At 53.9% G+C, this 57,671-nt stretch carries 40 protein-coding genes and 1 pseudogene (1 of these 41 running past the window's edge); 16 read left to right on the forward strand and 25 right to left on the reverse strand.

The features are described 5' to 3' along the window. Positions 1 to 469 precede the first annotated feature (469 nt). The 13 genes from KOR42_RS07940 to KOR42_RS08000 all read right to left on the reverse strand — a co-directional run bounded on the left by KOR42_RS07940 (position 470) and on the right by KOR42_RS08000 (position 24,348). Positions 470 to 1,873, reverse strand: a complete 1,404-nt coding sequence (locus KOR42_RS07940; RefSeq protein ID WP_231740773.1) for a DUF1501 domain-containing protein — start codon at positions 1,871 to 1,873, stop codon at positions 470 to 472. Between the two features lie 8 nt (positions 1,874 to 1,881). Then, positions 1,882 to 4,317 (reverse strand): PSD1 and planctomycete cytochrome C domain-containing protein, encoded by a 2,436-nt coding sequence (locus KOR42_RS07945; RefSeq protein ID WP_146508601.1) that lies wholly within the window; start codon positions 4,315 to 4,317, stop codon positions 1,882 to 1,884. Further along, positions 4,314 to 9,455 (reverse strand): PVC-type heme-binding CxxCH protein, encoded by a 5,142-nt coding sequence (locus tag KOR42_RS07950; protein WP_231740774.1) that lies wholly within the window; start codon positions 9,453 to 9,455, stop codon positions 4,314 to 4,316. Before KOR42_RS07950 ends, KOR42_RS07945 begins: the two co-directional genes overlap by 4 nt. Before the next feature lie 21 nt (positions 9,456 to 9,476). Then, positions 9,477 to 11,066, reverse strand: a complete 1,590-nt coding sequence (locus KOR42_RS07955) for a sulfatase family protein (protein WP_197440969.1) — start codon at positions 11,064 to 11,066, stop codon at positions 9,477 to 9,479. 52 nt (positions 11,067 to 11,118) lie between these two features. Next, positions 11,119 to 11,982, reverse strand: coding sequence for a hypothetical protein (locus tag KOR42_RS07960; RefSeq protein WP_146508605.1), 864 nt, complete (start codon positions 11,980 to 11,982; stop codon positions 11,119 to 11,121). A 17-nt stretch (positions 11,983 to 11,999) separates the two neighbouring features. After that, positions 12,000 to 13,247 carry a DUF1552 domain-containing protein gene (locus KOR42_RS07965; protein WP_146508607.1) on the reverse strand — a complete coding sequence of 416 codons (1,248 nt, stop codon included), beginning with the start codon at positions 13,245 to 13,247 and terminating at the stop codon, positions 12,000 to 12,002. Positions 13,248 to 13,277: 30 nt separating this feature from the next. Continuing rightward, entirely contained in the window at positions 13,278 to 15,716 is a 2,439-nt protein-coding gene (locus KOR42_RS07970; protein ID WP_146508609.1) for a DUF1592 domain-containing protein, read from the reverse strand. Between the two features lie 138 nt (positions 15,717 to 15,854). Continuing rightward, complete coding sequence (locus tag KOR42_RS07975; protein ID WP_231740777.1) at positions 15,855 to 17,594, reverse strand: Spy/CpxP family protein refolding chaperone; 1,740 nt, start codon at positions 17,592 to 17,594, stop codon at positions 15,855 to 15,857. Between the two features lie 48 nt (positions 17,595 to 17,642). Next, positions 17,643 to 19,424: an arylsulfatase gene (locus KOR42_RS07980; protein ID WP_197440970.1), complete on the reverse strand. Its 1,782-nt coding sequence runs from the start codon at positions 19,422 to 19,424 to the stop codon at positions 17,643 to 17,645. A gap of 71 nt (positions 19,425 to 19,495) precedes the next feature. Then, positions 19,496 to 20,950: a hypothetical protein gene (locus KOR42_RS07985; RefSeq protein ID WP_146508615.1), complete on the reverse strand. Its 1,455-nt coding sequence runs from the start codon at positions 20,948 to 20,950 to the stop codon at positions 19,496 to 19,498. A gap of 97 nt (positions 20,951 to 21,047) precedes the next feature. Continuing rightward, a complete protein-coding gene (locus KOR42_RS07990) occupies positions 21,048 to 22,226 on the reverse strand; it encodes an agarase (protein WP_146508617.1) in 1,179 nt (392 codons plus the stop codon). A gap of 2 nt (positions 22,227 to 22,228) precedes the next feature. Further along, on the reverse strand, positions 22,229 to 23,659 hold the full coding sequence (locus KOR42_RS07995; protein ID WP_146508619.1) for a FecR domain-containing protein: 1,431 nt from the start codon (positions 23,657 to 23,659) through the stop codon (positions 22,229 to 22,231). Then, positions 23,656 to 24,348 carry a sigma-70 family RNA polymerase sigma factor gene (locus KOR42_RS08000; RefSeq protein ID WP_231740778.1) on the reverse strand — a complete coding sequence of 231 codons (693 nt, stop codon included), beginning with the start codon at positions 24,346 to 24,348 and terminating at the stop codon, positions 23,656 to 23,658. The genes KOR42_RS07995 and KOR42_RS08000 overlap by 4 nt, the downstream gene beginning before the upstream one ends. Before the next feature lie 664 nt (positions 24,349 to 25,012). On the opposite strand from KOR42_RS08000, the gene KOR42_RS27820 reads away from it, so the two are divergent. The 4 genes from KOR42_RS27820 (at position 25,013) to KOR42_RS08020 (ending at position 27,016) form a co-directional block, all read left to right on the forward strand. Then, complete coding sequence (locus KOR42_RS27820; RefSeq protein ID WP_146508623.1) at positions 25,013 to 25,315, forward strand: ATP-binding protein; 303 nt, start codon at positions 25,013 to 25,015, stop codon at positions 25,313 to 25,315. Then, positions 25,227 to 25,811, forward strand: a complete 585-nt coding sequence (locus tag KOR42_RS08010) for a hypothetical protein (protein WP_146508625.1) — start codon at positions 25,227 to 25,229, stop codon at positions 25,809 to 25,811. Before KOR42_RS27820 ends, KOR42_RS08010 begins: the two co-directional genes overlap by 89 nt. A 127-nt stretch (positions 25,812 to 25,938) precedes the next feature. After that, positions 25,939 to 26,850, forward strand: coding sequence for a helix-turn-helix domain-containing protein (locus KOR42_RS08015; RefSeq protein WP_146508627.1), 912 nt, complete (start codon positions 25,939 to 25,941; stop codon positions 26,848 to 26,850). Then, positions 26,834 to 27,016: a hypothetical protein gene (locus KOR42_RS08020; RefSeq protein ID WP_146508629.1), complete on the forward strand. Its 183-nt coding sequence runs from the start codon at positions 26,834 to 26,836 to the stop codon at positions 27,014 to 27,016. The genes KOR42_RS08015 and KOR42_RS08020 overlap by 17 nt, the downstream gene beginning before the upstream one ends. A gap of 42 nt (positions 27,017 to 27,058) precedes the next feature. Here the strand turns inward: KOR42_RS08020 and KOR42_RS08025 are convergent, their stop codons facing one another. Beyond that, positions 27,059 to 28,672: a right-handed parallel beta-helix repeat-containing protein gene (locus KOR42_RS08025; protein ID WP_146508631.1), complete on the reverse strand. Its 1,614-nt coding sequence runs from the start codon at positions 28,670 to 28,672 to the stop codon at positions 27,059 to 27,061. A 192-nt stretch (positions 28,673 to 28,864) separates the two neighbouring features. On the opposite strand from KOR42_RS08025, the gene KOR42_RS26505 reads away from it, so the two are divergent. Then, positions 28,865 to 30,088: a CIA30 family protein gene (locus tag KOR42_RS26505; protein WP_197440971.1), complete on the forward strand. Its 1,224-nt coding sequence runs from the start codon at positions 28,865 to 28,867 to the stop codon at positions 30,086 to 30,088. Further along, entirely contained in the window at positions 30,085 to 30,978 is an 894-nt protein-coding gene (locus KOR42_RS08035) for a metallophosphoesterase family protein (protein ID WP_146508633.1), read from the forward strand. The genes KOR42_RS26505 and KOR42_RS08035 overlap by 4 nt, the downstream gene beginning before the upstream one ends. A 170-nt stretch (positions 30,979 to 31,148) precedes the next feature. Here KOR42_RS08035 and KOR42_RS08040 read toward each other — a convergent pair whose 3' ends face one another. Together KOR42_RS08040 and KOR42_RS08045 are read right to left on the reverse strand one after the other, a co-directional pair. Next, positions 31,149 to 32,678, reverse strand: coding sequence for a sialate O-acetylesterase (locus KOR42_RS08040; RefSeq protein WP_197440972.1), 1,530 nt, complete (start codon positions 32,676 to 32,678; stop codon positions 31,149 to 31,151). A 32-nt stretch (positions 32,679 to 32,710) separates the two neighbouring features. Beyond that, entirely contained in the window at positions 32,711 to 34,018 is a 1,308-nt protein-coding gene (locus KOR42_RS08045; RefSeq protein ID WP_146508635.1) for a hypothetical protein, read from the reverse strand. A gap of 194 nt (positions 34,019 to 34,212) precedes the next feature. Here KOR42_RS08045 and KOR42_RS08050 point away from each other — a divergent pair, with 194 nt between their 5' ends. Next, positions 34,213 to 34,623, forward strand: a complete 411-nt coding sequence (locus KOR42_RS08050) for a hypothetical protein (protein WP_146508637.1) — start codon at positions 34,213 to 34,215, stop codon at positions 34,621 to 34,623. Here KOR42_RS08050 and KOR42_RS08055 read toward each other — a convergent pair. Then, a complete protein-coding gene (locus KOR42_RS08055; protein ID WP_146508639.1) occupies positions 34,595 to 36,304 on the reverse strand; it encodes an immunoglobulin domain-containing family protein in 1,710 nt (569 codons plus the stop codon). The two genes, KOR42_RS08050 and KOR42_RS08055, sit on opposite strands and share 29 nt — an antisense overlap. Before the next feature lie 59 nt (positions 36,305 to 36,363). Here KOR42_RS08055 and KOR42_RS08060 point away from each other — a divergent pair. After that, positions 36,364 to 36,720: pseudogene (locus tag KOR42_RS08060) on the forward strand (SprT family zinc-dependent metalloprotease); the annotation flags it as partial. Here KOR42_RS08060 and KOR42_RS08065 read toward each other — a convergent pair. Next, positions 36,715 to 39,312: a polynucleotide kinase-phosphatase gene (locus KOR42_RS08065; protein ID WP_146508641.1), complete on the reverse strand. Its 2,598-nt coding sequence runs from the start codon at positions 39,310 to 39,312 to the stop codon at positions 36,715 to 36,717. The pseudogene KOR42_RS08060 and the gene KOR42_RS08065 overlap by 6 nt on opposite strands. Before the next feature lie 669 nt (positions 39,313 to 39,981). On the opposite strand from KOR42_RS08065, the gene KOR42_RS08075 reads away from it, so the two are divergent. Further along, positions 39,982 to 40,794, forward strand: coding sequence for a hypothetical protein (locus KOR42_RS08075; protein WP_146508643.1), 813 nt, complete (start codon positions 39,982 to 39,984; stop codon positions 40,792 to 40,794). Positions 40,795 to 40,837: 43 nt separating this feature from the next. Here KOR42_RS08075 and KOR42_RS08080 read toward each other — a convergent pair whose 3' ends face one another. After that, positions 40,838 to 41,647 carry a HEAT repeat domain-containing protein gene (locus tag KOR42_RS08080; RefSeq protein WP_146508645.1) on the reverse strand — a complete coding sequence of 270 codons (810 nt, stop codon included), beginning with the start codon at positions 41,645 to 41,647 and terminating at the stop codon, positions 40,838 to 40,840. 95 nt (positions 41,648 to 41,742) lie between these two features. Further along, positions 41,743 to 42,726, reverse strand: coding sequence for a glycosyltransferase family 2 protein (locus KOR42_RS08085; protein WP_146508647.1), 984 nt, complete (start codon positions 42,724 to 42,726; stop codon positions 41,743 to 41,745). A gap of 299 nt (positions 42,727 to 43,025) precedes the next feature. Between KOR42_RS08085 and KOR42_RS08090 the strand changes: the two genes are divergently transcribed. The 5 genes from KOR42_RS08090 (at position 43,026) to rpoN (ending at position 48,556) form a co-directional block, all read left to right on the forward strand. Beyond that, positions 43,026 to 43,937 (forward strand): alpha/beta hydrolase, encoded by a 912-nt coding sequence (locus KOR42_RS08090; protein WP_146508649.1) that lies wholly within the window; start codon positions 43,026 to 43,028, stop codon positions 43,935 to 43,937. Between the two features lie 126 nt (positions 43,938 to 44,063). Then, entirely contained in the window at positions 44,064 to 45,839 is a 1,776-nt protein-coding gene (gene dnaX, locus KOR42_RS08095) for a DNA polymerase III subunit gamma/tau (protein ID WP_146508651.1), read from the forward strand. Beyond that, the gene (locus KOR42_RS08100) at positions 45,832 to 46,188 is read left to right on the forward strand and encodes a YbaB/EbfC family nucleoid-associated protein (RefSeq protein WP_146508653.1); all 357 of its coding nucleotides are present in this window, start codon (positions 45,832 to 45,834) and stop codon (positions 46,186 to 46,188) included. Before dnaX ends, KOR42_RS08100 begins: the two co-directional genes overlap by 8 nt. 128 nt (positions 46,189 to 46,316) lie before the next feature. After that, complete coding sequence (recR, locus tag KOR42_RS08105) at positions 46,317 to 46,943, forward strand: recombination mediator RecR (RefSeq protein WP_146508655.1); 627 nt, start codon at positions 46,317 to 46,319, stop codon at positions 46,941 to 46,943. A gap of 134 nt (positions 46,944 to 47,077) precedes the next feature. Then, positions 47,078 to 48,556: an RNA polymerase factor sigma-54 gene (gene rpoN / locus KOR42_RS08110; protein ID WP_146508657.1), complete on the forward strand. Its 1,479-nt coding sequence runs from the start codon at positions 47,078 to 47,080 to the stop codon at positions 48,554 to 48,556. A gap of 35 nt (positions 48,557 to 48,591) precedes the next feature. Here the strand turns inward: rpoN and KOR42_RS08115 are convergent, their stop codons facing one another. Genes KOR42_RS08115 through KOR42_RS08130 form a run of 4 tightly spaced genes read right to left on the reverse strand, consistent with a single transcriptional unit; the run spans position 48,592 to position 51,710 of the window. After that, positions 48,592 to 49,644 carry a GTP-binding protein gene (locus KOR42_RS08115; protein ID WP_231740780.1) on the reverse strand — a complete coding sequence of 351 codons (1,053 nt, stop codon included), beginning with the start codon at positions 49,642 to 49,644 and terminating at the stop codon, positions 48,592 to 48,594. Beyond that, on the reverse strand, positions 49,628 to 50,437 hold the full coding sequence (locus KOR42_RS08120; protein ID WP_197440975.1) for a type III pantothenate kinase: 810 nt from the start codon (positions 50,435 to 50,437) through the stop codon (positions 49,628 to 49,630). The genes KOR42_RS08115 and KOR42_RS08120 overlap by 17 nt, the downstream gene beginning before the upstream one ends. Beyond that, complete coding sequence (locus tag KOR42_RS08125; protein ID WP_146508662.1) at positions 50,437 to 51,279, reverse strand: SIR2 family NAD-dependent protein deacylase; 843 nt, start codon at positions 51,277 to 51,279, stop codon at positions 50,437 to 50,439. The genes KOR42_RS08120 and KOR42_RS08125 overlap by 1 nt, the downstream gene beginning before the upstream one ends. Further along, positions 51,276 to 51,710: a hypothetical protein gene (locus KOR42_RS08130; protein ID WP_231740781.1), complete on the reverse strand. Its 435-nt coding sequence runs from the start codon at positions 51,708 to 51,710 to the stop codon at positions 51,276 to 51,278. Before KOR42_RS08130 ends, KOR42_RS08125 begins: the two co-directional genes overlap by 4 nt. A 206-nt stretch (positions 51,711 to 51,916) precedes the next feature. On the opposite strand from KOR42_RS08130, the gene KOR42_RS08135 reads away from it, so the two are divergent. Then, the gene (locus tag KOR42_RS08135) at positions 51,917 to 53,434 is read left to right on the forward strand and encodes a carboxypeptidase M32 (RefSeq protein WP_146508664.1); all 1,518 of its coding nucleotides are present in this window, start codon (positions 51,917 to 51,919) and stop codon (positions 53,432 to 53,434) included. Positions 53,435 to 53,523: 89 nt separating this feature from the next. Here the strand turns inward: KOR42_RS08135 and KOR42_RS08140 are convergent, their stop codons facing one another. Continuing rightward, the gene (locus KOR42_RS08140) at positions 53,524 to 55,065 is read right to left on the reverse strand and encodes a sulfatase family protein (RefSeq protein ID WP_146508666.1); all 1,542 of its coding nucleotides are present in this window, start codon (positions 55,063 to 55,065) and stop codon (positions 53,524 to 53,526) included. 352 nt (positions 55,066 to 55,417) lie between these two features. Between KOR42_RS08140 and KOR42_RS08145 the strand changes: the two genes are divergently transcribed. Further along, on the forward strand, positions 55,418 to 57,671 hold the 5' portion of the coding sequence (locus tag KOR42_RS08145) for a DUF1549 domain-containing protein (RefSeq protein WP_197440977.1). Its footprint extends 692 nt past the window's final position; only the first 2,254 of its 2,946 coding nucleotides appear in the window; the start codon lies at positions 55,418 to 55,420; its stop codon lies off the right edge, out of view.

Here is a 57,671-nt window from a genome sequence, read left to right on the forward strand (position 1 = left end):
TGCCCGAAGTCACTGGCAGAACTGGCGATAGAAACGAGAACGCCGAACCCTGTTAGGCTCGGCGTCGTGTCAACCAGTCGGTAAGGGGTGTTCGAGCACCACCTTTCAAGCTCCCCGAGGCGGTCTCGATCCGAACCGCGGATTCATCGAGCTAGGTGCCTTTCGTACCAAGAGGTTACGACGATTGCCGCATATCGAAATGTTCAAGTGGAACTCGATTTCGGACCAAAATCGGGCGGAATCAGAGTCGGCAGCCCCCAAACGGGATCGCATGCGTTTGGCCCTGCATTATCAGTCTCTGCTTGATTCCGGCCAGGTCAGCTCGCGGGCAGAATTAGCCCGATTTCTCGGTGTAAGCCGTGCGCGCGTTACCCAAGTCCTTAAACGTCTGAATCAACAGAGTGATTGCCCGGAGTCCAGTGTTTTGCCTGACCGCAATGGAGCACTGCACTCATAAGCATTTCAAGGGCTAAGCCAGGATGTCGTGGACGACGTGGCCGTGGACGTCGGTGAGGCGGAAGTCGCGGCCCTGGTGTTTGTAGGTTAGCTGCTCGTGATCGATGCCCAGTAGGTGGAGGCACGTGGCGTGGAAGTCGTGAACGTGTACCGGGTTGTCGATGACGCCGAATCCAAATTCGTCGGTTGCTCCGTAGGTTAGCCCGGGTTTCATGCCGCCACCGGCCATCCAGATGCTGAAACATTCCTTGTGATGATCGCGTCCCGGAGGAGTTTTTGCGCCTGTGCCCGCGTTGTTTTCCTGGACCATGGGAGTGCGGCCGAATTCACCGCCCCAAATGACGAGCGTGTCCTTTAGAAGGTCTCGTTGTTTCAGATCTTTGATGAGTGCAGCGCAGGCCTGGTCCACCTTTTTTGCCGAATTCGGAAGCGCCCTGTAGATGTTCGCATGGTGATCCCAGCCTTTATTGAAAATCTGCACAAATCGAACGCCGCGTTCGACAAGTCGGCGAGCAACCAGGCAGTTTTTGGCGAAGTCCTGGCCGGGTTTGCTCTGTTCGAGACCATACATCCTGAGGATGTGATCGGGTTCACTGACGAAGTCTGCCAGTTCAGGAACCGAGGTCTGCATCTCGTAAGCAAGTTCGTACTGGTTGATGCGGGTTTTAATTTCGGGGTCGTGATATCGATCGAAAGCAAGTGAATTGAGCTCGCCAAGTGTATCAATCACATCTTTGCGACGTCCGCCGGTCACACCGGATGGATTGTCCAGATAGAACAATGGCTTCGCCCCGGTCCGGAACTGAACGCCCTGGTGTTTCGATGGCAGAAAACCGCTACTCCACGCCGCTGGTCCGGCGTTGGGATGTTGGTCCTTGAGTACAACATAAGCTGGGAGGTTTTCGTTCTCCGTGCCCAGCCCGTACGACGTCCAGGCACCGAATGTTGGTCTGCCAAGACGACCGTGGCCGGTGTGGAAGAACAGTTCGCCCGAGCCATGGTTAATCTCGTTGGTCTTCATGCTGCGAATCATCGTCAGTGCATCAGCAACCGTCGCCAGCTGAGGAAACAGCTCCGACATGACCATCCCACTGTCCCCGCGAGGCGCGAATTTGTATGGCGACTTGATCGCTCTTGCTTCGGGAGTGATGAAGGCGAACTTTTGTCCTTTCGTTAACTCCGGCGGCAGGCTTTTTCCGTCCCACTTGTCGAGTTCAGATTTTGGATCGAACGTGTCCATCTGCGATGGTCCTCCGACCATATGCAGGAAGATCACGCTCTTAGCACGCGGTGTATGGTGCAGTCCGTTTGCCCGAGCCTCTGTCGTCAGCAAATGAGACAACGCCAGGGAACCAATTCCCAACGTTCCCGTGCGCAGAAGGTCTCGACGATTGAGCATCATTGAATTGTTAGTCATACCGCGTCTCATGATTTCGTTACCGTTTCGTCGAGGTTAAGGATGACTTGAGCCACGCCGAACCAGTCGCCGTGTTTCCGATAAAGCGTCAATAGAGCCTCGACCTCAGCATTGGACGGTTTCCGAGCGACGGCGCGACGGAATGCAATTGTGATCTTTTCGGTTTCGTCACCCTCAGCGTCTTTGATCCAGTCGGCGAAGGCATGGGCGGCTTCCACAAAGGTTGCCCCATTGAGCAGGCTGAGTGCCTGGACCGGGGTGTTGGAACGGTCACGGCTGATCACACACGCCGACCTATTGCTGCCATCAAAGTTCAACACCATTGGGTTGGGATTTCCGCGACGCAGAAACGTATAGATTCCCCGGCGATAGCGATCTTCGCCCGCGGATGTCGGATAAACTTTGATGTCGGCCCCGGAGATCTCCTTCCACAATCCCTCGGGCTGTGGTGGATAGACAGACGGACCTCCGATCTTCTTCGACAACAGTCCGGAAACGGCAAGCAGGTTATCTCGAATGAGTTCTCCCGAGAGCCGGAATCGAGGCCCACGCGCCAGCAATTGATTGGACGGATCTTTCGCGATCGCCTCGGAAGGTACCGCAGCAGTTTGGCGGTAAGTGGAAGACATCACGATGGTCTTAATGATGGTCTTCATCGACCAGCCTTGCCGCACAAATTCCAGGGCCAGCCAGTCGAGCAACTCCGGGTGCGTTGGCGGAGTGCTCTGCATGCCAAAGTCTTCGGGCGTTGTCACAATGCCCTGACCGAAGATCTCGGCCCAGAGACGATTAACCGTCACTCGAGCCGTCAATGGGTTGTCCGGATGAACGAGCCAGCGAGCGAGGCCAAGTCGGTTGGCAGGCAGGCTGGGATCAATCGGATGCAGGACGTCAGGTACGCCAGCTTCGACACGTTCTCCCGGAGTCATATAGTTGCCACGCAGAAAAACGCGGGTCGCGACAGGACGCGTCGAGTCTTTCATCACCATCGTGCGCGCGACGAGGTCGTCTCGTGCCTCCTTCAGACGATCAATGGCTTTTTCGTAAGGCCCCGTGAAGCGGTGATCGTAAAACAGTAGTGCTTCGACCTGCTGCTGATCTTCTTCGCTGCGTTTTTCTCGCGGTGTGGTCTGAAGGACGCGGTATCCGTTGCGCTTGTTCCACGCGAATCTTTCCCAGGGAATGTCTTCACCGCGACCAGAAGCCTGGAATTCCTTTTCCCAGGATTCTTGTTCAGCCAGCGCTGCCGGTTTCGCATTCTTCAAAGCTTCGGCTTCCAATGCGATCTGGTCGGTGATCGCTTTCACGCGGGAGGCATCTTCGCGCGAGGATACGACGGGCAGGTCAGCACCAATGAACTTTTTCCGAAACATCCCCGGACCTTCCATCGACAGTTCGGGAACGGCCTGGTTGAAGTAAGCGTAGAGTTCGTAGTAGTCGACCTGCGAAATCGGATCGAACTTGTGATCGTGGCACTGGCAGCATTCCATCGTCATCCCGAGCCAGACCTGCCCGGTTGTGCTGACGCGGTCGTGCAGTACGTCCGCCCGAACCTCGTTAACTTTCGATCCTCCTGAGAAGTTCGTGGGCACATTGCGGTGGAAACCGGTGGCGATGAGTTGATCTCGACTCGCATTAGGAAGCAGGTCACCAGCCAGTTGTTCGACGGTGAATTCGTCGAACGGAAGATCCCTGTTCAACGCATTGATGACCCAGTCGCGGTAGGGCCACATCGTGCGCAAATCGTCGTGCTGGTATCCGTTGGAATCTGCGTAGCGGGCCAGGTCAAGCCAATGCAGCGCCCACTTTTCGCCAAAGTGTTTTGACCCCAGGAGTCGGTCGACGGCCGCTTCGTAGTTCCTGGCCGATGGATCCTGTTCAAACGCAAGTACTTGCTCGACCGTCGGTGGCAATCCCACAAGATCGAGCGACAGACGCCGCAACAGCACTGCCGGCTCGGCAGGCGGAGAAGGTTGCATCCCTTTCTCGCTCAAGCGTGCCTGAACGAAGTTGTCGATTGGGTTCGTCCGGGGCCAGTCACGATTAATCTGCGGCGGAGCGACCGCTCTCGGCTTCGTGTAGGCCCAGTGTCGTTCGTATTTGGCTCCGTCCTTGATCCAGCTTCTAAGTGCTTCGATCTGTTTCGCGGAAAACGGATCGCCACTCGGCGGCATTCTCAGATCCGGATCGTCACTCGTGATGCGGCCAAGAAGCGAGCTCTCATTGGGCGACCCCGGAATGATCGCTTCAAAGTCAATCGCTTCCTGACGCTGATCCAATCGAAGGTCAGCCTCCCGCGAGTTCTCGTCAGGTCCGTGACATTTGAAACACCGGCCCGACAGGATCGGTCGGATATCGCGGGTGAAGCTGACGTCGTCTGCTCGGCAAAGAGACAGGGATGTCGCGACGCCGATGAGAGTCAGTATGGTGAGCAGTCGATTCATTGTTCGACGCTCCTCGGGGTGATCTCATCACGATACGCATTCAGTTTCCGCACCGCTTCATGTAGACCGGGACGTGCAGAGAGGCCATCGCCGAAGAATCCTTGCTTGACGCCAGGTTTGTTGAACCCCTTGGGAGTATCAACAGGGTTACACCAGAAAACTCCAAGGATGTATTCAGTCTCCATCGCCGCTTTCACATATTCGGTGTAGGCCTTGCCCGCTGCGACAGAATCCTCGGCCATTTTCCACATGCGAACGTCCTTGTCGCCGTCTTTAAATCGAATAGCGAAATCACACAGGATGATCGGCTTGCCGGTGAGCTTGTAGACCCGGTCGAGTTCTTGCTTTGGAAACTGTCCCCAGAAATGAGGTTGAATGGCGATGGCGTCGACATACGGCAGCATCTCCTTCACCACATCGGGATCAATCGTGTTAAAGCCGAAGCGGTCACCGAACACGAGGTGGTCAGGATCGTACTTCCGCTGAGCTCCGCCAATGACTCGGAAGTACTCGCGAGCAATGAGACGCAGGAAGGCCTGGTCGCGAGCCTTATTGTCATCGCCTTCCCACGTGCCGAGAAACTTCTGGTAAACCTTCTGGCCGGGAGCGTCCTCTGGCAGACCGCGAATGAATTCGACCCAGTTCGTGCCCGAGGGATTCTCCAGCGGCCACGAAGCAAGATCCGTCCAGCAGTAACCAATGACATTGTGTGGATTCTGTCGGCTCAGAGAGCAATTGTGTTTTATTCCGGCTTCGAGTCTGGCATACACGTCAGGATCAAAGATGTCGACAAATTTGACGCCGTTGCTGCCTCGGTAATACGAAATGGGAACCAGATGATTCCAGCTCTCGATATAAGGCATGTCATGCCGTAGCTGAGGCGGGCATCCATAGCCATAGGCGTTGAATCCAAGCTTCCGGCAGGCGTCAGACATTTCCGTGAAGTCGAACTTTGCTCTGTTGTTACTGACGTGAGTAATGCCATGCGCAAAGAACGGTTTACCATCCGGGCTGAGCAGCCAGTGGCGACCGTTGATCTTTGAAAGCGAAATGTTCTTTGGCGGAGTTTCGTCAACCTCCAGCTCCCGAATGCGTACGTTTCTCCAGCGGCATTTGGCTCCTGGTGCCCAGCGCTGGCGCGTTGGACTGTCGTGAACCTCGAACGCGATGTGCCCCTTCCTTCCGATACGACTGAAGATCGCTTCGGCATCGTAGTTCGGAACCACGTCTGCAAGAGTTGCCGTGTCGAGCCTCGATACGAGGACTCCGTTGACCCACGTTTCGATGAGCGGCAGGCGACCGGTACAACGCACCTTGATTTTGTTCCAGTCGTTGGGCTTCCAGGCTTTCTTGAACTCAGCAAATGTGCCGGAGTAGTCGGACTTGAACTTGCCCCCTCGAAGCGGATTCGATTCGACCACGCCTTCACGGATGTTGGCGATTTTGTTCCCCGGTTCTTCATCGCCGTCGATCGTGAACGGCCAGGCGAGAAACGACCCAACTGAGTTACCGTAGACGCCACCAATCGAACCGTTTGGCCGATTGTCGACGAGAACCTGATATCCAACCGAGCCCAGTTTGTGGGCGCGAACCATGATGCCGGTATCGATAGGGAAGTCCGGATTGGCTTCTAGCGTCAATTCAAAGTCGCCGTAGGTCTTTTCAGATATCAAATAGGAACCGGCGATTGAACCTGGCACCTGTCCGCCAATCACTGCACCGTCTTTGACTTCCCACACGCCTCTGTTCTTGACACGTTCTTTGTTCGGAATGCGGCCGCCACCTTCGTTCTCCTCGTAGAACCTGATGACCTCGTCGTAGAGTCGATCCGAAGGCATACTGGCGAACATCTCGTTTCGCGGCACATAGACACGAGGCGAAGTGAACCAACCGTCCAGCGTTTTCCCATCGAACATGTCGACGGGTTCGCCGCGTTTCAGGATCCTGGGTTCGCGTAAGCGTGCGGCTCGTTTTCGCAGGATTGCCGCCCTCTTGTCTGACAGGGACTCTTCCCCGTCGTTCTCCATTTTGCGACTGGCGGGAGTGCCCGTTCTGCGAGTCAACGGCCCTGCTACGAGATGATCCAGAAGCATCGTCTTTCCGTCATAAGGCCCACTTCCGAATGCCGTAATCTGAAAGAAATGGACTGCCTTCAAATCGGCTTTGTCCTGCGCCCACGGCGGCTTACCGAATTCAGCAACCGGTGCTGAAATCAGCTTCCACTTTCCAACAGAGCCAACCGTTGTGAAGGGGAAAACGCTTGTCTTTCCAGCGCCGCTGCTGCACTGGAAATTGAACCCGCTTTCAAAGTCGGCCTTTATCCAGAACCGGATCTCTCCGAACCGAGAGAAATCGGTCACTGGAATCTTAAATCCAGTGCCGACGAAGTTCTTCGTCCCGGCATCAGGATCAACAACTGTCTTGACCGCAAACCTGCCAACTCCTTCGGGCACATCGTCGACCAGGGTCACGGAAGCCTTGTGCGATGTCTTCTTACCTTCGAGGAAATTGTCGTCTTCAAATTCAGCGATGACATGGATGCGTTCCTTCCTCTGGACGCTGCCAGGAATCGGCCGCGAGTTACTCGCGACAGTTACCGAATTTCGCTGTTCGCCGCTGAGCAGAAACGCAATCAGATGGCGAATCTCGTCGACCGACAGCGCGTCCAGAAGACCGTTGGGCATGATCGAGGTTGTCATCTCTCGTCGCTCTTCGACGTCATCCTTGTCGACGTAAAAGACGTGCCCATCATTTGCGACGTACCCCTGCTTCTTTCCTTCCTTTCCGACAATCAGTCCAACCAGCACCTTGCCATTCACTGTTATCAATTGTTGCGGGCGATAGTACGGCGCCATCTCGGCATTCGGATTGACGATGTGCTTCAACAACCAATCTGCAGTCACGTCTGTCTGCTTGTGGATGCTTGTGAGGTCCGGACCGACAGAATTGCCTCGTCCTTGGATCGCGTGGCACTTGTAACAACCGGCAAGATTAGTGTGAAAAAACAGTCGGCGACCGACCCTGGCGTCAGGCTTCTCCGTTGCCTCTCGGTTGATCAACTCAATCCAATCTTCAATCTGATCAGCTTTCGGCTTCGAATCTACGAGTCGCTCGCCAAGCCCGGAGGCAACACGAGTACGTTTGGCTTCTTCAGAAATGACTCTGCTGCTATCCGTCGACAGTGTGTTAAGCAACTCTTCCTGATCCATGGCAACGGAAGCCAGGCCAGCAATTGCATCGGCTCGGAGGTTCTCATCCAGTGACTTGTCGGCCGCGATTTCTGCCAGAACTGGAGCTCGGTTCGCGTCCGCATGAATCACAAGTGAATGAACGGCTTCGCGCTGAATGTTCTGATGCTTTGACTTTGTAAGCGGCGTCAGAGTTGCGACTGTGAGTCTCGGGTGATCAGCCTTCACATTCGCCAGCGCCATCGCACGAAGCCCCGGCGGCTTGTCGGTATCCAGTGCCAGTTCGAGCAACGTATCGCCTGGTGAGAACTCCTTCTTCGAGTCGCCACTGATCCTCGCAAGAGCCGCAACAACCGCCAGCAGGTCGCGTCGGCTGAGGTCACTTCGATCAAGAATCGCTTTGACGTTGGACGCGTAGCCCCTGAGTTTTTCATCCGCAATCCACTTGATGCCAACAAATCGTACTTCGGAATCCTTGTCCTTGAGGAGTGCCGGAATGATCTCTGTGCGGGCCTCAGCATTGGAGCGTTTGAGCGCCACCGCGTAATGCGCCCGAGCAATTCCGCTCGTCTCCGATTGCCAATTGAAATCACTTAGGGCTTCGGGGTTCTCGGCCAGCGTATGCATGGCGGCTGTGCGCGCATACGGATCTGAACTTCCGAGTTTGGCAAGTGCATCTTCTGACGAAAGCTCATTTGTCTGCGGCCTGTTCTTCGATGGTTCGAGTGACACGGGCTGTCTGAATTCAACGCGCCAGATGCGGCCATGCCCATGAACCGGGTAGGACAGCTTCACCCAGTCGGTGAAGTACAGGTAGCGGCCGTCGGCCGAGCAACCAAAATGAACCGGTCGAAAATCGTCAGGCCCACTCAGAAACGGTTCACGTGTCGCCGTGAATGACTCGCCCTTCGCGGTCAACGAATGCAAATCGACGCGATTGTCCGTCCAGGACGCACTCAGCAACTTTCCAGGGCCATGCGGGATTAATCCACACGCAGCTTCGCCAAGCGCACCGATCATTCCGAGCGTCCCGGGATTTTCTCCGTTCCAACAAACCAGTGGGTGCTGGCCTGAGCGACCGTAGCGATATTCGTATCCGAAATCGGCGCCCGGCACGATATGCAGCAATCGATTCGGCGGAGTGGCGTTGGGATCGTTGTCGGTGCTGAACAGGTTCCCGTCCAGGTCGTACGCCATTCCGAAGGCGTTCCAATGCCCGGTCGACTGGCGCATGAGTTTGCTGCCATCCGTTCGGCAGCGATATGTCGAGCCACCTTCGGCGCCACCGGAAAGCTTCACGCCGTCCGAGCCGACGAAGGTGTAATCCGAACCAAGGTTCTCACCAAAACCAAATGCGAGCCAGTCCGGATTCGCAGGATCGATCGCAAGGCCCCCCACACCGTTGTGAGGATAGTTACCGTCGGTTTCGCAAGTGACCAGTTTCTCGGGCTCGCCCTCCGCTTTTGTCTTCCGGGAGGCGTTTGGAAAACGACCAATGAACCAGCGAGTGCTCACATAGAGATGCCCGTCGGGGCCAAACAACAGATCCGTGCTGAAGGTGTGACCTTCGTAGAAAACGGACCGCTCATCAGCGATGCCATCATTGTCCGTGTCTTCAAAAACAAGAATCCGATCGGTCTTCGGCCCCTCATAGTCTGAGTTGCGTTTGTGAGTGTGATTCTCCTGCACAAACACTCGGCCATCCGGGGCGACCGCGATTCCGATCGGCGTGACGATGTCGGGGTTCTGAGCGAACAGCGCGACGCCTTTGATATTCGGGTGATGAATCTTCGGCGTAAACGTCGTCTTTTCTGTCGAAGCCCAGGGAGCGTCGTCCTGTGAATAGGTCAGACCGGGCGCGAGGCTCAATAGCACGACGGCTGCTAGAGTTATAGAATGCTTCATGTTAATGGCGCTATATGGTGCGAGAGTGAATCGTTGGACGGGCACTCCTGCCCATCCTTGATTGTGTTATTTGATTTGCCGAAGTGGCTCATCAACGATGAACGCTTCGGGGAAGTCTGCCGCCTTCACTCCATCACGATTGCGAAGACGTTTGTTCTGTTGGCGTCCGCGTGGCGGATTCATCGGTATTTCCATCCCACCCAACTCTTCCATCATTTCGTAAAGTCGGCTTTGCATTTGCTGCTTCGTTCTTGCAAATGCCGGATCATGGATAAGGTTTTTTTGCTCTTTCGGATCAGCCTGAATGTCGAACAACTCATCCGTATCCCAGAGCCCGTAGTACGTCGTGTACTTGTATTGCGCCCCTCGCAGACAGAAATGTGTTGGGGTTTGCGGATAGTTCTGTTCCCAGTAATAGCAGTAGAGGAAATACTCTCGCCATGGGATCGTCTCGTCCTGAGCTAGTGGCAGGAAACTCCGGCCGTCCATATGCGGCGGCTTCTTAAGTCCCATGGCCTGCATAATGGTTGGGGCGATATCGATATTGGCGACAACCTGCTCAACCACCGAACCGCCTTCGATGATCTCGGGACACTGCATCAGCATCGGAACACGACTTGATGTCTCATACGCCACTCGTTTGTCGAACAATCCGTGCTCACCAAACATGAATCCGTTGTCGCCCATGTAGATGACGAGCGTTTCGTCGTGGATGCCCATCTCTTTTAGTTGCTGCATAACAGCTCCGATGCTGTCATCAACGCTTCCCAGAGCCTCGCAGTACCGTTTGTATAACAACTCGACGCTTTGGCCAGTATGAAGAGCGAAATCCATACCGTGCCAACTGTTGCGCTGGTCCAACAGCCAACGAGGACGATTCTTAAGGTTGTCCTTCAACAGTTCGCTGGACGCCGGAAACTCAAAGGGCCGGTCCTTTAGCGAGTCTTTGTATTTGGGTTCTGGAGTAAACGGATCGTGTACGGCTTTGTGCGATAGATACAAGAAGAACGGTTCGTCCGCGCCGTCCTGTTGCTCAAGAAACTCAATCGCCTTGCGTGTCAACAATGGCGTGATATAGCCATCCTGCGGAACTCGCTTACCGTTGTCGTTGATCGTGTACTTTGGTCCCGGCGGATAGTACTGGCCCTGACCTTTGAAGCTGAACCAGTAATCAAAACCCGGACGAGGGTTATCGTTCGCGTGGCCCATGTGCCACTTACCGATGAACCCGGTTTTGTATCCCGCCTGTTGAAGGTACTGAGGAAAGAACAGCGTACCCTTGGGCACCGCACGTTGGTTGTCGATCACGCGATGGCGGAACGTGTACAGCCCCGTCAGAATCGAAGCGCGACTGGGCGAACACAGCGACGTCGTCACGAAGGCGTTCTTCAAATGCACGCCATTCTTTGCCATCGCATCCATATGTGGCGTCTTCGCCAGTGGATGCCCCATGAAGCTCATCGCATCGTAGCGGTGATCATCTGAAAGGATGAACACGACATTACGGGGTTTCGTTCCCTCGTTCTTAACAGCCTTAACCGTCACCGGCACAGGAACAACCTGTGCATCGGCCGACTGCACTAGATAAATCGCTAGCAAGCCAGCAATCATGCAATGGAATAGCTTGCTTTTGAGCTTGTTTTCGTTCGATGTCATGTCGCCTTCCTCTGAACGCCTTAGCTGCAGTGGTGAGGGTGTAGTAAGAAAATCAATTTGATTCCGCCCTTTTCTCTTCCCAGGTGTCTTGAAAACCTCTGGGCTTCCAGGCAGCAGCGTAATCCAGGTGATAACCCACACCTCTCAGGTCGAGACAGAATCTTTGGGCAAGGACAGTCTCACGTTTCTTTGCAACAAGGTCATTCTTGATATGAAACGTCACGCCGTTGATATTAGACAGAGTTTCGTCTCCAAGAATCTCAATGGTGCCCTTGTACCACTCACCATATTTGAGCTTTAGCGTTTCGTTCTCGACGATCACCTTCTTCTGCCCTCGTTTTCCGAGGATGTAGTTTTGGAATACGAGCTGGGATCCGTCGGGTGTCATTTCCAGGCGGATCCAGCGGTGCCCAAGGTCGATGAAACAGATTTGTTCTTTCACCTTTCGATCCAGTTCCAGGAACTTCACTCGAAAGGAAAAGATGTAATCCTGCCCGCCGAGTTTGAAATGGGAACGGACGAATTCTTCTTTCCCGTACCTTGCGCCTTTGGGTGCCTCGCCATGAACAGACGGGGGAATGGTCACCATGACCCCATCTTTCACGGTGCCCCTGGTGTGCTTTCTTAGGTCCAGGATTGCATCGACTTCTTTTTGCTCATCAAAGTGCTTTTCAAAGATGTTCTCACCCTTGTTGAGCATGGTTGTCTTGAGCGACGCTCCTTTTACGTACTCGTCTGCCGTTGCGTCACGATCTGTCAGCACGCAAATGGCGGTCATGGCTATCAATAGAGTGCTTTGTTTCATTGATTCTTTCCCTGGATGTTTTCTGCTGCGATATTTACACGTAGGGCCGGTTCCCACCGGCCGCATGCTGGACCGTCCGGTAGGAACCGGACCTACAGGATCTGTCTTCATCTCATTCAGTGAAACTCTCAAGAAACCTCGAGGCCAGTCATAGTTCCCGTGCTGGTGGCGAACGCGTCCTGTTCGATTCCCAGCCGTTGAAGTGCGTTCACGAAGAGATTTGGCAGCGGATAGTTGTTCTGCTGGTCGAATGCCAGGTGTTGCCCGTGTTGGAATCCGCCTCCGGCAAACAGGACCGGCATGTTCTTATTGTCGTGACTTGAGGCGTTTCCGAGATTCGATGTCATCAGCACCATCGTCTCATCGAGCAATCCGTCGGACTTCAGGACTCGCAGGAAGCGAGCCCATTGGTCGATCATCCCTTGCTCGACCGACGCCAGTTGCCGAATGGTGCCACCATCCATGCCGTGATGGCTCAGGCCGTGGTAATCCCCGGGGACGTGCAACGTGACGAATCGCGTCGAATCGGTCCGCAGGGCCATGCGGATGATGTCGAGGAAAGTGCCCGCAATGCCGACGGTGTCTCGCGGGATTGAACTCGGCTTGTCCATATCAACTTTGGGTTTGGGGCGGTTCGTCCAGGCCTCGTTCGCAACCATTCGCTGTTCGAGTTCGCGAACGCTTGTGAACCAATCATCAAGCTTGTCCCGATCACCAGCGCCGACTTTTCGTTGCAGTCGTTTCGCCTCGTCACCAACCACATCCATGATGCTGCGGCCTCGGCGAATGAGTTCGGCTTGTCGCTCACGTTCTGCTGGCGTGTCATCCACAAACAACGTTGTGAAGAGACGCATCGCATTGTTCTCAGCCGGAATCATCGAGCCGTTTTGCGTATACGATGGGCTGGTCTGAGATCTGGTATTCAGCACCAATGACGGGAATCGCGTTTCGTCCCCCAGTTGTTTGGCCATCAACTGATCCAGCGAAATCGTGTTGCGCGATGCCGAACCACGCGCGTTGGGACAGGCCGAAAAGATGCTGCCCTCGGCAGAGTGTCCACCAGAAACGCCCGGGTGAGACGCGCCTGAGACGACGGTGAAATCGTTTCGCAGATCATCCAGATCTGCCAGATATCGAGATGCCTTGTAGTTCCGGCCGTCGGTCTCCGGCACCAGGTTGGGGTTGTGCAAGCCAAGCGCAAGACTGACGCCAACAAATCGCCTGGCGTGCTTTCCATTGGAGTCCGAAGCAAACGCTGGTTGCATGGCGTCCAGCAGCGGTAAGCACAGTGAAACACCCGCGCCTCGTATCACCGTACGGCGCGACAAAACGCTCGGTCGTGGCAGAGTTCGGGATGTCGAAGAGTCTTTCGGCATGATTCGTTCTCGTCGGTTCAAGACGGCAGGTCACTTCTTAAGGAATAGGTCGCTAGTCAGTGCGGCGTGAATCAACGTTCGCATCCCGTATCCGGATGCTTTGGAATCGGCAACGATCTGATCGACGGCTGGTTCATCGCTGTAGCGAATCGGTGCGCCTGTGGCGTAGGTTAGGAATTGCTCGGCAAACCCGCGGGCAATCCGTTCTGGCTGATTCACATAGAGCTGCTGCCATGTCAGAAGGCCTTCGAACGTCTGTCCGTCGGCAGTTTTACCCGATGGATCGATCGCTGCCCCTCTACCGCGCATTCCGTATCGATCACGCCACACTCCGACCGGATCAAAACTCTCCAGGGCGAATCCAGGTGGATCGATCGTTCGGTGGCAGGCATTGCACGATGCATCCGACCGGTGTTTGGCCAATTGGTCGCGAATAGAGGTCGCTCCTCGGACGTCCGGTTCGACCGCTGGGATTCCCGGGGGTGGCGGCGGAACCCGCACTCCAAGAATCCGCTCGTTGACAAACACGCCGCGTACTACCGGAGAAGTTGTGGTTCCATCGGCCGTCACCTTCAAGATGGCACCCTGAGTGATCAGACCGCCACGCCGACTGCTCGGTGACAGCGAAACGGTCTGGATTCCATTGCCGGGTTGCCAACTCTTGATGTTGTCGGTGATCCGATAATGTCGTGCGAGCCGCTCGTTCAAACAGGCAAAATCTGAATCGACAAAGCATGCGACACTCAAGTCCTGCTCGATGAGTTTGCTGACGTAGGTACGGGTTTCCCGTAGCATCGACTCCTGGAGCACGGGATCAAACGTTCGAAACTGCCTGCTGTCAGGCGTTGTGAAGTCGATCTGGTTGAGCTTCAACCATTGATCGGTAAAGCTGTTGATGAACTGCTTCGAGCGCGGATCATCGAGCATGCGATCGATTTGCGCTGCAAGAACTTCGTCGCGCCGGAGCTTTCCTTCGCCGGCTATTCGAAGCAGGGTCTCGTCCGGCGTATCCGTCCACAATGCGTAGCTGAGTCGCGACGCGATGGCATAGTCGTCCAGCGCCCCGGGTGACTCAACGAACGTCAGCATCCTCGGCGAGCAGAGAATCGTGCGGTACGCCGCACGCAGAGCATCGACGAACGATCCGTATTCGGCGAGTACATCGAGACCGATCCGCTGATAGTCGGCTACTTCATCCGAGGTGACCGGGCGCCGAAACGCCCTCGATGCGAAGCGAGTCACCAAACGCTTGAGCACACCATTTGGATCAGCCTTCCATTGTTCCTGCTTTGCATCACCGAACAGGTTCCGGGTGACATGCTCGCGATCGGCATTCGGATAGAAGCGTTCGATGCGAATGCCACGATGGGCGATTCCTGAAAAACCTCGCTCTTCATTGCGATCGCGGTACGCGACCGTGTCTGCTCGCCCCGTCTGATTGGGTGCTCTGCGGAGGGTGCGATCGTTCGGCTTCAGCTCCAACGTATGTCGTCGCTGAATCCAGGCTTCGAACTGCAGATCGCGCGGAGTCTCGGTCGCTTCCACGATACCAACGTCGTAAAGAATCGGCTGAGCGGAGGCAGCGACTCCTGATCGCAGCGTTCCCCACACGGTCCCACCTTTCACCGGGTTGACTGCGCGCACGTCGCGAAGGGTGATTCGATACCAACCGTCTTGCGGAATTCGGACCGAAGTCATTCGTCCGTAGAAGGCCAGGTAAATTGGCCACGAAATACTTTCGCCATTTCGAGTCTCGGGGCCTCGGTAATTGCGTCTTCCAATTCCCCGCGACAGACGCGCGGGTGGATAGTCTGCCGCGTAAGTGACATCCCCATTGAGAGCACGATCAAATGCTGCGGCCAACGCAAGATCAGCAACGTCGAGGTACCGAGCCAGTAGGTGGTACGACAACTGCTGGCCGTCAGCGACGGTTTCAAACTCGTGCGACGCCGCGTCTTCCGGCAGCTGATCTCGCAGAGGAAGGTCAATCCCAAGCAACGAGTGAATCGTGTGTTCGTACTCCGTCCGCGTCAGACGTCGGCCGCGAAGCCTGCCTCGATCCGCGATGTCGCGCGAGTCCGATTCCATCAGTCGCTTATCGAGACCTTTCAGGAATCCGGCCGTGTCTTCTGGCCCAAGGCCCGAATCGGGCGGCATCTCTCCGTCTCGAACACGCTCGTAAACGCGCCGCCAACTTTCGAAGGCGTGAGGCTTGTTGAGGTCGAATGGAAGCTCGCTCAGGCTTAAACCCGCTTCCGGCTCATCGCCACTGTGACAGTCCCGACAATGCTGCCCAAGAAACCTTCCGATTGCTACCGGTGGATGCTTAAGATCCTGCTCGGCAACGTTCTCATCAGCCGTGGCCGTCCCCGCGAAAGCGATGAATACCCCGGAGATCAGTACAGGCAGAGATCCGAGCCAGCCTATCACGGAACCGATGGATCGACGTTGATCAGATTTGATATTCATACCCCTATAGTTCGCGCCAGCCCAGAACCTGCCGCCGATTTCTCCATTTTCTGTAGGGCCGGTTCCCACAAGCCGAACGTCGGATTCCCGGACAACACCGGTCGATCCTCTGGTCACGCGTGACAACACCGGCCCCGCCTATTGACGACTCCAAAAGCTCGACCAAATGCCCCATTGCTCTTCGGTGAGGATCTTCTTCAGCTTCTTTTTTCGCTCTCCGTAGAACTTGTTTCTCGCATCGCTCTGCGCTTCTCCGTTGAGATTCCTGAACTTAGCCTCGGCGGCCTGGCGTTCTTTTTCCAGTTCGTCGAGTTGACTCTGTTGCTCCGCTGTGAGTTTCAGCGCTGCAAACATTTCGGCGGGCGTGGTGGGTTCGGACGTCTTAGCGGGGGTGTCCAATTCAGAAGGGGCAACCATCGGCAGTGGCTTGTTCAGGGAAGCGCCACCATGCCAGATCGAAGCGTTTTCGTTGGCTTCTTTGACGAGAGAGAGCAGCTTCTCATTGGGCTCGCCGAACGGACTGAAGAATCCGCATTGCTGGCCAAGTTGTTTCGTTCCCGCCGGAGCCCATTGCTCGATGTAGCCGCAATACCACCAGCCGAGCATGTAGGGGTGGTCTTCCATTGAGCCTTTCAAGTATCGACGGTATTCACTCGCGACCGCGTCGAAGCTGTCCACCTCCAACCCTTTGATTTTTGTGTGTTTGGAAGTCTTGAAGGAGTACGAGTGGTCGCCGTTAATGATCGGCAGGCCGGTCTGGCCGTGCAATTTTCGGAGGGTCGCGTTGTGTTGATCCGTGTAGAACGTGTAGTACTGAATCATCATGACGTCACAGTGTTTGCCGATCGCGTCAAGTACTCCGTCGGGAATCATGTCCACCGATTTGTCGTAGCCGACGTCGTGCTTGTCGCCAAGAAGCAGATGGTTTGGGTCGTATTTCCTGATGAGTTCAGCGTGCAGGCCGTACCACTTTTCGGCCAATGCAGTCAGCATGTCGTCAGCGTCCGTTTGGACCTGGGCGAGTTTCTTAGGCTGGATGGGCCAGTCCGTGACCTTCGCAACGTCGTCCCACGAAGTGATGCCATCGATAGCGTAGACCTGAGCAGCTTCAGTCGCCGATGCATGGTTGCGTTTCAGGATTCGCATCCATTCCTGTTTGCCCGCTGCGTCGGCGGGAAGTGCCCGCGTGTCCTGGACCCACGGGTAGACGAGTCCGCCGTCGGGAAACATCGGTCGATGCCACCGCCGTACCCGCTTCAGATCGGGCATGTCGAAGTAGGCGTAACCGAGGCAGTACTTTGCGTCACGCAGCGGCGTGCATGTCTTCTTCGCCAGGGCATTCAGTTTGTCTCGGAAGCTCGTCGAAAACACGTCGGGAAATCGATCTCCCCGTCGGCGATTCATTCCCACCAGGGAAATGCTCTGAACCTTAATCTTCGCGACATAATAGATCTTTCGCTTCTCGTAGAAGTCGAGCGGCGTCGAGTAGGCATGGAAGGGAATCGTGTTGAATGCGTAGTCCTTAAAGTCCTTCACGACCATGTCGGCATAGCCTGCGTGGTTCTTCGCGCGAGGATTCAGGCCACCCCATGATCCCTTGATGTCCGCACCAAATCTCTCGGTCAACCACCCCTTGTTGACTTCATTGAACAGCACGCCGCCCTCACCAACGTGATTCATCCCCGTGGTGATGAACCGCTTGCCGGTATGATCGGCCAGCCACCAAACGCCGTTGTCGTTTTGCAGATGAATGAAACCCGGGTTGCCGATGACACGCACAGGCTTGTCTGCGTCCTGAGCGTTTGCGGCGACCGCCATCAGGACGAACACGATGCAGGTGGAGGTAAGAGTGTTGATGATCGTGCTTGTTTTAATCATTCCGGTTGCGATTGATCTATAGGCAATATCGTGCGGCACTTGCTGACCTTAGCTGGAAAGGACTCGTTCCAAAATGACTTCCCGGACTTCCATCACCTGGGTGCCGGGCATCTGGTCTGCCGAAAGAATCAGTTTCGTTACTCCTCGGTCCAATTCCATTTGTCCGACTTCGAGTGTTGCCCAGGGTTTCTCCAACTCGCCGGCACGGGGGGCTCGATCATGATTCGGAAACAGAGCCGGGTCGAAAGGCTGATCAACGATCGCCTCAAGTTCGTTCTCGTTCACCGTGACGCGAATCTGCGATCCGACGTCTTTCATGGGGCACGTGTATTTCACCGCAACGCGGTACTTGCCTGGTTCCACGACATCGATGTACCAGGTGATCTTGTCGTCAGGGTCAACCCAGTTGACGATCCAGTCATGATGAAAGCCCTTGCCATGAAACTTCAGCGATCCGCTCAGTTTCGATTGCACCGCATGCAAATGAGTGATTGGGAACTGCTGATATCCACAGGGGATAAGAGACTCCAGTTGCCAGTCTTTCGAGACGTCTGCAAACCAGTTGCGGTAGGCGTCCCGATGTCGCTGGAACTGTTCGGGACGCTCTTTGCTGATGTCTTTCTTTTGGCCGGGGTCTTCAATTAAGTCAAAGAGCGATTCCTCTCTCGCGGTACGGACATAGCGGTAACGGAGGCTTCTGGCCGCACCGTTCGGTAGCTGCAACTTCTTCGCCCAATAGCGGTGGGTAAAAATCATCCGATCGCTCGGGGCGGTTTGCTTGTTCAGAAGCGAGGCTTTGAGGCTACGTCCATCCAACCGAAGATTGTCGGGGACTTCGATGCCGCAAAGATCCGCCAGTGTTGGCAGGAGATCGATGTGAGCAGCGAGTCCATCGACAACGCGATCTGGTTTGATATGACCGCTCCAACGTACGAAGAGAGGGACGCGCACGCCGCCTTCGTCAACCTGCCCTTTGTGGCCCTTCATCCCGCCGTTGTATCGATCGCGCGTGTTAGGTCCGTTGTCGGTGAGGAACAGGACGATCGTGTTTTCCTGAAGGCCCAGCTCCTTCACCTTCTTTAGAAGACGACCGATGTTGTGGTCGATGTTCTCGACCATCCCGTAGATCGTCGCTGTCTTCACACCCAAACCGCGGGCGCTGTATTTCTCGTAGTAGGCATCCGGCACCTGATAGGGTGTGTGCGGCGCGTTGTAAGGGATGTAGCAGAAGAACTTGTCGCTGCGATTCGCTGCGATCCATTCCATCGCCCTTTCGGTCAGGACGTCGGTGATGAAGCCCTTAGTTTTGATTGTGCCCGCATTGTGTTCGAGGACGGGATCGAAGTAGTTCCCAAAGTGCCCCGCGCAGAACCCAACGAACTCATCAAACCCTTGTCCATTTGGGTTGTGCGGGAAGTGTTCCCCGTTGTGCCACTTCCCAAACAGGGCTGTGCTGTAGCCGTTGGATCGGAATAGCTCCGCAATGGTGGTTTCCTCGGATCGCATGATCTCCAGATTGTTGGAGACGTTCACCGTACCCGTGCGGATGTGATAACGGCCCGTCAACAAGCTGGCTCGGGTTGGAGCGCAAAGTGGTGAGACGAAAAAGTTCTTAAAGCGTGCGCCATCCTTCGCCAGTTGGTCCAGGTTCGGAGTATCGATTAACGGGTTGTCGTGCGAACGCACATCGCCGTATCCCTGGTCATCAGTCATGACCAAAATCACATTGGGGCGATCATCCGGTTCAGCGGCCTGAGTCGTAGCGCACGCCAGCCCCCACATCATGCAGACGACACAACTCACAATTCTCGTGACGATCTTTTTATGCATTTGAGTTCTGACTTGTGTGGACTCCATGAAATCGTTTTGTCTGTGATGGGACAGTCGAGGCCTGAGCCACATCAGTGATTTGATTGCTGCAAAAACAGCGTTCGCTGGCGTGCAATTGCTCGGTAATGCCCATTCGTCTCGTGGTATTCCTCGTCGAGTTTCTTAATCGTAGTCTCGTTCATTGGATGACGAATGTTCTGGTAGATGAAGGCATTACCCTCTTTGGCAGTGGCGATCGTTTTGCTTCTAGGTTCATTGTCGATGCTGAAGAAACCTGGTTGACCGCGATCGTAGGCGGCTACCGTGTGAGAGTTGTCATGTAGGCAGGCGCAGAATGAGACGCCGATGAAGTTCGGATCAGCCGCCAGTCGGCGCGAAAGCAGGTGGTAAAGCACTCGTCGATCCAGATGGTCGGGAACGGGGCCTGGTGTCCTTCCCAGCTTAAGAAGTGTTTCCGGGTAGACATTTCCGAACACCTGGTCACTAAGTAACGCAGGCAGCCCGGTGCTTTCAACCACCGGACTGATCTTGTGCGTTTCACTGAAGTGCTGCGGCGCCAGCACGTCGATGTAGGGAGTGATTCGTTTCCAGAGTTCGGCCGAGTAGGTGACGCCTTTCACGTAGCATCCGAGAACCATGTGGTTGGAATCCACCTTTCGGATTTCAGCGTGTCCGAGCCGATTCACCCGGACAACGATTTCAGCGATCAAAGCCTCCTGGTCTGCGGCAATTGTCTTGTTCTTTGAATACGTGAAGTATCCCGCGGGATAAGCGATCCCTCCCTTTTGCCTCAGGTCATCAAAGGACTGATAAGTCTTGCCGTAAACGGCGTTCAATTTCCTGATATCGCCGTTGTAACGTGATTCCAGGATGGAGATCAGGTGCTCTCGACCCGGACTCCCGGGTTCACGATCCAGCGTTTCATTGATCCACAGGCCTGAACGCATGAAGGAGCCAAATCCGTAGTAGTACCCCATGATCCATGAGTTGTCCTTGTTCGGCGTGACGTATCTGGCGACGCTCTCTCGGACGAATGTGGCATATTCGTCGCTAAAGACGTCCGGGCGTTTCTCGCCAGGCTTCAACTCCACCTGGTGTTTGATCAACGGCACGTGAATGGCGTGAGGAATCTTCTCCTCGCGATAGACGCGCTCGGCCAACTCGTAGTTGACGTAGCCAAAGCGTGCCCGCTCCGTGCTGTACGGCCCACTCCAGACGCAGTTGTAGCCCAACTCCCGCATCTTTTTGATGCCGTCGCGCAGCCAGGCTTCCTGGTCACCTTTGTAGGAATAGGTCACGGCGTCCCGGGAAAAACCGGTCACTGGATGGCTGAGGCCAATTCCAAAGAATCCGTGCCCCTCCGGCGTCACTAACCACCAACGACCGTCAATCCTTTGCGTATGAAAGAATCCAGTTTTGTTTCCCGTGATGTCGGTGAAGCCGCCATAGGTGTCGAGCTCTTGGGCTGAGGCCGGGAAGCCGGTGGCGATGCTTATCAGCAAGGCGAAGACGGTGTTGGATTTCATATTGTTGATCTCATGTGTAGTACGGGAACTCCTGCCCGTTTTTCCTCAGCGAAGCTCATAGCGTTTCACGAGCAAGAGTGCCCGTGCTACGGACGGACTAATCGTGGAACATCCGGGCCATCTTCTGGGTGACTTGTTCATTCGCAGCCGTCATTTGATAAACGTGCTGTTGATCGGGATTTTCCATCTCGTCGAGCAGTCCGCGACGGCGAGCTTTGTTTCGCTGATAAGCGCCGCACAGGTGAAAACCGATGCAGCCCGGGTTTTCGAAAAGCCCACTCAATGTCTTTGCATACCACTCGCCGTTGTTTGGTTTGAAGAAGCTGTTACTGCGGAAGTTCACTCCCGCAGCGTCGGCGAGCAGAACCGGCTTCCCGGTTTTCTCATGCCACTCGTCGAGGTGTTTGACCGGATCGCGGAAGTCTTGGAACGAGATCACGTCAACGAACGGTTTAGCGGCGTTCATCACTTCCATCGCGATCGGCGCGTTGGCTTCGTAGCGGTCGCCGAGCAGCAGGTGGTGTTTGTCGTAGCGACGAATGGCGTCGTGGGTGGTCTTGTAGTAGCTAGTCGCCAGCTCGCTGAGTTCTTTTCGTCCCGCCTCTGTCTTCAATCGCTCGGGATCGAAGATCGGACCGCGCCATTTGTTGTCTGGCCGGTCGTGAGTCCATGTCGGACAGTCGCTGTAGAAATAGCCGATGAGGTTTCTTTCATCGGCCAGCTCCGCACAGTGCGAGCGCGCGACGTAGTCGACCCACTCTTTCCAGTCGTCACTGCGGAAATCGTAGTGGACCGTATGCTTCTCCCACTGATGCGATTCGGTGAACGGGAGCAAGTGACAATAAGGCATGTCCAGCGCGCGATATTCGTCGATAGTAAAGGCGCGCGAATGCTGCCACTTCTTGACCGTCACTTCTTGAACCCAGCCGACGGTGTTGAAGCCCCATGCCATCAGGTTGGGTGCGACCGACTCCTTAATCCACCGAATCGTGCTGCCGCCGTATTTCTTGCGCCAGATGTCGATGTTCTCGGGGTACCGCAGGCTGGCTGGATCGATGTGGTTGAGCCCCATCGTGAAGAACGGCTCTCCCGCAGGGGTAATCAACCACCAGTGACCTTTTCTCTCGCCGAGAGTAAAGAATCCTTCTGGTTCGATCTGCGTCGTCTTCGCTTCAGTCGTCTGGGCGAAGGTCGGCGCTGAGCGGGCCGCAAGGCCCGCGCCGAGAGCAAGACCGCCCTGCAGAAAGTGCCGCCGTGCTATCGATTTCGTATTCATAATTAATCCTTGCTCAATACGAGAACCCGCAGTTGGTCAACGCCTCGAACCGGATTGACGTTGACGCTCAGTCCCAGCGTCTTCATGTCCTGGGACATCGTCACTTCATCGGGCGACCAGCCACCACCTTCTGTCGACTCTGAATTGTCAGTGGAAACATGCGGATCAAGTCCTCGATACGGATTGGCTGCCACCGGGTACTCCACTCCGGGTAGTCCAAGGGTCGAATCGCTGGCAATCAACTGGCTCGCTTCGCAGACGACTCCGACAATCTTTCGGTCAAACTTGATCACACCACGGATCGGCTCTGGCTGAGCCGACCTGAAATGAAACAGGTAGCTGTCAACTTTCACGCCCTGCGGAACGGTCAAACCGGTGTTGCCGAAGAAGCGATAGTTGCCAGCCGATATCAGTGTGACCGGGATTTCCTGATCCAATAGCACATTGCTCTTCTCCGGGATCACTTCGATCCACGACGCTGCCTGACGTTTCAGATCCTTCCGCGACACCGTCTCCTTCAAACGTATATTGCCCTGCAAAAAGGTGAGACCGAGATCACTTCGGTTCCTGTTTCCCAGGACTCCGCGACTGGAGCGAACGGGGATGTTCTCCGACCCCAATTCGTCGGCTGCACCCACCTTCAATCGAATCGCCTGTCCTTCTTCAATTCGAATACTCTCACCGGACCGCGTGCTCGACCCCTCACGCTCAAAAACTTCGACGAGCCCCTCGATGACATGAACCTCCGTCTGGCCGCCATCTCCAACCCTTAGCCCAAATTCCGTGCCTAGATCGACTACCTCCGCCTCATCCGTCGTGATGGTGAAGCCGATCGCTTCCTCCGGGATCCGTGCGACCAGATTGCCGGAAGACACGTGCAGCAGGTCCGTGCTCTTCAATTCAAAATCTGAAGGTCCCTGCAGAGTCACGCGGGCTCCCCGATTGAATTCCAATTCCACAGTGCCGGCATCCAACCTAAAGCTGCCGGCTTCGAGCAGTTCCCCCGACATCGGTTCGATATCTCGCCAGTCCGCATCGACCGATGTCACCAACCTCGCAACGGGGATTCCTGATGCTGCGAAGTCTCCGGATGGCGAGGTATCTCGATCAGTGGGACTCCATTGGGCTATGGCAAAAAGAGCGACGGCGGCCAGTGATACTGCCGCTACTGCAAAGCCGTATAGAAAGCTCTTTCGAGAGACTTGCTTTGTCTCGGCATTGGCTGAAGACACGTCCGCCATCGGCTCCGTGTTCTCGCCTCGTATCGCAGCCTCTCGATAGCCGCCATCCAGCGCGACTCGGAATCGATAGAGCTTCCGCAGCTCCTCATCCTTCGCGAGCAATTCGTTCAGGACTTCGACATCTTCTGCCGTCGCCTGTCCAAGCAGGTACTGATCAATGCGGCCTTCCGGCTTCATATCTTCTGCGGTCATGGCAGCTCCAGCCTCAATTTCTCTTCGACGCACTGCGACAGTTTTGCACGAAGTCGACCGATGATTTTGTAGAGCGAGTTAGGCGTTTTACCGGATTGCTCGGCGAGTGATTTCACTTCGCCAGCCCCGCGATAGGGCGACAGAACCAGTTTTCGACGCTCCGGGGGAAGTTCACCGAGACACTCCGCCAGAGAGTGCTGAATGCGGACCAGGTCTTCAGACGCGGCTTCGGCTTCAGCTTCGCGAGCAATCAGGTCGAGGACGTCCTTATCGAGAACCAGCCGATCGCGACGCAACTTCGCGATCGCGTTGAAGCACTTGTGACGAACGATGACCTTTCCCCAGGGCAGAAAGCCACTTTCGTCTCGAAGCCGCTGCCGGCTTTCCCACATCGTGATGCTGGCGTCCTGCAGCACATCATCCACGCTGCTCCAGTCAGGCAGGATCAGACGCGCATAGTTCCGCAACGCCAGCTCATGGCGAGCAAAAAGCCGCACAAAATCAGCTTCGGAAATGGGAGTGGGAGACTCAAATTGGTCAGATTCAACATCCATACTTCTATAGTTTGCGCCAGCCAGGATCCTGCCGCTTGTTTTTTCCGATTTCCCCTGAGCGTACCTGGCAAGGTAATGTTCTTGAATCTCCGGACCTTCGCTTGTCGGAAGGAAATCGTCAGCTACCGACAGCATGTCAAGGACGAATCACGAGCAAGTCGCAGTCCTGTCGCGACCGATATCAGCTCGCTTACTATAAGAACAGCTTCGGTTGCATGGATCGGCGCATTTTCGAGTTGCCGGGAGATCGCATCGGTCTTATGCACTGTTGGCGCTTCATCGATGTGCGGTTCTTGCGTTCTCGCACTGCCGGACCGCACACGAGTCCTCATTGGGACAAGACGGTTAAGTCTTGGATACCTGGAAATCCGCGGTTCGGATGAGCGTTCGGACCTTGAGCTGACTTGCGACCCGAACCAATTTGCTATCTGCTCGGACCGCAACGACAAAACCCTCAGCCACAAAACAACTTGCGACTGAGGGTTAACGGTTCGGATTGTGATCCGGTTTTTCCAAGCTCCCCGAGGCGGTCTCAATCCGAACCGGGGATTCGTCGAGCTAGGTGCCTTTCGTACCAAGAGGTTACGTCGATTGCCATTTATCGAAATGTTCAAGTGGAACTCAATTACGGACCGTTTGAGAGCTGAAGCATCTGCTACGCGGCCGAAGCGAGATCGCATGAGATTGGCTTACGAATACCAAGCCATGCTCGATTCTGGTGCCGCTACATCGCGAGCTGACCTAGCACGGAAATTGGGCGTTAGTCGTGCCAGAGTGACTCAAGTGTTGCAACCGACCCGTGAAACGTATTTCGATTGAGATAGACTGCAAGCGTCTGTCATTGGCGTATTCCGACAGTGGTCCGGGTATCGCATATGAAAACCGGGAAGAAGTGTTTAGACCGTTTTTCACTTTGAAGCCTGCAGGGAAAGGCAAAGGACTGGGCCTGTATATTGCTCGGGAGATTGCGGAATATCATGGAGCTAGCCTCTTTCTTGCGGAGGACGAAGACCATGGACCTCCCCGTGCAAGACGCTTGCAGGTCCTTTCCGCGTCGGACTCTGAGGCTTCAAAACCGCAGCTACTACACGGTTTACGATGATCGCCGTCGCATCTACGTTCCGGGCAATCGGCCACCAGAAGTTCCCAAACCGCGCATTAGGCCCTCCAGGTTGAAGATTCGGGCGGCGAACAACCCGACTCGAAACGTCATCAAGGTGGCTCGGGAATACGAGGCGTTCTTAGCTCGGCCTGAGGTCTACGGCTATCGCCAAGTCGCTCAGAACTTCAGTATCTCGAAAGTAATGGTCAGCTATTACCTGACGTTGCTGAACCGGCTCCCGGCTGACTTCATCAGTTGGCTGGAAAACTGTGAGGAAGAACTCCCGCTTACGTTCTTTAGCCTGAAACGGTTGCGGCCAGTGACCATGCTGGACGAGCCGGACCGTCGCCCAGAACTGCTCGTTCTGACTCGAAAACTGATTGAGGAGATGCAGGGAGAACCGTCTGAGGCAGTGCCAGCACTTTTGGAACTTCTCGGCGAATCGTCCTTGGCCACCCCGAAACCTCGCGAGCACCGGTCAATCCAGCTCGACTGACCGATACGACTGGACGGAATTTGCACAGATTGGGCATCCAGTGGTCGTTCAGTCTTCTCAAAGGTCATCATCGGGGTGCAAAAAATAGATTTCCCTGTGATTTACCGCTTATTTCGAGTTTAGCACGATGAAGAATGTTTACCAGTCTTTGATGCTCTTGATTGCCGGAGCGACCCAGCAGGAGCTCGCTCGGCAGGTTCGTTACCTGAAAGTTGAAAATGAAATCCTGCGAGGCAAATTGCCCAAGCGATTGACGTTCTCGCAAAAGGAGAAGAACCGAATTGCCAAGTTTGCAGCGAAGCTCGGATCAGCGTTGAATGAACTGACCTCAATCGCTCATCCCGGTACCATCAGACGCTGGATTCGTGAGGCGGCCAGTGGCGTCAAGAAGTCGGTGGCGAAACGTGGACGTCCGAAAACCAGGGAAGAGATACGTGAGCTGGTTCTGAAGATGGCTCGTGAAAATGATTGGGGGTACACCCGGATCATGGGCGAGTTGAAGAAGCTCGGAATCACGCCCCCGTCTCGCAACACAATCAAGAACATCCTGAAGCAAAATGGACTCGATCCGGGACCAAAGCGTGGTGAGGGCACTTGGGACGACTTCCTGAAACAGCACGCATCGACGCTCTGGCAATGCGACTTCTACGCCAAGAAAGCTCTAACTCTGAAAGGCTTTCGGGATCTTTACATTCTCGTCTTTCTGAACGTGGAATCACGTCGTGTCTACATCACGCCATCGACGTTTCATCCGAACGAGGAGTGGGTAAAACAGCAGGCAGTTGCGTTTCTGGATCACGTGAAAGAGAGCGATCTCGACATCGAAATGTTGATGCACGACCGGGACACGAAATTTACAGCATCATTCGATGCCGTGTTCGATCAGGCTGGCGCGGAGATGAAACAGACAGCGTTCCGATCACCAAACACGAACGCATTCGTGGAACGGGTACATTCAGACGTTGCAGCAGGAAGTGCTGGATCACTTCATCATCTTCGGCGAACAGCACATGGACCACATCGTGGCCGAGGCAGTTGAGCACTACCACGAGGAACGACCGCACCAGTCGAAGGAGAACCAACTGTTGATCAAACGATCTGATGGCGAGAATACTGAAGTCGATCCTGATGACCAGAAGTTCCAGCTTCACTGCAACGAACGACTCGGTGGTCTGCTGAAGCATTATTCTCTTAGGGCGGCGTAGAAAGTTATCCTCTCGGAACCGTCAGAATCGAGCCGAATGGCCTCACTCTTGTTTCGCCGGGGGTTTGATTTGGTTGTTTGAGACGATTCCTGTCAATCCCTGAATCTGAACGGCCTTTGCGTGTTCTTCGGTCGTAATTGCTGTGTTGCCGTATACGTGTGCTGGGGTTGTGCTGTCTTTGACTATGATGGCCGGGCCTCGGAATCTTGACACGGTATTCTTGGTCACCACGACAACGGAATTGACGGCGTTCACCACTGACCGATAGCCGTCGATTGAATTGGATGAGACGTTGACGGTTGAGCCTTGCCACACCCAAACGGCGGTTCTTTGTTTTTCACCAACTCCCTCGAAGGTATTTCCCGTGATCGTGGCCGTGCCTTCGACCAGTATGCCCGCCACGCCGCCTTTCTCGATTTTGTTGTTTTGAATTGTCGCCGTGGAGCCTTGTCGAACAGCAATAACGGGCGGCATCCCACCCGTTCGCACAAGTCGATTGCCCACGATGGTTGCTGTTGAACCTGCCGTGACGCCGATCGCCACCAATTTATTTTCAATACAGATGTTGTCTTGTATGATTGTTTGAGTAGTCTCTCTCAGCCCGATTCCAGCCATTTCATTTTCCCGACATTGGTTGCCTACGATCAGCGGTTGGGAGCCATCGCAGCCGATTCCCGCCATTTTGTTTTTGTAACACTTATTGCGTCGAATGATCGGTGTGGCTCCGTCTCGGGTGCCGATTCCTGCCATGTGGTTTTCGTAACACTCATTCTTCTCGATGATGGGAGCCGTCCCTTTCATTCTTATGCCGATACCCGCGCGCCGGTTTTGGTAGCAGGTGTTGCCACGCACAACAGGTGCCGCTTTTTCTCGACACCCGATCCCTGCCCGGATGTTTGAATAACACACATTGTCAACAACAAGGGGACTCGAATTCCGACAACCGATTCCCGCCCGCAGGTTCTCAAAGCAGCGGTTCGATCTGATGATTGCTTCGGCACGATCCGCAACCCCAATGCCGCCTCCGAGGTTGCGATAGGAAATGTTCCCTGTAATGAGCGGATTGATACGTTGGCCTTCACCACCGCTAACAGAAATACCAACGTCGCCGTTATGGTGGATGATGTTATTGGTGACGGTGCAGTGGACGCCTCGCACGCTGATTGCGGCTATCGTTCCTTCGGACTGCGCTGCCCCCTCGTCATCTCTAAGGTCTTCGCCCTGCGAGTCGAAATGTTTTTGCCACGTTGTCTGGTCATAGATGCCGACATTCGTGACAGTGAAGCCGTCAAGCCGACTGCCTTCGGCCATCATGACACCGGGCCGGTCACCATTGTCGCCACCGCCATCAATGATCGTGGCTTCGGTCCGTGCTAGGCCGAGTTTGCCCTTAGTGTTCTCGCCAGTGCTACGAAGGGTGATGTGCGCTGTAAGGCGTAGCCGCTCTTGATAAGTTCCTGCCGCCACTAATACTGTATCGCCGGCGTGGGCAGCGTTGATGGCAGCTTGAATCGTCTGGTGATCTTTGGGCACCATGATCGTTTCAGCGACAGCTGAAGACGAGAAACTGACGAGATGCACCGTAAGTAGTGTGGCCGGATGACTCACGAAAGCTGCGGCAGCTACAAGAATCGAATCGAACAGCGCCATTTTCATACGTGCCTCTCCTCATGCTGACTACTTCGATGTCGGGATAATTATTTAATTCTATCGGGCAGAACGATGGATCGGTAGAATCATGTATTCCGCAATCCTTTTTCACGCTGGAAATTCAACATGATCTTGCGAGTAATGTTTGCATTGTTTTGCTTTGCAGCTACGACTCTCCGAGCTGAGGAAGTAAATCGTATGCTATTCGACTTCGACGCCGACGATGCTGTCAAGACGTGGCAGACCGTCAATGATGGCGTGATGGGTGGTCGCTCAGTTGGCCAGTTCAAAATCACCGAAGACAACACGATGCAGTTCTTCGGAACACTGTCCTTGGAGAACAACGGTGGATTTGCTTCAGTGCGAACGCGGGCCACAAATCTCAACCTCACAGAAGGCGAGGAGTTGATCCTCAGAGTTCGTGGCGATGGACGGCGGTATTCGATGAACTTGTATGTTCCCAGACGACGCGTCGCATTCTCTTACCGAGCATCGTTTGAAACGAAGAAAGATGAGTGGACTGAAATCAGACTTCCGCTCGACGATTTCGTCGCCACGTCATTCGGGCGTGTCGTGAAGAATCAGAAACTTGACCCCACGGAAGTGAACGGGCTTGGAATCTTGTTGGGTGACAAAAAGGCCGGTCCATTTAAGTTGGGGGTTGAGTGGGTCAAGGTCGGTAACGCCCGCGGAGACACGTTCAAGGTTCAATGCGAAGGGACGTACCAGCGTCATCTGCAAGGAATCTGTAATGACGAGGAAGCGATCTACTGGTCGTTCACCACGACCCTCGTCAAGACGGACATGAAGGGCAAATTCTTGAAGAAAGTCTCCGTCGCCAACCACCACGGCGACCTCTGCTTTCACGAAGGCAAGCTCTACGTCGCCGTCAATCTCGGCAAGTTCAACGCCCCCAAGGGCAACGCCGACTCATGGGTCTATGTCTACGATGCTGCCACGCTCCAGGAACTGACCCGGCATGAGACGCAAGAAGTCTTTCACGGTGCAGGCGGCATCGGTTACCGAGATGAGCAATTCTTCGTTGTAGGTGGGCTACCGGATGGCGTCGCAGAGAATTACGTCTATGAGTACGATAGCGATTTCAAGTTTGTGAAAAAGCATGTCATCAAAAGCGGTCACACCCATTTGGGTATTCAGACGGCAACATTCGCCCACGACCGCTGGTGGTTTGGTTGCTACGGCGATCCAACGGTCTTACTCGTGACCGATCCAAAATTCCAAATGAAGGGCCGATACGCGCTGGACTGCTCGCTGGGAATCGTGGGGATGTCCGGTAATCGGCTCCTCGTCGGGAGCGGCCGCTGCGAGAAGGACAAGGGCTGCACGGGTGGCGGCAAGATAGCCTTCCCTGATGAACAAGCCGGGTACAAATTCGATCAAAAAGAGAAAGAAACCCAATGACGCAACATACAGATGCCACCGGCTTGGGACGACGAGCCTTTCTAAAGAACGGGGCACTCGTCCTGGCGACAACAGCGATGAGTACGCGAGATCTCTTTGCAAAAGAGACGAAACCCAGCGTCAAAGTCGGACTCGTCACGGACATGCACTATGCCGACAAGAAGCCTGCCGGATCACGGCACTATCGAGAGACGCTTGCGAAGCTGGAGGAAGCGGCTATGCAATTCCAGCAAGACCAACCCGATCACATCGTCGAGTTGGGCGACTTCATCGATGCCGCCGATTCCGTCGAAACTGAGAAGGGCTATCTCAAGCGGGTCAACAAGGAGTTTGCGGCGCTGCCCGGCCAGAAGCACTACGTCCTCGGCAATCATTGCGTGCACACGCTCACCAAGGACGAGTTCCTAGACGGCGTCGGACAGGAGAATTCTCACTACTCATTTGACGCGGGGGGATTTCATTTTGTCGTCCTCGATGCCTGCTTCCGTAGCGACGGAAAGCCGTATGGTCGCAAGAATTTCAAGTGGACCGATCCGAACATTCCAAAGGATCAGGTAGAGTGGCTGAGCGCTGACCTCAAACAAGCCAGTGGCAAGGCCGTTGTGTTCATCCACCAGCGACTTGATGTGAGTAATAACTACGGCGTCAAGAACGCAGCCGAAGTGCGAAAAGTGTTGGAGGAGTCAGGTCAGGTCCTTGCCGTCTTCCAGGGACACAGCCACAAGAACGACCTGAAAGAGATCAACGGCATCCACTATTGCGTTCAAAGAGCAATGGTCGAAGGCTCAGGGACCGAGAACAACGGATACTCAACGATGGATGTATTTACTGACGGGACCATCCGACTTACCGGTTTTCACAAGCAGCACGATTATGAATGGACATTCTGAAACCGAATTGGAAACAAAACTCCTCCTGCAAAGCGTGCCAGCCACCATGACACAATCGAAGTTCCGAAGTCTCACTCAATGAACGGATCGGTGGTCTGCTAAAGCACTACTGTTTGAAGGCGGCGTAGCATCCACCTCTCGAAGTTTCGCTGAGTGTGACGTTGTTCGATCTATTCCGGCAGCTTTGGATCGTAAGTCAGCAGGTCGGGCAGCGAGCAGAATGGCGATGCTGGGAGACCGGCATGGTTATACAGATTGCAGTTTTCAGGAGAGACTGCGTAGGCGTATTGGATGGCAATGGGAGAGGAAACTTTCGTGTTGGTCACAATGACTGTTTTGCCCACGATGGTAGCGATGGCCGGCTGCCAGTCACCAGATGCATCTGTGATTTCGAAGTTCAACAGCTCTTCATCGAGTACTTCGACAGGTTTCGCGAGGCCTTCCTTTTTGGCGATCATCAAACCGCTTTCGCCATGAAGGAAATGAATGATGATTTTCTTCCCGTGAATCTCTTGTCGATCAAACATGGGACCACTGAATGCGAGTCGCTTGCCGTAATTCTTGGCCAATGCCCAGCGGGCGAGTCGGTGACCGACATCGATCTTGTTCGGCGGGTGTATCCCTTCGCCATCAATGTCAATGGTCACCACCATACCGGTGTGAGGAAGATCGGCAGCCAGCCGTTGTTGTCCTCTCAGGTAAGGCCAGCCTTCTCCAGCACCACTCCCCGGTAGCTGGACAAAATAAACAGGCATCTTCTCGTTGCCGAATTCCTGTCGCCAGCCATTGATCAACGCTCGCATTTTATGCTGATAGTCTCGGGGATCTTCCTGAACGCCGCTGTTAGATTCTCCTTGGTACCAGATCGTTCCTCGCACAGAAAAACGACTGATTGGAGCCATTCGAGAATTGAAGAGCCGTCCGGGCAACCAGTTGGCATCGCGGGCGCGGACACCTCCCGGCAACTTCCAGATGCCTACAAGGTCTTCCCGATCGCCGAGTTCCAATTCTTTCTTCAAAGTGGAATGAGAATCAAACGCTGACCTGGGAATGAATGGTTCGATCGGTGTTCCACCCCGCGATGTATCAATCACACCGATGGGCACATTCAACTCAGCATTTAGCCGGCGAGCAAAATAGAACGCAACGCCGGAGAATCGCGAAACCGTCTTTGGTTGACAGACAATCCAGTCGACCGGCTTTCTCAAATCGGTCAGCGGTTCAGGACTCTCGGGCTCGTTGATACGACAGAATCGGATTCCTGGATAATCTGCCTCGGCAATGTCATCTTTGACGGTTTCCAGTTCACGGGACATGGCTCCGACTGTCATGGCCATGTTCGATTGACCGCTCGCGTGCCAGACTTCGCCGACGAGGACATCGTTGATCACGATCGACTCCTCGCCGCTTTTGATTCTCAGTAGTCGCCCCTGGAGACTTGCTGCGAACGGCTCAAAGGTGACAGACCATTTGCCATTCTTGTCGGAGGTGGCTTGTTTTGTTTGATCAGCAAAAGTTACGGTGACAGCGTCGCCAACTTCGGTCCAGCCCCTGACGTGAATCGGTTGATCCCGTTGTAGCACCATGTGATCCGTTAAAATCCCGGCAACACGCAACTCAGCGCTCACCGCGTCTGGCGCGATTCCGAGTAGCATCAACACAACGAGAATTATGAATTGCGGCAAGTTCGACTTACTCATCTTCCACTCTGGTTTCAGTTCACACACAGACGTTACTCACTTTCAGACTCCTGAATTGCTTGTTCCGCAGATTCTTGTGAAGCAGTTCTCCAGTTCTCACCCAGCAATCGTTCGAGCATCTCCATCACATCATCTCTGGTCTGTCCCGTATTAGCAAAGTGGCGTTGCCAAAAGTTTTCCCACCAGTCCGGTGGTTCGGAATGTGAGCCTGCGTGTTCGGTCGGCCGACCGACTTGTCCATCGACGACCAGGCTGCCGATGTAATCTGACTGCTGATAGACCTTGTTGATCTGCACTGCAATCTCAGCCATGTCTTGTTCAGAAACCACCCCATTGCTGGTCGCTTTGTAGAACTGAACGGTCACTCGTACTGGATAACGGTCATCGCGTTCGATGTCCAAATCGTCGATCTCTGTGAATGGTCCTTCAACTTCCCCATGCCCAATGACCGCTTCTTCGACATCACTTCCACCAGTTGGCGCGGCCATTGAATACATAACACATGTATCATCTTCCCAAGCTGAGTGCTGGGGTTCTTTTTGTTTGAGGGGAACTTGGACGAGTAGAACCAGATTCAACCCTTCTTCGTGGTTGTCTTGAGACTTTGGAACTTCATCAACTGAACTCTCTAGCACGAATGCAGCTATAAAGTCACTTTTTCTTTGGCCCGTCAAATTCGCTCTTTCACCATTCTGGTTGAAGAAGAGTCGCTGGCCCCATGTTTGACCGGCTTCGAAGCCATCACGTTCATTGTCGATAACTGTGACTGAGGTGCCTTCACGAGTCGCTAAGATTGTCAGGACAGCAGGGTCACCTTCGTACGACTGATAGTTAAATAGAACCGGATTAAATTCGGCGATCCCATTCTTCGGGATCGGTAGAAAACAGGCTTGCGCACTGACAAGGACATGGCTGTCACGTTCCTCCGCCAATAATGATTGGCAGTCACCGCTCCAACTCTTCGGTTCGTGAAGATAGTTGCGCAAGTCACCCAACAATTCTCGCAAGCTGACTTTCGTCAAATCCTCGCCACGTTCGTTTCCGACCAGGACAAAGAACTCGTCCATCGGAATGTCGCCACTGATGTCGCTGAAGTTGGGGTAGCGAATCACCGGCATGCAACTGAGCTGATAGCCGCTCTGCCCTGACACTCGATGCTGCACCTGAATCGTCATGTCACTGATGTTTGGGCCTACGGCAGAATCGTCAAATCGAGCCGTATCCTCCCAGGTCACATCAAGAACATGCAGCCCATGTTTCTTTGCCATGCGCTGCACAGTTTGGTCCTGGACCATCCCTGCTGTTCTTTCGATAACGCCTTCGTATTCACTTCGCGGCATAAATAATTTCTCCTATTCAGACTCCGTATTGCATTGTTGAAAACATCTCTGGAATCTGAGATGAGAATGCGCTAAAATCTGGTGATGAGTGATTCCCCACGAACGAATGTGTTGTTGGAAGTGGCAAAGCTGTCGCTTCGGATTGGACGCAAGTATGTCGAGCCGTATTCGCATGCGAAGACCGAGGAACGAGAATGATGCAGGTCAAACGAACGGTCCAAATCGATGTTGGAACTCGAGGACGACGGCGTCGTAGCGAACGGGAGCAGGCAGCCGTTCCCAGCGGAAGAATTCCACGGGTATCGCGATTGATGGCACTGGCAATCAAATTCGATGGTCTCATCACGACTGGCATCATTACAGATCGTTCAGAACTCGCCCGCCTCGCTCACGTCACACAGCCCCGCATGACACAGATCATGAACCTGCTGCATCTCGCTCCAGACATCCAGGAACAGCTGCTATTTCTGCCCCGGGTCACCAACGGCCGCGATCCGATCACCGAAAAGATGCTGCGACCGGTCGCCGCGGAAGTGTCGTGGTTCGAACAGAGGAAAAAGTGGACAGCAATGAAGATTACGAGCCAAACTGCACATCGTCGCTGAGCCCCAACTCCTTCAAGCCGGAACGCGCTTCGTCGGCCTTGGTCTGGCCGGGATCGCCGTCGGCTGGAACTTCGAATGTGACCTGTAATTTCAGTCCCGGAGACGAGGCAAAACGGCTGAGCACCTTCGTGTAGAAGTTCATCCATTTCTGTGGCGGCACCTCGCCCTGCCATCGGATCGTCTTTCCTGCTGGCTCAGGGCTAGAATCGCCACCGCCGCCTGGTTTCCCGGGAATCGTAACACGGACTTCTGCAATTGCCTCTTGTCCATCGACAACTGCTTTGACTGTAAATAATCCCCCGCCAGTTTCCTTGGCAGCCTCATAAAGGCCGTCTTCACTGATGCTGCCGCCGTTTGCTGACCACGCGACCGCCCCCATGCCAAATGGCTCACTGTACTGGTCGACTCCGCTGCAAGTGAACGAAGCCTGTTCGCCGGGCTTCAGCACAACGTTGCTCGGCCGAATGCCAATACGATCAAGATGAGGGGGCTCCAGAAGTTTCCGGGCATCTTCTGCCTTCAGAACGAACACGTCATCCGCGAGGTCCAAATCGGATTCGCTCAGACTCTCGTTGAAGCAAGACAGCTTGAGCTGCCCCGACGCATCCTTCGTGGCCAATCCGAGCGTTCCCTGGCTGACTCCGTCCGCGATCGTCCGCTTGATGGCATCAGCATCGAGCAGCCTGGGCAACCGCGGAGACGAGAAGAACGCATCGCGAACTCCCTTTGTGGACCATTCATTCAGCGCCGGCGGCCAGTACTTCAGTAGCTTGTTGGCACCAACGCCGGGAGTGATCTCATCCGTCCGGCTCAACTCATTGACATACAACTCCACAAGGCTGTTGGCCTGGCTCGATGTGATCTGACCAAGGTCGATCTGTCGCAGCTTGTTGTCTTTGCCAAGCAGAAACAGGTAGCGGTACGTTCGCCAGATAGCCTCTTTCATGTCGGACTTCGCACGCCCAAGGTTCTTCTTAAGAAGACGCTCCTGACCTTCATCCAACTGTTTGCGAGTGTCGGTGTCGTCTTCGATCGCCTCCCAGGCCAACACATCACGTGTGGCATCGTGGATCGCGTCTGCGGAATCGGGAACGGCGAACAGCAAGGCTGATTTGTAAGTCCGACCAGACGTACCACACTCACGTACAATCGTTTCAAGCAACTTTTCAGTCGAACGATCTCCTACAAGATGGTCCAGTCCCATTACAGCCAGTGTCAGGACGGGACGATTCGGGACATCGTTGCTGCGTTCAGGAAAAAATCGACGGTCGAGAGCTTTGGTTCCCTTGTTGAAAAGTTCCTGCGTGTCCTGCTTGATACGTTCGTTGATCTCTTTTCCCTGAACAGCACCACGGCGAGTTACCAGAATCTGATTCAGGTTGGGAGTCAGTCCAAAGCGGTAGTGGTTTTTTTCCCAGTTGAGGTAATAACAACTTCCCACCAATCCTTCGAGCACATTTTCGACGTCGACCATGTTGAGGTCAGGGGTGCCCACCGCCGCCCGGATTTCCGGGAGCGTTGCAACTGCCTTCGATTGGCTCATGCCTCCGTTCGACTCAAAGAAAATCGCCGAGGCAACCTTCCGGTGCAGCTTGGACTTCTTGATCGCGTCGGATGCTTCGCGATCCAGTCGAACCGCATGAGCATCTTTCTTTCCGGCAATGTCCGTTGTGAGCGGCACTTCGAGTTCGTTGGAACAAGCGGTTTACTCGGAAGTTCGCCGACGCCGGATACGGAGTCTGTCCGCCTCGTGGACGGATTCGCATCAGTCCAATGATCTGGGAACGAGCGTCATCGGAGCAGCGTCGGGAGACGGTCATCCACGAAGTCTGCCACATCGTCGCCTACCACCTGCACGGTCTTGAAATCAAACCGCACGGCATCGAGTGGCGGCAGGCAATGGCGAACTGCGGCATGGAGCCAGAAGTCACGCACAAGATTGATCTCGCTGGCATCAACTTCTTTCACGTTCGGGAATGTAAGAAGCAGGGTCGTTGCCATGTCAGCAGGCGAGACTTTGCCGCACTCAAACGAGGAGAGTTGCTGCACTGCACGATCTGCGGGATGCGAGTCGATGAACAGGCCATCGAGTCATAGTCTTGGATCGACTGGTTCGCTTTCCAGTGCCAGCACGCCGAAGACACATTCGTGGACTCTTCGGAGCGGCTCCTTCCGCACAAATCGCTCCAATGACTCAATGCCGAGAGCGAACTCCCGAAGTGCAAGAGAACGTTTTCGTCCAAGGCTGCGATTTCTCAGCCGGGAAAGATTTTCATCGGCATCGTAATTGGGGCTGTAGATAATGCGAAGATATTCCTTGCCACGACATTTCACGGCGGGCTGAACAAGACCTTTCTTGCCTCGGTTGATCCAGTCCAATGGTTTGATGACCATTCCCTCACCACCGGCTACCGTCAAATTCACCCACCACTCGGTGGCGGCACTTGTCGAGTCTGAGTCCGTGAGGTCAACTGTCTTGCAACTTGTCGCCAACAATACTTGTTCGTCTTCACGGCACAACTTTGCAATCGCTTCCATGTGCCATTGGTGGTTCTGATCGACGTGGACCTTTCCTTCCGTGGCAAGAATGTGGAAGGGAGCCAGCTTATAATCACTGATCGACTCGACCGGCCAGCAGTATTGACGATAGGCAGTCACGAACCGATCAACAGCGGTCAGCTTGCTGTCAAATCGCTCCCGAAAACCGGAGATCTTGTCCTGCTCACCGCCATTCAGTCTCGATTCCGCCATTGAAAGTGCGGAAGTGACTTGAGGTAACGAGGAACTTCCTGCTGCTCCAACAGCGGCATATTGTGATCGCAACAACTCTTGAGCCTTTGCCGACCAAGGCATCAGTTCGCAGTCGAAGCAGACCCAACTCGTGTTGAATTCTTCCCAGAAGCCAGATCGATCAAGAGCATTTCTGAGTCGATCAATCAACTCTGTCTCAAGTGTTTCGTCATTGAAGAACTTCCGTCCTGTTCTTGTGTAGATGATTCCTGACTCGTTTTCTTGAATTCCGAATCGTTGCCGAGCCGCTTCGGCATCACGGCAGACAACTACGACAGCCCGTGATCCCATGTGCTTCTCTTCACAAATAGCGTGAGAGATTCCTTGACCGAGGAAATAGCGAAACGCTTCGGCAGGATGTTCGAGCATTCCTTCCTCGTTCGATGTTTCGCATGGCGACATGGTTGGGGGCAAATAGATCAGCCACTTAGGGTTGGCGGCAAAGCGGCTCATGACCTCCAATGCGGCAATCGCATTTTCCTCCCTGATGGTCACGTTCCGTTGCAGCCGAGTTGAAATGATCCGTTTCCCGATCACATCAGCAGCATCGAGAGTGTCATCGAGTTCCTGCTGGAACGAACGTGTGGGAGCGTCACCATCTTCCAGGAATGGACGTGCAGGCTCGCAGTACGTCGCTTTGGCTGGAACCGAAACGAATTCCCGTTCTGGATAACGGAGGGCGGTCAGCTTGCCTCCAAACACGCAGCCGGTATCAATGCAGACCGTATTGTTCAACCACTCCGCTTCAGGAATAGGAGTATGGCCATAGACAACCGCCGCTTCTCCTCGATACTCCGCAGCCCAGTTGAACCGGACAGGCAATCCAAACTCGTCGGTTTCCCCAGTTGTTTCACCATACAATGCGAATTCACGAACTTTCCCAGAGCCTCGCCCCTGCATTTCCTCTTTCATCCCAGCGTGGGCAACGACCAGTTTTCCATCATCCAAGACGTAATGACTCACAAGACCGTCGATAAAAGTTGCGAGTTCTTTGCAGAATGGCTCACGAATATCGTCGTCCAATGCGTCGATTTCACTCACCGTTTCAGCCAGACCGTGCGTCAGTTGTGGGTTCTTGCCGTTGAGTTTGCGAAGCAGTTTCACATCGTGGTTTCCGGGGACACAAATGCCGCTGCCGTTTTCCACCATGTTCCGTACAAGCCGAGTGACATCGAGGACACGTGGGCCACGATCAACCAGATCCCCAACAAAAACAGCTTTACGCCCTTCTGGATGCTCGAAGACTTGGTCGCCCCAAAGAGGGTCGAGTTCTTTTTCAATGCGAATATATCCAAGACTCCTCAAGAGCCCTTCGAGTTCATCGCAACAACCGTGAATGTCTCCGATGATGTCGAACGGACCATGTTCGTCCCGTTTGTCGTTCCACAGTGGAACTCGTTCGATAGTTGCTGTCTCGATCTTCTCTACATCGTCAATCACAATGACATGACGAAACCCTTCACGTTTCAGACCCTTCAGTGACCGCCTGAGTTGTGACTTCTGATTCCTCACGACGTGTGGTCCAAAGTCCCGATCTGGTCGATCACGGTTCCGCTCGTGGCAAACTTCTTCTCGCACGTTCAGCACGATGGAAACAGGTAGGCAGTGGTACTTGCGTGCAAGTGCTACCAGCGGTTGGCGAGATTCTTTTTGCACGTTCGTCGCATCAATGACCGTGAGATGACCTCGTGCCAATCGCTTCTCCACGATGTAGTGCAGCAGGTCGAATGCATCCCTTGTCGCTGACTGATCGTTTTCGTCATTGCTGACAAGTCCACGACAATAGTCGGACGAGATCACTTCGGTTGAAAGAAAGTGCTTGCGTGCAAACGTACTTTTGCCGGAACCGCTGGCACCGATGAGGACGACGAGTGACAGGTTGGGAATTTTGATGTTCATATCACCAAATCAGCGGCTTTGCTTCTTTCTTCCAGAACAGCCACCGTCTTCTTTCTTGATGGGTTGATGTACTAATTGCGAATCGATCGGCAGTACCGGTGTCTAAGAGCCTATCCGGAATCCTCTTCATGCTGTAAGTCGGTATTTGAACGGAGCTTGGTTGGGTGAAGGAGCTAAGCGGCGGAGCATGCGACCAATGGAAGCCACATAGATCATGGCTTCGCTCGATTTGGTGATACTTGCGTCCAATCCGAAGCGACAGCTTTGCCACTTCCAACAACACATTCGTTCGTGGGGAATCACTCATCACCAGATTTTAGCGCATTCTCATCTCAGATTCCAGAGATGTTTTCAACAATGCAAGATGCGTTCAAAATTCTCTCGCAGGCCCTTGGGGGCCTTGCGGCATGATTTTACGCGGGAGCTGAGCGCGGGTGCCATGCCCTCGGTTGCTTGGGCATGCATCTCACACTCGCCGTTGGTGTTCCGATCAAATGGCCTCCGGGGCTGGAGGCGGATGATGAATTTGTCGTCGGATAGTGTTAGAAACCGGACGAAGAAGCATCTTGTTGCTACGCAACCCAGCCGATCTCGGCCGGGCCACCCAGCGGTGAATTTGATTCTTCTACTAACATCTCATATGGTCAACCAAAAAGATCGGGGGTTAGAATGCCACATCATGAAAGACCAAAGATCACTGTAGGTTCACTTCGTGAAGAGGCAAGTCGGTCTGACTATGGAGGAATAGCAAGAAGGGGGATGTTCAATTCGTTTGACTCAGACGACGCAAGTAGTGATGCATATGAGTTTATCATTCCCGTTGATGCTAGAGTTCACGGAAAATTGAAAACACTGCACAAATTCTTTAATTGCGAAGTAATTGGGAAGTCGCGAAAAGATGTGCGAGCAGGCTTGGTCGCCAAGTGGAATGGTACTCAGTTTCAGGTGCTAACCGAATTAGGTGACTTCTTAGGTTGTTTCGAACCTCTTTCGATTGTTGTTGGGAAAACTATTAATGGTGTCAGGCTTGCAAGAATTGGCTCAGGTGATGGAGTGGTTACGGATCTATGGTATTTAGATCTTCCGGAAAAGGCAGGAGCCTCCAGTGAACGGTTTGATTCTTTTGAAGTCAAGGGAGATGAGTTTCTGTTGGACTTTTTCGACAGGTTCTCCGGCCTCTCTAATGGCGCGTTGAGCTTTAGCTCCAGGAACGACACTATTGTTAGAGTCGACACATCATTGTTGCCAAACATTTCAGAGTTTGAGGGGTTTGCGAGTTGGGATGGAGCGACTATTCTCGCATTTGCATACAATGCCGATTTATTGATTTATCGCGACAGACGCATCGCTTGGATGGATTTTGACCAAGGAGTCTTCGTTGAAGTTAAAGGCAGCTTTGAGCAGTTTTTAGGTCAATATTTATCAAATGTGGTTGGCGGAGTGCTGGCAATCACTGCAGATTCAGCTGACGGCATCGAGTGAAATAACTCAGCCTTGATGTGTCTGGAGAGAAGTGATGGTGTCATTATTCGAAGTAAGTCGATGGGCGATTGTCTTTCGACGAAGAGTTCCTGAGCTTCTCTTTCAGAAACTGTTTCGACAAATTCAGGATCTCATCGACAGGGATTTCTCGTCTCTCGCCGAGTTCCGGCAGGGCAATGTTCGATTCGTAAAGCATTGCGGTTAAATGGAAAGTAAGCACGCTTAACTCAACAGGTGAAAGGCTAGAGGCTGTGTGAATCGTCTCCAGAAGAAATCTGACACCGACTGGATTGCCAAGCAGGCTCAGTGCGTATGCTGCCTTTGTTCTTTCGGCGAAGGAGCCTCGCTCGATGCAATCAAGCAGCGGTGATTCTCCATCGTGGCGGCCAAGCCGAGCGAGTCGGATTGCAGCTGCTTGCTTCTGTGACGCATCTGGATCGTGTCGAAGAACGAACAGGAAGAGTTCTACAGCCTGCTTTTCGGGCAGTACTTCAACTGCAACGATGGCGGCGCTGCGGCGACTTATGTCTGGATCATTGAGTAGCTGGACGAAGTCATCGAACTGAAGTCCTCGCAGTTTTGCTAATGCAACGAAGATGCTGCAGAGGACGGTCGCATCTTTCGCTTTCTCCGCCTGGGTTTTGAGAAAGTCGATCCATGAACTGCAATTACTGTCGCCAATTTCCTGAAAAGACAAGATCTGAATGATCGTGTCTTGGCTTTCGGCGCCGTCAGTCAGAAACACTCGCCACTCTTTCGACCCAGATTGCTTCTCGTTCAGCTTGGTGCAAAAGTTTTCAGTGACAGAGTTCGCACGTTCACAGAAGCTGACGCTAAGTTCTGAACGATGCATGGTCGTTAACTTCTGCGTCTATGGAATTACGACGACAGTCCGTGATACAAAATTCGTCGATCTGTTCCCTTCTGTGCGACGGGTGGGCCCGCTCCTTAATGCTCGGTCGGTTCTTGTTCGCGGGTTTTGCTGAGGGGGGTGCGTTCGGAGACGCTGTAGGTGTCGCGTTCGCGTCCGGTGTTGGCGACGATCAGTTCGGCGAGCATTCCGAGGGAGATTCCCTGGGCTCCGAGGAGCATGGAGGCGACGGAGTAGAGGAGAAGTGGTCGACCGCCGATCGGGGATGGACTGAAGATCGGAATGACGTTCATGAAGACCCACATCAGTCCCAGGTAGGCGAGACCGAGGGTTCCGAGGCCGAAGAAGAAGAGGCCGATTCCTCCGAGCATGTGTTGTGGTCGCTGTCCGAAGCCGGTGAGAAATTTGACCGTTAGCAGGTCGAGGAAGCCTCTCAGGAATCTTCGGATTCCGTACTTGGAGTGCCCGAACTGTCGGGGACGATGGTGAACGGGGACTTCGGCGACCTTGAATCCACGGGCGTGAGCGAGAACCGCGATGAAGCGATGCATTTCTCCGTAGAGTCGGACTTCCTGAGTCACTTCCCGTCGGAACATTTTGATTCCGCAGTTGTGGTCATGCAGGTGGAGCCCGGTCAGTTGGCCGACCATCCAGTTAAAGACTTTGCTTGGATACACCTTGTGCCACGGGTCGAGTCGTCGTTCTTTCCAGCCGTTGACGACATCGTATCCGTTGTCGATCTGCGTGAGGAAGTTCGGAATCTCAGCCGGGTCATCTTGAAGGTCTGCGTCCATCATCATGACGACGTTTCCGCTGACCGCGTTCATTCCGGCGGTGAGAGCGGCGGCTTTTCCGAAGTTTCTGCGGAAGCGAATGCCGAAAACTCGCGGGTCTTCATCTGCCAGCTTGGAGATAATGGACCAGGATTTGTCTGTCGATCCGTCGTCAACGAAAATGATTTCGACATTGATGGCGTTGGATTGGCACGCTTCCAGAATCTGCCGGTGCAATTCGACCAGGCTCTCTTCTTCGTTGAGCACGGGAATGACGATCGACAACATGAGTTTCTCCTGAGTCTCGATGGATAGATGGGTAAGCCTAGACCATTTCACGGAATCCTTCCTAGAGCAAGTTGCTCTTTCCTGTGCACTCGCTTGAACTTTTTCGTCAGATAAAAGGCTGAGTTTGCTCGTGAGAGTGAGTGAGTGAACACCAAATCAGAAAATGTCCTGGACCAGTCTTCGATTGCGAGACGCCCGTTTCCCAGATTGGCTATACTCACCGGTTGTTCTCAGGTCGAATCCGGCTTGGGGGTCGTGGATTGGATGTTTCGGCGAGACTTGATGAGTTGTGGGGGAAGATGATGATCGGGAGGCTATTGGTTGTCGGGCTGCTGTTGATTGTCGCCGGAGCAGGTTCGGCGCGCTCGGACGATCGTTCTCAATTCGTCGATCTGTGGGAAGGAAACGCTCCGGGTGAATCGACACGCTCGTATGGAACACCGCTCCCGCAGCGGCCAGATGAAAATCCCCCAGCGACACGCATCACCGCGATCACAGCTCCACGCATCGAACGATTTGATCCCGATCCGGAAACGAAGAACGGGGCATCGGTCGTGATTCTGCCGGGCGGAGGGTATCGCTATTGTGTGGTCGATAAGGAAGGTTCCGAGATTGCGAAATGGTTCAACAAGCTGGGAGTCACTGCGTTTGTGTTGCGATACCGGACCATTCGCGAGTCAGACAAAGACCGGAAAGAGGCGTGGCGGCGACCGGTTCAGGACACGCAACGTGCGGTCCGATGGGTGCGGTCAAACTCCGAGAAATTCGGTCTCGATCCAAATCGAATCGGTGTGATCGGGTTTTCGGCCGGAGGAAACGCAGCTGCGATCACAGTCGGGAGTCAGGCATCTCATTACCCGGAGAGTGATGAGATTGACCAGGCTTCGTGTGTTCCAGACTTTGCGATGTTGATCTATCCGTGGAATCTTACCCAGAACGAGACTCTCGAGTTGATCCCGGAAATCGAAATCGATTCGCAAACTGCTCCGACGGTTTTGATTCATGCCCATGATGATCATTCAACGTCGCTGGGGAGCATTGCGTTTTATGCCCAATTGAAACGGAATGACGTTCCGGCGGAACTTCACATTTATGAGACAGGTGGGCACGGATACGGTATGCGTCCTGTCGCGGGTTCAGTTGTGGCGACGTGGCCCGATCGCGTGGAGGATTGGCTTCGAAATCGTGGACTGCTCACGCAATCGCCGTAAGATTCGGGCTGCGTTTCCTGCTTCCGAGTGAACTGGTTTCAGGAAACGGGCTGAGTCGGTAAAGTGGATGTCTCAGCATTTCCACAGATCACATCAAATTCTTCTTAATACATAAGCTGTTGTCATATGGTTTCCGAACCGTCACGCCAATACACCGTTCTTGCACGCCGATTTCGTCCGCAATCGTTTGATCAGGTTGTGGGACAGGAGCACGTGGGACAGGCCATTCGCAACGCGATTCGAATGGGACGCGTCGCGCATGCCTATCTCTTTACGGGAGCCCGCGGAGTCGGAAAGACGTCGACAGCGAGAATTTTCGCGAAAGCGTTGAACTGTCCGAACGCTGTCGACGGAGTTCCCTGCAATGACTGCGATGTCTGCAAAAGTATCGGAGAAGGGACGGACGTTGATGTTCTGGAAATCGACGGTGCGTCGAATCGCCGAATCGATGACATTCGCGAGCTTCGTTCCAATGTGAACGTCAAGTCGATGCGGTCAAAGTCGAAGGTTTACATCATCGACGAAGTTCACATGTTGACAAAGGAGGCCTTCAATGCCCTTTTGAAGACGCTGGAGGAACCGCCTCCGAATGTGAAATTCATCTTCTGTACGACCGAACCGAACAAGGTTCCCGACACGATTCTTTCGAGGTGTCAGCGATTCGATTTCGGGACGATTGACGAATCAAGCATCGCGGGACGGCTGCGACAGATTGCGGAGGCGGAGGGAAAGAACGTCGACGATGAAGCGATTGATCTTGTCGCCCGGCGAGCGGCGGGTTCGATGCGGGACAGCCAGTCGTTGTTCGATCAGCTACTCGCTTTCGGCGGAGAAGAAATTACTGCGGAGGACGTCCATCAGTTGATGGGAACGGCTCCCGATCAGCGGCTCGTTGATCTCGTTGACGGGATGATTAACCGCGACACGCAAGGTGTTTTGACGATCGTCGATGATGCACTGCTTCAAGGCGTTCAGATCGGCAGCCTCAGTGATCAACTTCTGGCGTATTTTCGCGATCTTCTCATCACGGTCGCTGGAGCGTCGACTGTTTCGCTGTCGTCCGTCTCTGAGGCGACTCGTCCGGTCCTGGTTGAGCAATCGAAGAAGTGGGGGCTTGAGACGATCACCGCTGCGATGCAGATCATCGCGGAAACGAAGTCAAAAATGCAGCGAGTCAATCACGGGCGAGCACTTCTGGAACTTGCTGTGATTCGAGTTGCGATGCTTGAAGATTTGACCTCCATCGCTGCTCTGGCGAAACAAGTGGCATCGGGAACCGCTGTTTCGGCTCAGCCTTCAGAGCGACGATCTTCTGGACCAGTTTCCCGGGCGATTTCTTCCTCGCAACGCGAGCAGAATTCAAAAAAAAACGGTAGTTCTCCGGAAAAACCGGTAAGTTCCTCGACATCAGGGGAGTCAGACCCAGAACCGAGCACTTCGGACGGGCCTCTGTTGAAGTTGTCTGAGGAAACCTTAGATCAGACGTGGGAAGAGGTTATGGAGAATCTTCCCGAGAGGCTTCGGAATCATCTCAAGAATGCTGTGTCAATAGCAATTTCTGGGCCAAATGTTCTGGAAGTTTTGTTCCCAAACAGCTATCTTTTCAGCAAGAGTTATTGTGAGCGAGCAGAACCGCTGAAGAAGTTAGGCGAAGTCGTTCTGGCTCTCACTGGGGAAAGCGTCACGTTTCAGTTTCAGGTCGACCGTTCAGCAAAGGTTGAACCACCGAAGCCGAAGAAGGTCGCAGCCCCCCACTTTACTGAGCGACGCAATCCTGCCGTGGTCGATGATGATGAATTCGTCCAGGCGGCTGTAAGCATGTTTGGTGGTCAAGTCGTTGAAGTTCGCCCGGTCTTCACCAAGGTCGCGGAGGACTTAACGGAAGGAGAGATGGATGTTTAAAGGTCTTTCGAATCTGGCAAGCCTGATGGCCAATGCCGGACAGCTTCAGGAGCAGGCAGAAGAAATGCAGGCCCGTCTGCGCGAACGTCGCGTGGAGGCAAACGCGGGCGGAGGAATGGTTCGCGTCGAAATGAGTGGCGACCAGAAGGTCACTTCCATTCAGATCGAGCAGACGTTGTTCGATTCCGGCGACAAGGAGATGCTGGAAGATCTCGTTCTTTCAGCTACGAACCAGGCGCTCGACCTCGCCAAGCAGGCAGCTGCTGAAGAGATGTCTGGAATGGCAAGCGGTCTGGGAATTCCCGGGCTTGGCGACGCGTTGGCCAAATTTGGAAATGGCAACACATAAAATGGATTCACAATTCCGACTCAATTCACTAACCGAAGGAACGTTTCAGATGAGTACGAACGTTCTATTCTGTCGGAGAATACAAACACTCGAACTATTTCCCGTGTCGATTCAACCGCTTCAATCATATGCCAGCACGACAAACTGACGCCGCCCAGCATCCATTCGGTGCCGCTGTCGGTCGACTGGTTGAAGAGTTTGGACGACTTCCCGGCATCGGACGGAAGACCGCAGAACGGTTAGCCAATCACATTCTGAGTTGTTCTAAAGCCGATGCTGTCGCACTGGCTGATGCAATCCGTCAAGTGAAGGAATCGATCAGGCGATGCAACGTCTGCTTCAATCTGACGGAGCAGGAGGTCTGTTCCATCTGTCGCGATCCTCGTCGTGACCGTCAGATTGTTTGTGTCGTTGAACAACCCAAGGATGTCAGTGCACTGGAAGCTGCCGCAGCGTTTCAGGGCACGTATCATGTTCTTGGGGGAAGGATTGCCCCGCTGGAAGGAGTGGGACCGGAAGATCTGACAATTGGTCAGTTGGTTCGCCGTGTGAAACAAGACGGAGTCACGGAGTTGATCATGGCAACAAATCCGACGTTGGAAGGTGACGGGACGGCGCTGTTCGTGACCAACCTTCTCGAGGACTTGCCAGTTCAAGTCACAAGGCTTGCCCGTGGAATCGCCACCGGGAGCGTTCTGGAATTTGCCAACAAGGAGATGTTGGCCGATGCGATGCGAGGGAGGCAGCAGTTTTAATTCCCCCTTTTGGTCGATCGAACTCTCAATTTTTGTAGCAGTTGTCATCTTAAATCTGTGATTGATTCTCAACGTCGTAACAAACTGACGTATTAAGTTTGTGATTCAAACTTTCGCTTTCTGAAGATCTGAACATGCACCTGAACGTTTCCCAGCAAATGAAGATGAGCCAGCAGATGAAGCTGGCTCCGCGCATGATTCAGTCGATGGAAATCTTACAGCTTCCATTGGCGGCGCTGCAGGAACGGATCGATCAAGAGTTGTCCGAGAACGTCGTTCTCGAACAGGTCACGAAAAAAGACGAGCAGTCTTCCAATTCGTCGAACGATGAAGCTTCGGTCGATGAAGCTCCTCGTGGAGAAATCGAGAAACAGGAACTCGGCGACGACAACTCGAACAATGCTTCCGATTTCGAGCGGCTTGTTGAAATCTCTCAAGAGTGGCCCGAAGACAATTACACTTCGGGATCGAAACCGTCCAGCAACCGAATGCAGGATGACCTTGATCGTCAGCACGACGTCATGGCCAATGCGGAAAACCGTCCGAAGACCCTGCATGAGCATCTTCTTGAGCAATTTCACTGTGATACTCCGAGTCGTCTTCAGGAATTCGGCGACTACCTGATTCACAATCTGGATGCCAACGGACGCCTTCAGAGTTCGCTGCCTGAACTTGTTCAAGTCTTCGGAGCCCGGATCGATCTGGAAGATGCCGAAGAAACGCTTCGAATTGTTCAGAGTCTCGATCCGCCCGGAGTCGGGGCTCGCGACCTTAAAGAGTGTCTGCTTCTGCAGATGACGCCGACCACTCCGCTTCGCGAGATCATGGTCAATTTGATCACCAACCATCTTGATGACATTTTGCAGAACCGGCTTCCACTCATTGAGCGGAAAACCGGTTATTCGATGGATGCGATCAAGTCGGCAATCGAGCAGATGCGAACGCTCGATCCGTTTCCCGGTCGTGGCTTTGAAAACCCGGAAGTTCAGGCGGTGACGCCGGACCTGCGAGTGGTGAAAGATGACAATGGGAAATACACCATTGAACTGATTGACGAGTACATCCCTGAGCTTCGTATCAATCGTCGATATATCAAGATGCTGGAAGCGAATCCGGATGAAGCGACGAAGGAATTCATCAAGAAGAAAGTGGAGTCGGCCAAGTGGCTGATTGACTCCATCGAACAGCGATACAATACGCTCAGAAAAGTTGCCCAAACGATTGTTGACGAGCAGACGGAGTTTCTCGAACTCGGTCCGGAGCACATCAAGCCACTCAAAATGCAGGATGTCGCCGATGTCGTGGGAGTGCATGTGACGACGGTTTCCCGGGCTGTCGATGACAAATACGTCGCCACTCCGCGTGGGATCTTCCCTCTGAAACGTTTCTTCGGAGGCGGAACGAAGACTGCCGATGGCGAAGACGTTGCTTGGGAAAATATCCGGTTGAAACTCAAAGAGATTGTGGACGGCGAAGACAAGTCGAGCCCTCTCAGCGACGATGCGCTCGTTGCCGAACTTGCGAAGCATGGGTACCAACTTGCTCGACGGACGGTGACGAAATATCGTCAGGCGATGAATATTCCATCATCGCGTCAACGTCGCGAGTACTGATTGAGCTTCGCTGCAGCAACTCGAGAAACAGCTCTTTAGACGCTCTCAAGAATTTGGCAGAGATAATCCTGTTGCCGCTGAGAGACGGGAATCGCTTGGTCTTCTTGTGGAAGTGCAGGGATCAGGCGTTGAACGATGGCGTTCGCGAGCTCATCAACTCCGTCTCCGTTCTGTGCGGAGATCGAAAGTCCGCTCTGGATATCTTTAGAACTGGGAAGTAAATCGGTCTTGTTCCACACGACAAGTGGCTCGGATTGATGTGAGATCAGAGACTCGTCCGCTTTGGTCATTCCGGATGTGGCATCCATGACGATGATTGCGAGATCAGCTTGCTCGATGACTTTCTGAGCCTTCTCAACTCCGAGTGCTTCGAGTTCGTCCGATGTTTCCCGGAGGCCAGCGGTGTCCGCAAATTCGATCGGCCATCCCTCCAAAGCTGTTGAAGCAGTGACGACATCACGAGTGGTCCCGGGCTGATCGAAAACGACGGATCGACCATAACCGACGAGCGCGTTCATGAGAGTCGACTTCCCAACGTTCGGATGACCACAAAGCACAACTTTCCAGGGTTGAGTCAGGTGGAGACCAAAGTTGGACCATTGCAGTATTGATTGAACGGTTTGCTTGAGTTCGTTCGCTGAGAGCTGTTCGAGTTGTTGTATCGCGGCAGGGAAAGAGAGTCGTTGGCGAAGCAGCCAGTGCGCTGTTCGACGTGTTGTTGCGAGCTGTAGAAGCTGATCGATTTCCTCTTCGAACGATCGTTCACTCGGCGGGGGAACGACATGTTCCTTGATACCGGATTGAACCAGTTGCTCGGCGATTCGGTGGACGGCGATATGTCCTCCGTGGCAGTGAATCTCCGCGGTCGATGCAGATGTTCGAACGATGACAAGGTCTTCTTCGTCCCAGGTGCCGTATGCAATTCTATCGACCGGCTGATCCTGGACGGTCTTGCGATTCGCAGCGACAAAGAAGCGGTTGAGGACGTCCAGATCGCCAGTGACCTGGAGCGACGCGACAGCTCCTCGGCCCTCGGGGGTCAGAATTTGAAACGTTGATTCTTCACGCATACTACGGAGTGGATTCACTGGACTCGTCATGACTTGGTGAAAGCTGCGAAGCTGATATTACGATCCCGATCAACGAAAGGTCCGGATGGCAGATGGCTTCAGGAAAGTAGGGTTCGAGGATCGGAAGTGCTCCTCCGGTGAGGAAGAGTTGCGGTTCACCGGTCAGTTCGGATTGAACTCGACTCACGACTTCGCGAATGGCTCCCAGGTGTCCCCAGAAAAGTCCGCTCGACATCGCGTCTTCGGTATTTCGTCCAATTGCAGTGGGTGTTTTCTTCAAGAACTGTCGAGCATCGACGAGTGGAAGTGTCGTCGTGAGTTCATGGAGTGCTTTCACTCCCATGAGAATCCCGGGCAGAATCGCTCCCCCGAGGAATGTTCCATCTTCGCTCACAGCATCGACCGTCGCAGCTGTTCCCGAATCGATGATGATCTTTGAAGTGGGACGTTCTTGAAAGAGGCGAGCTGCCACAGCATTGAACAATCGGTCTGCCCCAACTTTTTCGGGAGCGTCGACGTTCACCTCAATCGGGATCTGTGACTTGCTCGTCAGCAGGCGAGGACGGGGCGCGTCTTGCGGCCATTGCTTCTCAAGCTGTTCGATCATTTTCCGGTTGGATCCGGTCAACGCAATGACCGAAAGATCTGGAGAGGCGAACCATTCTGCAAGGTCTGACCAGGGGATTGCTTTGGTATTGAAAATCGAAAGTGTCATCAGGCATTCGGGCAATTGGTCGTTCCCTTGAAGCTGAAACATTCCGATCTTGGTCCGCGTGTGACCGACGTCAAACACGATGAGTGTTTGCGACATTATTCTTCCTCGCTGTTGCCGTGATTGGTCATTAATTGCAGCAACTCTGGAAGAACGCATTCGGCGTGGTCGCGAATCCACAAGCCTCTTCCTCCACATTCCGGGTCGATGTAGACCACTTCGGCTCCACTTTCTCGAGCAATTGAAATCAAATCGCTTGCGGGCCTGACGGTCTGTGATGTCCCCACGGCAATGAATAAGTCGCACGATTCGGTCGATTCGATCGCGAGGCTCCAGTCGGGTTCGCGAAGTTGATCTCCAAAGAGGACGACGTTGGGATGGGTGACTCCCTCGCTGGAGACTTCAAAGATTGGCTTCAATGCCCGCATGACGGAGGGGAAGCTCCAGAGTTGCTTCTGGCTTTGACGCAAACCGTCGACCACCTCCGCGACTTCGCTGCGCGTGACGTGACGAATGACTTCTCCACTCGGGGTTTGAACGATTTCGAAGAGAGTTCCGTGCAGCTCATAGACATCAATGGCGCTGGCGTCCTGCTGGAGTCCATCGATGTTTTGAGTGATGACTGTCATCTTCGCGATGGACTGCAATTCCGTGATCGCTAGATGGGCCGGGTTGGGCTGTGCGGTTGCGATTGGCTCGAGGACGGAGATGAGAAACTCCGCGAACCTCGCTGGTTGCAGTGTGGCTGTTCGAAGCAGACCAGCCCAGTTGGCAAAATCCTCAGGGGGAAATCGCGCCCAGAGCCCGTCCATGTCTCTGAACGTTGAGATGCCGCTGGCGGTCCCGACTCCGGCGCCTGTGAAGATCACACCTCTTTTAGATCTCGAAACGAGGTCTGCGAGTTGACGTAGAGGTTCAGGAGAGGAGACAGAGAGCGTCATGAAGGGAATCTGTTTTCGATCTGCTGGCGATAGTAAGGATGATTCGGACCGAACGCTTCCATCTCAAACGGATTGTCATAATAGGGGTGCTTCCCTTTGCACCACATCATCAAAGAATAATACGCGTACATCGGAAGGAACATGGGGCCCCATCGCTCGTATTGACGAATGTGAATGTGCTCATGCTCTCTGCAGAAATCGAGTGATGCTTCTGACCGTCCCCAAATGACATGTCCAAGTGTCATCGCTGCGGCGGAGACCGGGGTCCGTTCGAGGATCCATGTGATCAGCCCGCCATAACATTCGATGGCGCCGCTTCGAAATCTTGCTCGCGTCCCGAAAGGGACCCCCGCCAGTGCCACAATCGATGCAACGAGCGTGGTGGGAGACGCCCAAATAATCCGGAGGAGGACGATTGTGACTCGAATCATCTCTGGTCGCATCTTTCGCGAGTCTCGTATAGACTCTGGTTTCGATCGTTCCGGTCCTGATCGCCGTGGAAAATCGCATGTGGAAGCCAGATCCTGCCCCTGAATTCAGGGAACGATGACAGGAATGCTTCTTCCTGAGACATGCACGAACCGGAACTGCCTTATTATTGCTGAATGTTGACTTGTGGTGAATGGAGAACTTCGGAATGGATCGTCAAGCTCCCGAATATATTGAATTGGTGGCGCAACTGAGAGAGCTGGCCACACTTCGTTCCTGTGGGGCAGTTCTCGGCTGGGATGAGCAAACAAACCTTCCGCCGAACGGAGCCGAACACCGTGCGAACCAACTCTCTTTGCTGGCGGGTTTGTCACACGACCGGGCGACCGATCCAAAGCTGGGAGAGTTGATTGAGAAACTCTCCGAACAAGTCGGCGAGGGGAATGAAGATAGCGTCGAAGCTGCCAATGTCCGTGATGCGAAACGAGCGTATTCCCGATCGGTCAAGCTTCCCAGAAATCTGGTGAAAGAGCTCTCGCGAACCGCCACATTGTCGCAACAGGCATGGGTGGAGGCACGAGCCAAAAAAGACTTCGCAGCCTTTCAACCGTGGCTGGAGAAAGTTGTTCAACTCAAACGCGAAGAAGCCGACGCACTTGGAAGTCCAACCGGCGTCAAGTACGACGCTCTGATTGAAGATTATGAACCGGGGGCGACTGCTGCCCAGATTCAGGAAGTCTTTGCACCACTTCGAGAAGAACTCGTCAAGCTGGTCGCTGGGATTCAAGCGTCTGACAGGAAACCCGATGTCGGCATTCTCGAGCGTTCCTATCCGATTGCGGATCAGGAAACTTTCGGTCGTTCTGCAGCGACTGCGATCGGTTTCGATTTTACGTCCGGACGACTCGACATCGCCGCGCATCCGTTTTGTTCAGGGATCGGTCCCGGCGACTGTCGGTTGACGACGCGCTATGATGAACATCATTTTCCCGGTGCGTTTTTCGGGACTCTGCATGAGGCTGGGCACGGGATCTACGAACAGGGACTGAATGCCGAACAGTTTGGTCTCGCTTGCGGTGAAGCATGTTCTCTTGGAATTCATGAGTCGCAGTCGCGAATGTGGGAGAATCTGGTCGGTCGAAGTCGCGCATTTTGGGATCACTTTTATCCCGAGGCTCAGAGAACATTTCCGGATGCGATCGGAGATTTGCACATCGATGACTTTTGCGCCGCCGTCAACAATGTCGAGCCAAGTTGGATTCGCGTCGAAGCGGATGAGGTGACGTACAACCTGCACATCATGCTTCGATTCGAACTTGAACAGGCACTGCTCAGTGGTGACCTGGATGTTGCGGATGTTCCAACCGCGTGGAATGAAACGTTCCACGAGTTCTTCGGGATGACACCGACCGATGATTCACTCGGATGCATGCAGGATGTGCATTGGAGCGCCGGATTGATTGGATATTTCCCAACGTACGCTCTCGGAAATATGTATGCCGCGCAGTTCTTTGACGCCGCGCAGCAGGAACTCGGAAACCTTTCGGAGATGTTCGCACGCGGCGAGTTTGCCCCGTTGAAGAACTGGTTGAACGAAAAGATTCACTCGCAGGGACGCCGGTACGATGCACCAAAACTTGTCCAAAAAGTCACCGGGGAATCACTCTCGGCAGCGCCGTTGCTGAATCATCTCAATACAAAGTTCGGGATGCTGTACGGTTTGTGATCAAGAGAACACGTCTGATGATCTCGGCGTGCGAGAATGTCAGTTTGCTGGAAGGTCAGGTCGATGAAATCTCACTGATCGTTCTGGACTTACTTTGAAATCGCCTTCTTGAGGTACTTCTCTTGCGATTTCGGAATGCGATCGTAGCGAAGTTCTCCTCCGATGAGTCGCATCAAAGGGCGAGGTTTTCCCGGAGGAATTGCGAAGAGATAGTCATTGGCGGGCTTTTCGAACTCAGGGAATTCTTGCTCGACAGCTTCGAACTTGGCGAGTAGATCCTTCACGATCTGCGGATGTTTGGCTGCGACGTTGATTTGTTCTCCCGGATCTCTTGAAAGGTCGAAGAGCATCATCTCAGTCGGCGCATCGCCTGTCGTTAAGCCGGGGTGTTCTGTTGGTCGGGCTTGTTCAAACGGAGCAAGAAGGATCACCCCGTCCGGACCTCGCGGGTCGATATACTCTTCGAGTTCTTTCTCACTGAGGTTGTGAAAACGTAACGGACCCGGATTCCGAACGTGAAGCTTCCAGTCACCCGATCGGATCGTGGCAAGTCTTTGTCCCTGCATTCCGTAGATTGCATCATGAGGACTCGGAGCGTCCGAATCTTGCAGCATGGGCAGAATGTTGCGCCCGTCGATTGTGCGGTCGGCGGGAACTTCCGCACCAGTGAGAGCAGCGATGGTCGGGAGGAGATCAATCGTCCCGGCGATTGAAGAGTTTCGCACCTGACCCGGAATTACTCCCGGCATGCGTGCGATGAAAGGAACTTTCAATCCTCCCTCCCAAGTCTTTCCTTTCATTCCCCGAAGTCCTCCGGTACATCCTCCGTACCATGGACCATTGTCGGACGTGAAGATGACGAGAGTCCGTTCATCGAGAGAAAGCTTCTTCAGCGTGTCGAGAAGTCTTCCAACGTCGGAATCGAGTTCGGCGATCACGTCTCCATACAGGTCGTTCGGTGTTTCTGGAGTGTAATAATCGTCTGAGACCGCCAATGGTTTATGCGGCATGGCATGTGGAAGATAAAGAAAGAACGGTTCCTCCTGGTGCTGCGTGATGAAGTTGATGGCACGATCGGTGTATCGCTGAGTGAGAGTCGCCTGCACGACGGGGTACTCAACAACTTCTTCCTGTTCCACTAACTGGACCGGGAACATGTCGTTTGAATAAAGGATGCCATAGTACTCATCGAAGCCTTGAGTTCTGGGAAGCCATTCTTCCTGATGACCAAGATGCCACTTGCCATAACAGGCTGTCGCGTACCCTTTCGCTTGAAGCATTTCCGCGATCGTCACTTCCGATTGAGGCAGCCCGAAGTTGTTCAGTCCTGCATCAGGAGCCGGATTGTTGACCACGGTATGTCGGAACGGATACCGCCCGGTGAGAATCGTTGCTCGTGATGGAGCACAGTATGGAGTCGGGACGTAGAAGTTCGTCAGCATCGCCCCTTCGCGTGCCATCTGATCCAGGTGGGGAGTTGCAAACGGACACTGCTCTGCAAAGCAGTTCACATCTCCGTATCCTAAGTCGTCAGCAAAAATCAGGATGACGTTCGGAGAGCTTTCCGCGAGACAGATCGTCGGCAGAGAAAGAGTCAGAATCAGCAACTGAAGAGTGAGCGACTTCACCATGCTTCCTTTCGATGTGATCCGAGGATCAGAGAGTGAGATAGTTTTCGGACGCCCGTCGATCCAATGACTGTTTGGTCATAAGCTGAATTGTGCTGACCCCGCCTGAGACCGAAGACTTCGTTGAAGTGTGTCGCTGTGGCGGAGAGATTGTCAAACGTGGACACTCCCTGCGTTAAACGACTTCATCGACAAAGTCGTAATTGGATTTGGCACGCGATCAGTGTTCGAGATTGACTCCGCCCATTTCGGAACTTAGGCTTTAACTACTGCAGGGAGTTCAACCTCCCGCTTTCCTACCTCAAGTGTCGGTCGCGAAGCCCTCCTGCGATTGACCCCAGAAATGGCTCGAGCGATGTCCCACCTTTCGCATCGATGCGTCAGCAGTTTCAGCAAGACCTTGCTGCTTGTGTTCGGAGTTTGTCTGTCTGCCAATTTACTGACAGCAAACGCGACCGAACCCGCTCCGGACCCGCTTCCTCTTCATGTGCTGATTGACTCATCCGTTGAATCTGTATCGGGAGCACAGGTCGCCCCTCCAGTTGATGATGCAACGTTTGTTCGACGCGTCCACCTCGACCTCATCGGGCGCATCCCCACAGTCGACGAAACTCGCGATTTTCTGGCCGATTCCAATCCAGACAAACGGGATCGGCTCGTCAACGATCTGGTCAACCGAACCGAATTCGTCAAGAACCTGGCTGCGCGACTCGACATCATGTTGATGGAACGACGCGGAGGGAAACACGTTTCGACTCTGGATTTTCGCGCTTACCTCGAGCAGTCGATCAGTGCTGGAAAGTCGTATCGCGAGATCGTTTCCGAAGTTCTCGGTGCTGATGGAACGGATGAAAAAGTCCGTCCCGCGTCAGCGTTCTTTCTGGAACGAGATGTCGATCCGACACTCCTCACCCGTGAAATCGGGAGAGTCTTCTTCGGCGTTGATTTGCAATGCGCGCAATGCCACGACCATCCGAACATTGATGACTACTATCAGGAGGACTATTACGGTCTTCAGGCATTTGTGATCAGGGCGAAACTGTTTCAGCCCGACAAGAAGAAACCGGCGTTGATCGCGGAAAGTGCTGAGGGCGAAGCGTCATTCCGCTCGGTGTTTACGGATCGGCAAGGCAACAGCGGACCGCGACTTCTCAACTCCGAAGAACTCGGAGAAGTCATTTTAAAACCGGGTGAAAACTATCAAATTGAACCAGCGAAGAATGTTCGTCCAGTTCCGGTCCAAAGTCGTATCGAGCTTCTTTCCGAACTCGTTTCGACACGCTCAATGCCAATGTTTGATCGCAACATTGCGAACCGACTTTGGAAGGAAATGTTCGGCATCGGACTCGTCGAGCCGGTGGACTTGCACCATTCTGGAAATCCTCCTACCAACCCGGAACTTCTCGAACTGCTGGCTGAACAATTTGCCGCAATGGACCATGATATTGGTTCGTTCATTCGAGAAATTGCGCTCAGTCAGACCTATCAGCGATCGCATTCTGTCGGCCTTCCGGGGGAGTCCGTCGATACGCTCAAGGATCAGATCTCTGAATTGGAATCAACAGCCAAACAAGAGAAGAAACGCTCCTACGAGGTCGATAAGGAAGTCGATCAGAAGTTGGAAGACGTCGACGTTGCAGATGAAGCTGCACGACCTCTTCGCAAGAACGTCGCAGATGCCAAGTCCGCGGTGGCCACTGCGAGATCAAAGTTTCTGGAAGCCGAAACCAAGCTAAAACAGCAGCAGGTCCTTTTTGAGAAGACGACAGCCGAGGTCAAAGCACTTCGCGAAGCATTGGAAAAGGCCCAGCAAGCGAGTGAACTTCTCAAAGAAAACTCCGCGATCACTGATGCGACAGCAACATTCGCAACAACACTGACTCAGACCGAAGAAAAAATTCCCGCTATTGAAGGTGCCGTGCAGACAGCGCAGTCGGAACTAACACAGACGAAAGAGAATCTCGAAACCGCCCGTTCCAAAGCTGATGAGGCCATCGCCGCACTCACTCCTGCAGAGGAAAAAATACGAACGCATCGGGCTGAGGCAGTCCGCTTAAGGCAACTCGCGTCCGATCATCGCCAACGTTCGGAACTTGCCCGTCAGCAAATTGATTGGCTCGAACAGGCCATTCAAGTTCGTTCGGCATACGAAAGTCTCGCTTCGACTAACAGTCGCATCAAGGAAATTGAAGCACAGCTTGCGCAAACGCAAAGCGAACTCGACGCGAAGTCGAAAGAATCCGAGTCAACGCAGAAGCAACTCATTGCACTCGCCAGTCGCAAGGAACAACTCAACGAAGAATGCGTATTGCTGCGGGAGAAACTCGTTGAGGCTCAAAGAGTCGAGCAACAAGTGAGTGAATCACTGGCTCAAGTCGGACTGGCGGCGCAGTTCGACAGTCTGTCTTCCGATCTTGATTCTGCACGATTGACGCTCAACGAATCTCAATCGTTGCTTCAGCGATCTAACGAAAGTCTTGCTAAGAAACTTAAGATTCTGGAGCAGGCGGAACGACAGGCGGTGCACAGCGAGGAAGACTGCAGGAAAACACTCAACAGTTTAGATTCTCAAATCGACGAGATGAAGAACTCGATCACAAGCCTTCAGG

The organism is Thalassoglobus neptunius (genome assembly GCF_007859735.1).
Taxonomy (GTDB): Bacteria; Planctomycetota; Planctomycetia; order Planctomycetales; family Planctomycetaceae; genus Thalassoglobus; species Thalassoglobus neptunius.

Bases quoted from the DNA above. Each gene is read 5' to 3' on its own strand.
- KOR42_RS08090 (WP_146508649.1), top strand. From the start codon at position 43,026: ATGATGATCGGGAGGCTATTGGTTGTCGGGCTGCTGTTGATTGTCGCC.
- KOR42_RS26505 (WP_197440971.1), top strand. From the start codon at position 28,865: ATGCTATTCGACTTCGACGCCGACGATGCTGTCAAGACGTGGCAGACC.
- KOR42_RS07995 (WP_146508619.1), bottom strand. From the start codon at position 23,659: ATGACCGCAGAAGATATGAAGCCGGAAGGCCGCATTGATCAGTACCTG.
- KOR42_RS07985 (WP_146508615.1), bottom strand. From the start codon at position 20,950: ATGAAATCCAACACCGTCTTCGCCTTGCTGATAAGCATCGCCACCGGC.
- KOR42_RS08085 (WP_146508647.1), bottom strand. From the start codon at position 42,726: ATGTTGTCGATCGTCATTCCCGTGCTCAACGAAGAAGAGAGCCTGGTC.
- KOR42_RS08040 (WP_197440972.1), bottom strand. From the start codon at position 32,678: ATGAGTAAGTCGAACTTGCCGCAATTCATAATTCTCGTTGTGTTGATG.
- KOR42_RS07960 (WP_146508605.1), bottom strand. From the start codon at position 11,982: ATGAAGACAGATCCTGTAGGTCCGGTTCCTACCGGACGGTCCAGCATG.
- KOR42_RS08065 (WP_146508641.1), bottom strand. From the start codon at position 39,312: ATGAACATCAAAATTCCCAACCTGTCACTCGTCGTCCTCATCGGTGCC.
- KOR42_RS07955 (WP_197440969.1), bottom strand. From the start codon at position 11,066: ATGACATCGAACGAAAACAAGCTCAAAAGCAAGCTATTCCATTGCATG.
- dnaX (WP_146508651.1), top strand. From the start codon at position 44,064: ATGGTTTCCGAACCGTCACGCCAATACACCGTTCTTGCACGCCGATTT.
- KOR42_RS08120 (WP_197440975.1), bottom strand. From the start codon at position 50,437: ATGTCGCAAACACTCATCGTGTTTGACGTCGGTCACACGCGGACCAAG.
- rpoN (WP_146508657.1), top strand. From the start codon at position 47,078: ATGCACCTGAACGTTTCCCAGCAAATGAAGATGAGCCAGCAGATGAAG.
- KOR42_RS08135 (WP_146508664.1), top strand. From the start codon at position 51,917: ATGGATCGTCAAGCTCCCGAATATATTGAATTGGTGGCGCAACTGAGA.
- KOR42_RS08045 (WP_146508635.1), bottom strand. From the start codon at position 34,018: ATGCCGCGAAGTGAATACGAAGGCGTTATCGAAAGAACAGCAGGGATG.
- KOR42_RS08025 (WP_146508631.1), bottom strand. From the start codon at position 28,672: ATGAAAATGGCGCTGTTCGATTCGATTCTTGTAGCTGCCGCAGCTTTC.
- KOR42_RS07965 (WP_146508607.1), bottom strand. From the start codon at position 13,247: ATGCCGAAAGACTCTTCGACATCCCGAACTCTGCCACGACCGAGCGTT.
- KOR42_RS08000 (WP_231740778.1), bottom strand. From the start codon at position 24,348: ATGCTGTCGGTAGCTGACGATTTCCTTCCGACAAGCGAAGGTCCGGAG.
- recR (WP_146508655.1), top strand. From the start codon at position 46,317: ATGCCAGCACGACAAACTGACGCCGCCCAGCATCCATTCGGTGCCGCT.
- KOR42_RS08050 (WP_146508637.1), top strand. From the start codon at position 34,213: ATGATGCAGGTCAAACGAACGGTCCAAATCGATGTTGGAACTCGAGGA.
- KOR42_RS08010 (WP_146508625.1), top strand. From the start codon at position 25,227: ATGGACCTCCCCGTGCAAGACGCTTGCAGGTCCTTTCCGCGTCGGACT.
- KOR42_RS08140 (WP_146508666.1), bottom strand. From the start codon at position 55,065: ATGGTGAAGTCGCTCACTCTTCAGTTGCTGATTCTGACTCTTTCTCTG.
- KOR42_RS08125 (WP_146508662.1), bottom strand. From the start codon at position 51,279: ATGACGCTCTCTGTCTCCTCTCCTGAACCTCTACGTCAACTCGCAGAC.
- KOR42_RS08130 (WP_231740781.1), bottom strand. From the start codon at position 51,710: ATGATTCGAGTCACAATCGTCCTCCTCCGGATTATTTGGGCGTCTCCC.
- KOR42_RS08080 (WP_146508645.1), bottom strand. From the start codon at position 41,647: ATGCATCGTTCAGAACTTAGCGTCAGCTTCTGTGAACGTGCGAACTCT.
- KOR42_RS08035 (WP_146508633.1), top strand. From the start codon at position 30,085: ATGACGCAACATACAGATGCCACCGGCTTGGGACGACGAGCCTTTCTA.
- KOR42_RS08100 (WP_146508653.1), top strand. From the start codon at position 45,832: ATGTTTAAAGGTCTTTCGAATCTGGCAAGCCTGATGGCCAATGCCGGA.
- KOR42_RS07945 (WP_146508601.1), bottom strand. From the start codon at position 4,317: ATGAATCGACTGCTCACCATACTGACTCTCATCGGCGTCGCGACATCC.
- KOR42_RS07990 (WP_146508617.1), bottom strand. From the start codon at position 22,226: ATGAATACGAAATCGATAGCACGGCGGCACTTTCTGCAGGGCGGTCTT.
- KOR42_RS07975 (WP_231740777.1), bottom strand. From the start codon at position 17,594: ATGATTAAAACAAGCACGATCATCAACACTCTTACCTCCACCTGCATC.
- KOR42_RS08015 (WP_146508627.1), top strand. From the start codon at position 25,939: ATGAAGAATGTTTACCAGTCTTTGATGCTCTTGATTGCCGGAGCGACC.
- KOR42_RS08075 (WP_146508643.1), top strand. From the start codon at position 39,982: ATGCCACATCATGAAAGACCAAAGATCACTGTAGGTTCACTTCGTGAA.
- KOR42_RS07970 (WP_146508609.1), bottom strand. From the start codon at position 15,716: ATGAATATCAAATCTGATCAACGTCGATCCATCGGTTCCGTGATAGGC.
- KOR42_RS07940 (WP_231740773.1), bottom strand. From the start codon at position 1,873: ATGACTAACAATTCAATGATGCTCAATCGTCGAGACCTTCTGCGCACG.
- KOR42_RS07980 (WP_197440970.1), bottom strand. From the start codon at position 19,424: ATGCATAAAAAGATCGTCACGAGAATTGTGAGTTGTGTCGTCTGCATG.